The organism is Microcoleus sp. Z1_B2 (assembly GCF_036700325.1).
In the GTDB taxonomy this organism is placed as follows: Bacteria; Cyanobacteriota; Cyanobacteriia; order Cyanobacteriales; family Microcoleaceae; genus Microcoleus.
On the sequence record NZ_JAUBOQ010000007.1, the window covers coordinates 1 to 47,693 of the forward strand.

35 protein-coding genes and 1 pseudogene are annotated in these 47,693 nt (G+C 44.8%); 16 read left to right on the plus strand and 20 right to left on the minus strand.

What is annotated here, in order from left to right; all coding sequences use genetic code 11:
- Positions 1-285: 285 nt before the first annotated feature.
- The 10 genes and pseudogenes from QT984_RS05415 to QT984_RS05460 all read left to right on the plus strand — a co-directional run bounded on the left by QT984_RS05415 (position 286) and on the right by QT984_RS05460 (position 9,640).
- Positions 286-1,285, plus strand: a pseudogene (locus QT984_RS05415) (IS630 family transposase).
- Positions 1,278-2,084: a hypothetical protein gene (locus tag QT984_RS05420; RefSeq protein WP_333053483.1), complete on the plus strand. Its 807-nt coding sequence runs from the start codon at positions 1,278-1,280 to the stop codon at positions 2,082-2,084. Before QT984_RS05415 ends, QT984_RS05420 begins: the two are co-directional and overlap by 8 nt.
- A gap of 221 nt (positions 2,085-2,305) precedes the next feature.
- Positions 2,306-2,530, plus strand: coding sequence for a hypothetical protein (locus QT984_RS05425; RefSeq protein ID WP_333053484.1), 225 nt, complete (start codon positions 2,306-2,308; stop codon positions 2,528-2,530).
- A 103-nt stretch (positions 2,531-2,633) separates the two neighbouring features.
- Complete coding sequence (locus tag QT984_RS05430; RefSeq protein ID WP_333053485.1) at positions 2,634-2,858, plus strand: hypothetical protein; 225 nt, start codon at positions 2,634-2,636, stop codon at positions 2,856-2,858.
- A gap of 418 nt (positions 2,859-3,276) precedes the next feature.
- A complete protein-coding gene (gene ppc / locus QT984_RS05435) occupies positions 3,277-6,402 on the plus strand; it encodes a phosphoenolpyruvate carboxylase (protein ID WP_333053486.1) in 3,126 nt (1,041 codons plus the stop codon).
- Positions 6,403-6,842: 440 nt separating this feature from the next.
- Positions 6,843-7,697: a hypothetical protein gene (locus QT984_RS05440; RefSeq protein WP_333272635.1), complete on the plus strand. Its 855-nt coding sequence runs from the start codon at positions 6,843-6,845 to the stop codon at positions 7,695-7,697.
- A 20-nt stretch (positions 7,698-7,717) separates the two neighbouring features.
- Positions 7,718-8,149, plus strand: a complete 432-nt coding sequence (locus QT984_RS05445; RefSeq protein WP_333234252.1) for a phosphodiester glycosidase family protein — start codon at positions 7,718-7,720, stop codon at positions 8,147-8,149.
- 46 nt (positions 8,150-8,195) lie between these two features.
- Positions 8,196-8,756, plus strand: a complete 561-nt coding sequence (locus QT984_RS05450) for a Uma2 family endonuclease (protein WP_333234250.1) — start codon at positions 8,196-8,198, stop codon at positions 8,754-8,756.
- Positions 8,757-8,893: 137 nt separating this feature from the next.
- Entirely contained in the window at positions 8,894-9,112 is a 219-nt protein-coding gene (locus QT984_RS05455) for a hypothetical protein (protein WP_333053492.1), read from the plus strand.
- A gap of 234 nt (positions 9,113-9,346) precedes the next feature.
- Complete coding sequence (locus QT984_RS05460; protein ID WP_333272629.1) at positions 9,347-9,640, plus strand: hypothetical protein; 294 nt, start codon at positions 9,347-9,349, stop codon at positions 9,638-9,640.
- A 188-nt stretch (positions 9,641-9,828) separates the two neighbouring features.
- On the opposite strand, the gene QT984_RS05465 is transcribed toward QT984_RS05460, so the two are convergent.
- The 8 genes from QT984_RS05465 to QT984_RS05500 all read right to left on the minus strand — a co-directional run bounded on the left by QT984_RS05465 (position 9,829) and on the right by QT984_RS05500 (position 21,315).
- On the minus strand, positions 9,829-10,395 hold the full coding sequence (locus QT984_RS05465) for a diheme cytochrome C (protein WP_333233907.1): 567 nt from the start codon (positions 10,393-10,395) through the stop codon (positions 9,829-9,831).
- Positions 10,396-10,415: 20 nt separating this feature from the next.
- Complete coding sequence (locus QT984_RS05470) at positions 10,416-11,324, minus strand: MBL fold metallo-hydrolase (RefSeq protein ID WP_333053496.1); 909 nt, start codon at positions 11,322-11,324, stop codon at positions 10,416-10,418.
- 517 nt (positions 11,325-11,841) lie between these two features.
- Entirely contained in the window at positions 11,842-12,354 is a 513-nt protein-coding gene (locus QT984_RS05475; RefSeq protein ID WP_006634582.1) for an inorganic diphosphatase, read from the minus strand.
- 282 nt (positions 12,355-12,636) lie between these two features.
- Positions 12,637-14,133 (minus strand): serine/threonine-protein kinase, encoded by a 1,497-nt coding sequence (locus tag QT984_RS05480; RefSeq protein ID WP_333053497.1) that lies wholly within the window; start codon positions 14,131-14,133, stop codon positions 12,637-12,639.
- A 143-nt stretch (positions 14,134-14,276) separates the two neighbouring features.
- A complete protein-coding gene (locus tag QT984_RS05485; RefSeq protein ID WP_333338435.1) occupies positions 14,277-15,584 on the minus strand; it encodes a serine/threonine-protein kinase in 1,308 nt (435 codons plus the stop codon).
- Positions 15,585-15,744: 160 nt separating this feature from the next.
- Positions 15,745-16,293, minus strand: coding sequence for an inorganic pyrophosphatase (locus tag QT984_RS05490; RefSeq protein WP_333053499.1), 549 nt, complete (start codon positions 16,291-16,293; stop codon positions 15,745-15,747).
- Positions 16,294-16,746: 453 nt separating this feature from the next.
- Positions 16,747-19,929, minus strand: coding sequence for a GAF domain-containing protein (locus QT984_RS05495; protein ID WP_333053501.1), 3,183 nt, complete (start codon positions 19,927-19,929; stop codon positions 16,747-16,749).
- Between the two features lie 135 nt (positions 19,930-20,064).
- Positions 20,065-21,315, minus strand: a complete 1,251-nt coding sequence (locus QT984_RS05500) for a transposase (protein ID WP_333053503.1) — start codon at positions 21,313-21,315, stop codon at positions 20,065-20,067.
- A 176-nt stretch (positions 21,316-21,491) separates the two neighbouring features.
- Here QT984_RS05500 and QT984_RS05505 point away from each other — a divergent pair, with 176 nt between their 5' ends.
- Positions 21,492-21,683, plus strand: a complete 192-nt coding sequence (locus QT984_RS05505; protein WP_333053505.1) for a hypothetical protein — start codon at positions 21,492-21,494, stop codon at positions 21,681-21,683.
- Positions 21,684-22,065: 382 nt separating this feature from the next.
- On the opposite strand, the gene recN is transcribed toward QT984_RS05505, so the two are convergent.
- The 3 genes from recN to ruvB form a co-directional block, all read right to left on the minus strand.
- Positions 22,066-23,820, minus strand: a complete 1,755-nt coding sequence (gene recN, locus QT984_RS05510; protein ID WP_333373457.1) for a DNA repair protein RecN — start codon at positions 23,818-23,820, stop codon at positions 22,066-22,068.
- Between the two features lie 306 nt (positions 23,821-24,126).
- Positions 24,127-24,690, minus strand: a complete 564-nt coding sequence (locus QT984_RS05515; protein WP_333053507.1) for a Uma2 family endonuclease — start codon at positions 24,688-24,690, stop codon at positions 24,127-24,129.
- A gap of 12 nt (positions 24,691-24,702) precedes the next feature.
- On the minus strand, positions 24,703-25,791 hold the full coding sequence (ruvB, locus tag QT984_RS05520; protein WP_333312904.1) for a Holliday junction branch migration DNA helicase RuvB: 1,089 nt from the start codon (positions 25,789-25,791) through the stop codon (positions 24,703-24,705).
- 71 nt (positions 25,792-25,862) lie between these two features.
- Between ruvB and QT984_RS05525 the strand changes: the two genes are divergently transcribed.
- Positions 25,863-26,402, plus strand: coding sequence for a hypothetical protein (locus tag QT984_RS05525; RefSeq protein WP_333053509.1), 540 nt, complete (start codon positions 25,863-25,865; stop codon positions 26,400-26,402).
- A gap of 127 nt (positions 26,403-26,529) precedes the next feature.
- Here the strand turns inward: QT984_RS05525 and QT984_RS05530 are convergent, their stop codons facing one another.
- The 9 genes from QT984_RS05530 to QT984_RS05570 all read right to left on the minus strand — a co-directional run bounded on the left by QT984_RS05530 (position 26,530) and on the right by QT984_RS05570 (position 40,941).
- Positions 26,530-26,700 carry a hypothetical protein gene (locus QT984_RS05530; protein WP_333373460.1) on the minus strand — a complete coding sequence of 57 codons (171 nt, stop codon included), beginning with the start codon at positions 26,698-26,700 and terminating at the stop codon, positions 26,530-26,532.
- Positions 26,701-27,129: 429 nt separating this feature from the next.
- Entirely contained in the window at positions 27,130-29,703 is a 2,574-nt protein-coding gene (locus QT984_RS05535) for an ATP-grasp domain-containing protein (RefSeq protein ID WP_333053510.1), read from the minus strand.
- 115 nt (positions 29,704-29,818) lie between these two features.
- Complete coding sequence (panD, locus tag QT984_RS05540) at positions 29,819-30,319, minus strand: aspartate 1-decarboxylase (RefSeq protein ID WP_333053512.1); 501 nt, start codon at positions 30,317-30,319, stop codon at positions 29,819-29,821.
- Positions 30,320-30,553: 234 nt separating this feature from the next.
- Positions 30,554-31,759: a hypothetical protein gene (locus QT984_RS05545; RefSeq protein WP_333053513.1), complete on the minus strand. Its 1,206-nt coding sequence runs from the start codon at positions 31,757-31,759 to the stop codon at positions 30,554-30,556.
- A gap of 298 nt (positions 31,760-32,057) precedes the next feature.
- Positions 32,058-33,830, minus strand: coding sequence for a hypothetical protein (locus tag QT984_RS05550; protein WP_333053515.1), 1,773 nt, complete (start codon positions 33,828-33,830; stop codon positions 32,058-32,060).
- 1,460 nt (positions 33,831-35,290) lie between these two features.
- Positions 35,291-36,355 carry a sigma-70 family RNA polymerase sigma factor gene (locus QT984_RS05555; protein WP_333053516.1) on the minus strand — a complete coding sequence of 355 codons (1,065 nt, stop codon included), beginning with the start codon at positions 36,353-36,355 and terminating at the stop codon, positions 35,291-35,293.
- Positions 36,356-36,557: 202 nt separating this feature from the next.
- A complete protein-coding gene (locus tag QT984_RS05560; RefSeq protein WP_333053518.1) occupies positions 36,558-37,721 on the minus strand; it encodes a NarL family transcriptional regulator in 1,164 nt (387 codons plus the stop codon).
- Between the two features lie 336 nt (positions 37,722-38,057).
- On the minus strand, positions 38,058-39,245 hold the full coding sequence (locus tag QT984_RS05565) for a hypothetical protein (protein ID WP_333053519.1): 1,188 nt from the start codon (positions 39,243-39,245) through the stop codon (positions 38,058-38,060).
- Positions 39,246-39,276: 31 nt separating this feature from the next.
- Positions 39,277-40,941: an ABC transporter ATP-binding protein gene (locus QT984_RS05570; protein ID WP_333053520.1), complete on the minus strand. Its 1,665-nt coding sequence runs from the start codon at positions 40,939-40,941 to the stop codon at positions 39,277-39,279.
- Positions 40,942-42,561: 1,620 nt separating this feature from the next.
- On the opposite strand from QT984_RS05570, the gene QT984_RS05575 reads away from it, so the two are divergent.
- From QT984_RS05575 to QT984_RS05590, 4 genes are all read left to right on the plus strand, one after another.
- The gene (locus tag QT984_RS05575) at positions 42,562-43,410 is read left to right on the plus strand and encodes an ABC transporter permease (RefSeq protein ID WP_445243004.1); all 849 of its coding nucleotides are present in this window, start codon (positions 42,562-42,564) and stop codon (positions 43,408-43,410) included.
- A 288-nt stretch (positions 43,411-43,698) separates the two neighbouring features.
- The gene (locus QT984_RS05580) at positions 43,699-45,111 is read left to right on the plus strand and encodes an ABC transporter ATP-binding protein (RefSeq protein ID WP_333053521.1); all 1,413 of its coding nucleotides are present in this window, start codon (positions 43,699-43,701) and stop codon (positions 45,109-45,111) included.
- Between the two features lie 15 nt (positions 45,112-45,126).
- A complete protein-coding gene (locus QT984_RS05585) occupies positions 45,127-46,647 on the plus strand; it encodes a methyltransferase (protein ID WP_333260564.1) in 1,521 nt (506 codons plus the stop codon).
- Between the two features lie 46 nt (positions 46,648-46,693).
- The coding region (locus QT984_RS05590; RefSeq protein ID WP_445243003.1) for a sulfotransferase family protein at positions 46,694-47,693 on the plus strand (1,000 nt) is incomplete at its 3' end.

Genomic DNA, 47,693 nt, shown 5'->3' on the forward strand with positions numbered 1-47,693 from the left:
GGAGCGGAATGAAGCGAAAGTTTCACGTTCCGTTCTGAAGGAGAGGTAGGGGTAGAAATGCCCCTATCGACTCTAACTACCCGAAGCAGAAGGAAGTTGGGCATTACCCCTACTACATGAACGAATTAGTAGTTGGTCTTCGCCAATAGAAAAAGCAGCTTCCCAACTCAAACTTGTTTGTGAACAGAGCATCAATCCAGTCTTAAGTAATTAGACAGAATTAATTACACAAATACATAGTAGAATGATATTTCAGGCAAAATTATGAGTTAATTAGAATTTCATATGATGTTTATCAGGGAAATAAATCCTCTTTCGTCTAAATTGCTCGACTCGAATTTATCGCCAAAGCCGACATCATCAGGTACGTCAGAGAGCACATTGCCTCATATTAGCTTCGCAAGGAGTAAAAAAAGGAGAGTTAATGAATATTTTCAAAATAAGTTATAAGACCCTCTATAACTGGTTCAATCGGTGGGAATTAGAGGGAATGATAGGACTTTATAATAAACCAGGAAGAGGTTCTAAGCCACTATTTAAGTCTTCGCAGAAAGCCCAAATAAAAGAGTGGGCTAAACAAGAACCAAGGCAATTAAAAAATGTTAGCCAAAAAGTTCAAGAGACCTGGGGCATAACTCCCAGTACAAAAACAATTAAAAGAATACTAAAAACTCTAAATATGAGTTGGCATCGTATGCGTAAAGGAGTGGGAGGAACGCCTCCCGCCCAGGAATATCAAGAGAAAAAGGCACAATTAGAAGAATTAAAGCAATTGGACGCTCAAGGTAAAATTGATTTATATTACTTGGATGAAACGGGATTTTGTTTGATTCCTTGTGTCCCCTATGGCTGGCAGGAAATCGGAGAATATTTAACAATTCCTAGTCGTCGTAGTCAGCGAATGAATGTACTAGGAATCATGAATCGAAATAACCATCTTGAAACTTATATTTCCTCTCAAAGTATTAATTCAGATGTGGTTATTGCCTGTATTGATGCTTTTTTTCCCACAGTAGATAAGCCAACGGTGATTGTCACAGATCAAGCTTCTATTCATACCAGTGATGCTATTGTTGACAAACTTGAAGAGTAGAAACAACGTAATATTACTCTTTTTGAGTTGCCTTCTTACTCACCTGAATTAAATTTAATTGAAATTTTATGGCGGTTTATTAAGTATGAATGGATTGAAATATCTGCTTACAAGAGTTGGGGAACTTTTGTTACATCTGTGGAAAAAATCCTGAAAGAATTTGGAGAAAACTATGTAATTAATTTTGTCTAGCTACTTAGCAGTTTTAGATCGAGAATATGGCAATGCTGGTTGGGTACTAGCGCAAGCTTCCATTCAAGCTGATTGCTTAATGCGACTCCGAAAGAATGCCTGTTTTTGGTCAGCACCACCAGCATATAGTGGTCGCGGCAGACCACGCAAGCACGGGCAAAAAATGAGGCCGGGTGACCAAACCACATGGCTCGAAGCGGATGCTGTGATTGAAATTGACGAACATCCAGAGTTGGGGCAAGTCCGAGTCAAGCAATGGCTTGACTTACATTTTTATCGTGCGCCTGAACAGAGAGTAAATTTAATCCTCGTGGAAAGAATGAAGCCCATGTCAAACGGTCAGCCGTTTCCACCCTTGTGGTTGGCTTGGGTGGGAGAACGAACTCTACCCTTAGAAACAGTCTGGTTTAAGTATTTACGACGCTTTGGAGTCGATCATTGGTATAGATTTGTTAAGCAACGATTACATTGGACATTGCCTAACTTGAGAACTCCCGAACAATCAGAGCGCTGGAGCGATTTAATGCCGCCCCGGAGTTGGCAACTCTGGCTGGCTAGGGATTTAGTTCTGGAAAATCGACTTCCTTGGCAATCTGCTACGATTAATTTAACTCCTGGACGTGTTGCCCAATCAATGTTTTCGGTTTTAGTTGACATTGGTACTCCTACAAAAATCCCTAAACATAGGGGAAAAGCCCCCGGCTGGGAAAAAGGAAAGGTACGTACTAAGGCACCGTGCTATCCCACTGTTAAAAAACGGGTTTCTCGACGGAAAAAGTCTTCAAGATTAGCTGTTTAATCTTCTACCTCTTGAGTTTTTGAGCAACAGCTTGCCTTCTGCTAAAAGGCTGCTACTTTTAGCTGCACTGATTTTTTAGTCTAAACTACAGTTACTTGACTTTTCTACTTTAGATGAGAGTGCAATTGACGGAAGCCACCACTCCTGGTAAGACCGTAGATTAACGATCGTACACAGGATACAATTTCCTTTCAGTCGATCGACTTTGCAGGAGAGCTATTTTGTGCAATCAAATTATTATCGATAGTTTCACAAGGAAGGGCGATCGACTTTGCCGCCGCCGATCGAACTGTGCGATCGATTCTGGGGGCGATCGAACTTTTGTACGCGCCTTCGATCGGGCTCTCGATCCTGGGGGCGAGCGATCGTATCCTCTCATTTTTGTGTCACATCTTCAGGGGATATCAGCACGCAGCCCTGTCTGGCCTGCGATGACACGGCACTAATTCTTGGATGAACACGGATCTCGCCCCAATCTAGGATACAACGAGGCAAGAAAACCCGCCCTAGCTTGTAAACTAGGGATAACAGAATACGCAGGAAAGATTTATGCCGTCGGAAAACCAAGACTTGCTCAAAACTCAAACACCTAACAGTCCAAAGTTGCCAGTTCCCTCAGACATTTTATTGAGCTTGGTCGCTTTACCCATGCTGGGCGGGCTGGTGGTGGCTAAAGCTGCTGCTGAGTTTGTTGCGTCGATCGGCGTTGAAAGCGAAGAAGTCTTTCGGGGTTCGCGCCTTCCCGTACTCAACTTTCCTCAATCACAGGATTAGAAAGCCCAAGGAAGGATGCTGCTGCTAGAAGTTAAATTTTGTGACCCCGCCCAAAAACGGATACGGTGCCACGTACTCCTGTCGGGGACAGATAAAAATTTTCGACCCTAGTTCAACATCCCAGGTTCATCTTTGAAGTAAATCTAAAAGTGTTCGACTTAGCGCGACTCAACTGACTTCTGGCCGAACGTCTCACGCCGATCGTCTAAAATCTAAAATCGCAAGTTAACTGACCTGAAAGCTTGACAATAGGTACAATCCGTGCTGTAAGAATTAATCTTTCCTTATACTTTGTACATAAGTGCCTTCTACTTTTAACGTTGCAATAAGTCTCAAATTTGACTGCAAACAAAAGTGTTTTAGGCGAAACTAAACCATACAATTTTCTTGACACCCGCAGCTATTGAGGAACAGCCCGATGAGTTCAGTCCTCCAGTCTTCAGAACAGGCTATTGATGCAACATCTATTTCCCCTTTTCCCGCTTACTCAAAATCAGACCTGTTTCTACGAAATCGCCTCAAAGTTGTAGAGGACTTGTGGGAATCGGTGCTGCGACAGGAGTGCGGGCAGGAATTGGTGGATTTGCTCCAACAAATGCGATCGGTCAATTCCGCCGAGGGACAAGCCACTCACTTTCGCGAGTCGAATGTCGTACAGCTAATCGAAAAGCTCGACCTCAACGCCGCCATCCGCGCCGCTAGGGCTTTTGCACTGTATTTCCAGTTGATCAACATTGTCGAACAGCACTACGAACAGCGAGACCAACAGCTAGCTTACGCTAGCAGCAACGACGCTGGTGGGCGGATGTTTTCTAAGCTGCCAGGACAAGCAACGGATGCCCCCGATCGCCCCCGCCACCGGGAAGGCCCAGTCCCCGCCCAAATGGCTCCTCGCGGTGCAGACAGCGGCGAGACGATCGCCCGAGATGCGGGAACTTTTCACCAACTGTTCCCGATGCTGCTGCGCTTGAACGTGCCCAGCCAGCAAATCCAGCGCTTGATCGATCAGTTAGACATCCGCTTGGTATTTACAGCTCACCCGACGGAAATTGTTCGCCACACGATCCGCACCAAACAGCGACGAATGGCGAAGATTCTCCAACAGCTAGACCAAGTTGACGAGAAATTTCAGGTGATCGGAACCGACTCTCAAAGCCCCTACCCGGTGTCTTGCTGGGAAGCAGCGGCTCTCCAAGAGCAACTGATGGAAGAAATTCGCCTCTGGTGGCGCACTGACGAACTGCACCAGTTCAAGCCGACTGTACTTGACGAGGTGGAGTACACTCTCCACTACTTCGAGGAAGTTCTGTTTGATGCTATTCCCGAACTCTACCACCGCTTAAAGCAAGCTTTGCACGCTTCTTACCCTTATCTGAAACCGCCTAGTTACAATTTTTGCAAGTTCGGTTCTTGGGTGGGATCGGACAGGGACGGCAATCCTTCGGTGACTCCGAAAGTTACTTGGCAAACTGCTTGCTATCAGCGCCACTTGGTGCTAGAGAAGTACATCAGCGCGGTGAAACGGCTAAACGAACTTTTGAGTTTGTCGCTGCACTGGAGCGATGTGCTGCCGGAATTGCTGGAATCTCTCGATCGCGACAAATCGGAATTCCCGGAGGTTTACGAGCAGTGGGCAATCCGCTACCGCCAAGAACCTTATCGGTTGAAGCTGGCCTACGTGCTGCAGCGGCTGGAAAATACGCGCGATCGTAATTGGCGGCTCTACAAAGGAGACGAATTGCAGCGGGAACGCGAAGCTTTGTCGGAACATCCCGGAATGACCGGCCTTTATCGATCGGGGGCTGAGTTTTTAGCCGAACTCAAGCTCATCGAACACAATTTAGTGGAAACAGGTTTGAGCTGTCGGGACTTGGAAAATCTGCTCTGCCAAGTAGAAATTTACGGGTTTAATTTGGCTTACCTAGATATTCGCCAAGAGTCAACAGTACACTCGGACGCTTTAAGGGAAATTGCTGAATACTTGCAAATTTTGCCCAAGCCTTACAATCAAATGTCGGAATGCGATCGCATTATTTGGCTGGCAACGGAACTGCAAACTCGCCGCCCTTTAATTCCAGCAGAATTGCCCTTTTCTCCCAAAACTTGCGAGACGATCAATACCTTCCGAATATTGCGGCAAATGCAGCAGGAGTTTGGCTCGGAAATTTGCCAAACTTACGTCATCAGCATGAGCCACGATGTCAGCGATTTGCTGGCGGTTTTGCTGTTAGCAAAAGAAGCGGGACTTTACGATCCCGCAACAGGAATTAGCAACATTCAAGTAGTTCCCCTGTTTGAAACGGTGGAAGATTTGAAAAAAGCGCCGGAAGTAATGCAAAAAATATTTGATCTGCCGCTTTATCGAGCTTTGCTAGCAGGAGGATACGCGCAGGAACTAGCGGTAAAAAACGCCGAAAATCTCAAATGCCCCATCGAAAATCTCAAATTGCAAGAGGTAATGCTGGGCTATTCGGACAGCAATAAAGATTCTGGTTTCCTCAGCAGCAATTGGGAAATCCACAAAGCTCAAAAGGCTTTGCAAATGGTTGCGGAAAAACACGGTGTGGAGTTGCGAATTTTTCACGGCAGAGGCGGTTCTGTAGGGCGCGGTGGTGGGCCTGCTTACAAGGCAATTTTGGCTCAGCCTGGAAAGAGTATTAACGGGCGAATTAAGATTACTGAACAAGGCGAGGTTTTGGCTTCTAAATATTCTTTGCCGGAGTTGGCGCTTTACAATTTGGAAACTGTGGCGGCGGCGGTAATTCAAGCGAGTTTGCTGCACACTGGTTTTGATGGCATCGACCCTTGGAATGAGATTATGGAGGAGTTGTCGGTAAAATCGCGATCGCACTACCGCAATTTAATCTACGAACAGCCGGATTTAGTTGATTTCTTCCACCAAGTTACCCCCATTCAAGAAATCAGCCAGTTGCAAATTAGTTCTCGCCCGGCCCGTCGCGGTGGTAAAAAAGACATCAGCGGTTTGCGAGCAATTCCGTGGGTGTTTAGCTGGACTCAAAGCCGCTTTTTGCTGCCTTCTTGGTACGGTGTCGGCACAGCTTTGCAAGAGTTTTTGCTGGAGGAACCGGAAGAACACATGAAACTTTTGCAGTATTTCTACTTGAAATGGCCGTTTTTTAGAATGGTAATTTCTAAGGTGGAAATGACTTTATCTAAGGTGGATTTGCAGATTGCAGAACACTACGTGCAGGAGTTAGCTTTGCCAGCGGACAGGGAGCGTTTTAAGGCTTTATTCGATCAAATTGCTGCCGAATTTCACTTGATTCGCGATTTGGTTTTAACGATTACCGGACACCAACGTTTGTTGGACGAAGATCCATCGCTGCAGCGATCGGTGCAGTTGCGAAATGCGACGATTGTGCCTTTGGGTTTGTTGCAGGTTTCGCTGCTGAAACGCTTGCGGCAGCATGGTAGTGGCGGGGTTCCGGGGGTGATTCACTCGCGTTACAGCAAGGGTGAATTGTTGCGGGGAGCTCTGCTGACGATTAATGGAATTGCTGCGGGGATGCGGAATACCGGCTAGGCAAATAGTTTTGAGTTGTGAATTAGTGGTAAGGTGCGCGATAGAGCACCTTGCTACTGTTAGTTTCAGAATTCGGGCGATCGCCCATTGTATAGCAATCCTCGCATCATTTGTGTAATTCTTGTAGGGGCAAACCCCCCGTGGTTGCCCCCATGAGACCGGGGTAGGCACTCTTAACACTACCCCTACATCTTTTTACGACTCCTGCAAGGATTGCTACAGCATATTCCATGTAGATGTGGTACACACAATCTTCTAGCCCGTGTAAGGTGCGGATACACCCGTCAATCTGTAAGTTTTATCGACCAATATTTCGCCGCGACGCACCCTACAGATTAACACCACACAATATAGCTTTATAGTGTACTTCATGAACCACCGAAGAGGCTGTATAGTCACAGCCATAGGAAACTGTTCGCTATGCTAGCTGAGATTTTTTTATGTCTAAACGCAAACAGTCTCAAGGTTGTCGCCCGATGCTGCAGCGCACTTTTTTATTTTTAACGGGCATAGCTTTGGCGCGGGTGGCGGCTGACTATTTTGCGATCGCCCAAAACCGAGATAGTTTCTTGACTCTCATGGGTCAACTGTGGCAAAAGTCACTCGCTTTTTTATCAAGTATACAATCAAATCAAACTCCTAAACCTCTCCATAGCAATCCCATTGTAAAATCGGCAAAAACAAATCAACCTCTGCCGAGTAATCCTATTGTAAAATCGCCCGAAAATCCTCCTGCTGTGCAGCCGTCTCAACCTAAAATTATCAAAAAACGTTCTGCTAAGCAAGCAAAACCTGTAGAAGTCAGCAGCAAAAATGTAGCTGGCGCAAGTTTTTATCTCACAACTATTGACCTCGCCGACCCAGAAAATTATATCACAATAGGGTTAGCTAATAATGCCGATTTTGCTAATACTTCTAAAGTAACGCGGGGCGACGAACCTTTTGAAAATATGGTGGCGCGTTACCGGGCTGCTGTTGTTGCTAACGGGACTTTTTTTGGTAAAGATGAGCAGAAATCTGTGCTGGGAAATATGGTGGCGGCGGGTAAGTTTATGAAATATAGCCGCTGGGAAAATTACGGCACGACTTTGGGAATTAAAGCGGGAAATCAATTGGAAATGGTGACGGCTAGAACTGAAGGTAAGCCGGATTGGAGTCAACATTGGTTTTCTCTGACCAAGAATTTCAAAGGTGGTACCCGCCACGTGATTTATCCGTGGAATCAATTCTTTAATCGAAAATCGAAAATCCTCAAGAAAGAGCATTTATCTCGCGCAAGTCAATCTAAAATCTAAAATCTAAAATCTAAAATCGATTGACTTGTGGGCCGAGATTGGTTAAAGCGGGGAAAGTTTGGCTGTCTCCTTTGTCGGAAGGTTTTAAAGATGCTGGTGTTTTGGGCGTGGGTTCGAGAACGGCGATCGGCTTTCCGGCTTCCAGAGATAAGTTATTGTTGGTGACTTTTCTTGATAGTTTGTCTTTGGAAGCAGAAGCTAAAGTTATGCAGGCGATGGCGTCCCGCCCTCGCCCGTGCTACGGCTGTTTTGAAGCGATGAATTTGGATGGGGGCGCTTCGGTGGCTTTGGCTCATCAAGGGGAGATTTTATTGCCACCGGGACGGAATTTGACGAATGTGCTGGTGGTTTACGATAAAGAATATCCGGCGCCGGCTGAGTTAAAACAGTCTTGGGAACGCTTTCAAAAGGGCTCTCGACCAACACCGGACAAATCAGTGTTTTTTGATTGAATTAGCCATTGCTATAATATGACATAAGCTTTTGCAGGCACAGATTATGACAGCAACAAGAGAAAAAATCTGGACAGTAGAAGAATATCACCGCATGATTGAAGCTGGCATTCTCACTGAAGGTGATAAGATTGAACTGCTAGATGGGAGAATTGTTGAAATGAGCGCACAAACTCCATCCCATGCTGCTACAACCCAGCGATCGTCCGATTATATCAAACAACTACTTGCCGGACAAGCTCACGTTCGGATGCAGTTGCCAATTACTTTAGCAACTTCGGAACCGGAACCAGATATAGCAGTTGTTTGTCTCGATCCGGGTGCTTATAGCGACCATCACCCAAATCCTAGCGAAATCTTGCTGTTAATTGAAGTTTCTTACGCGACATTACAAATTGACCGCCGGGAAAAAGCCCCGATTTATTCTAGAGCAAATATCCCTGAATATTGGATTTTAGATGTAGCGGCGCGCGAGGCATATATTTACCGGAATCCGGCACCGGGAGGCTATCAATCTGAGATAGTTGTTGCGGATAATGCTGCGATTAGAATGCTAGCTTTTCCTGAAATTGAAATTAGTTTTTCCGAACTGTTTTTGCCTGTTTAGTTTGTGTTTGAGCTTTAACCGCAGATGGAGCCGATAAACGCAGATGGACGCAGATAAAGAGTTAAAACCAAGATGTTTGGGAGTGGTTTAAACCTCAAGGTCGTGGTAAGATTGAAAAATGAATTCAATGGCGTTTTATGTCAAATCTTGAATTATTAGACCAACTTCGGCAGTTATCCCCTGCTGATAAATTTCAAATTATGCAGTTTTTAATCGCTGAATTGGCGAAAGAAGAAGGAATTGTAATGGGTAATGAAGCTGCCGAAATTATGTATTCAGTGCATACGTCTAATAGTGCAGCAGAGCAATTGATGCAGTTAGTAGAAACAGAAAATAAGCCAACTCAAAATATTTAAGGGTAGGTAATATTATTTTCAACCTAAACGAAATAAATTTGGTGTTTTAGGTGATGTTCCGTATCTGCCTTTAACACTAACTTATCAAAATCGTTCTGTTGAGGTTATGGGGTTACAGGATAGAGGAGCTAGTGTTAATGTTTTGCCCTATAATGTTGGGGTGCAATTAGGGGCAAGTTGGGAAAAGCAAAGATTTTCTGTTACTTTAGCGGGTAATTTGAGGAAGGAGCATACATGGAAAGCATGACCGTAAAAGAGTTGATGGAGGCTTTGGCAGAACACGACCCCGAAGCCATAGTTTACGCTTATATTCCCCAACGTTATCTCAAGCCCATTTTCTACGAAGCGTCCTTAACAATTGAGGAAGTTGAAGCGTCCTTCACAATTGAGGAAGTTGTGGACGGCGAACCCAAGCGGGTTAACCTGTTCCCCTTTGAGCCAAACATTGACTGCGATAATTTGAACTCATGGCCTGAATCGTTTCGGCCTGAGTATGTTCTGCAAGAAGAACGTGAGGATGGATGGTAATGGTGTAGGGTTTTGGTCTGTGGATGTTAAAAGTTTCCTGCTTTGATGCGGCTCGTCGCGGGTGTCGCCGTATCAATTGCCTCCGGTTGGTCTAAAATCTCATCATCCTCATTCGGGCGATACACCCAATCCACAAACTGCTCGCATAACCTCCCTACTCAATAGTTTGTGGATAATTCCTGCATTCCCTACGGAGAGTTTTGCCACTCGGCGGTAAGCTTGCGGAAATTGTATTTAGATGCGCCGGGGTGACAAGTAACGCAACTGCTGATATTTGCGGGTTGTGACATTTTGACTTTGGGGTGCAGTGCTTTGAAATAGCGAGAACTGGCGACTCGGTAGGCGAGTTCTTCGTCTTTGGCTTGGGGACGGGAAAAAGTTTGCAGGTAGTTCCACACTAGCAGGCGGGGCGGGTCTACTAGCAGTTTGATGGTTTGTCCGTAGTGTTGGGGATCTTGCAGCAACCGGCGCCAGGTTTCTGTAGGTAATACTTGCGGCGGTAAAGCTATGTGACAGGTGGCGCAGTTTTCTAGGTACAGTTGCTGTCCGAGTTGGTAACGTTCGGGGATACGATCGACCGTACCAGTATCCTCGATCGAAGAAACCTGAGCAAGTCGCGCGGGAGTGCGAGAATAGGCAGTCTGAGCTGCAACCCATCCGCCGCAGGTACAGCAGATAATTATCAACACTAGCAACGTTGAGTAAAGCCCCCGCAACCCTACTCTGCGACGTTTGCGGGGTTTTTCCTGTTTCATAATTCTGAATTTATTTTTGGTTAAATTACTGGTATGCTCATGCCTTCGCGGGCTAAGCAGCTATTGGCGAACGCTGCCTGCACCTCTGCTTCTGTACGATCGAGAAAATTGTCGTCGTGACCCGGATCGTGGTGAAACATCACGATTTTTTTGACTCCAGCAGCTTTGGCTATTTCTACTCCTGCTTGCCAAGTCGAGTGTCCCCAGCCGACTTTTGGGGTTTTGAAGTCGTAATACTCTTCGTTGGTGTAGTTGGCGTCGTAAATCAGCACGTCGGCGTTGCGAGCTAGGTGTAACACGTTGTCGTCCAGCCGATCGGGAAAATGTTCTGTATCGGTGCAGTAGACGGCTGTGTGTCCCTCCCAAGTGACTCGATATCCGATCGCGGTGTTGGGATGGTTCAGCAGTGCCGTTTCTATTTTCACATCGTCGAGTTCGATAATATCCCCAGGCGTCAAATCGTTGAATTTGAGGTCTGACTGCATCACCTGGATGGGGACGGGAAAATTGGGGTGCACCATTTGGTCGGCAAGACGGTGTTTGATTGTAGTGCCGTTGGGGGCGATCGCACCGTAAATGTGAAAACAGTTCCCTGGGATAAAGGCGGGAGTAAAGAACGGAAAGCCTTGAATGTGATCCCAGTGAGTGTGGCTGAAAAACATATGGGCTTCCACCGGCATTTGCCGCAGCAGATTGAGGCCCAGAACTCGCAGGCCCGTACCGCCGTCAAAAATCAGGCGTTTTTTGCCCAAGCGCATTTCTACACAGGAGGTGTTCCCTCCGTAGCGAAGTGTTTTGCTGCCGGGGGTGGCGATGCTGCCCCGCACGCCCCAAAACTGAACGACAAACTCGGTCAAAGGACTATTTTCCATAGTGGCTTGGCGATCGGAAGGCTGTGGATTGGGTAGAGAGGGTGCGGAATCTGGCATTTTTTTTAGTTTTGGGGGCTGGAACTTGGGAGTTGAAATCTTAGTTTTTACTTTTTAGTTTTTAGCAATCTGTACTATAATAAAGCCCTCGATCGGGAAACTATTCGAGTGCCTAATACTTGGGCTGTTAGAATTCTCAACCTTACCGATTCGTGTAGGAGATGTCACACTTGAGAGATGATTTGTTGCATCATCCGGGCAGCCCGCCGTGTTCTGTGTTCTGAGATTAAGATAGCGCCGATCGCTCTAAGTGTTAGGGTAAAACTTCCTCAAACGTAGAACGCATTCCTCTGGGGTAGAATTTGCGCTTCATCTTACTCTAGGAGTAGTATTTTTTTCAAGATTGGGGGCGGGGCGCGGTTTTGAGGAATGCTGTTCCGGTGAGTCGGCATTCACGACTGATTTGACATTCTAGCTACCCGTTCCTCGACTGCATCCCTAGACGTGCAGCGATCGCCTTATGTTCGGCCCCCTGAGTTTTTAGTCGGGTTGCAGTCGAGGAGTGCGGGCTAGGGGCTTATTTGCGATCGGCTGCGATGCACTTTTCCACTAAGGGCATGACTTGATCGACATCTTGCCAACCCAGAATTTCCGTGACTTTTTTCTCCAAATTTTTGTAGGTTCTAAAAAATTCGGCTATTTCGTCCAAGCGGTGGGGGGCTACGTCTTTGAGGGACTTATAGTGAGCGTAGCGGGGGTCTTTGTCGGGAACGCACAAAAGTTTTTCGTCCCTGTCGCCTCCGTCGATCATTTCCAGCATTCCGATCGGACGGGCTGCGATTATGCACCCTGGAAATGTGGGCTCATCCATCATCACCATGCCGTCGAGGGGGTCGCCATCATCGGCTAAGGTATTGGGTATGAAGCCGTAGTCGCACGGATATTGGACTGAGGAAGAAAGCACCCGATCGAGAGCAAAAGCTTGCAAGTCTTTATCAAATTCGTACTTGTTTTTGCTACCGGCGGTAATTTCGATGAGGACGTTGAGCAGTCCTGGTTTCGGCTGTGCCGGAATTAGCGATAAGTCCACAACAATATCTCCAAGTTAACAGATGATTGGGATGAGTGCTACTTGCCAAATCCCTTTGATAGCATTTTACGGGCGATCGGGCCTTTCGGCTGCATGAGATTGACCGAAAGCGGGGGAGTGTGTCGCCGGCTGGGGGAATACACTCGACGGGCGGGACGCCCATCCCACACAAGAGAGAGGGGACGGGCGGGACGCCCATCCCACACAAGAGAGAGGGGACGGGCGGGACGCCCATCCCACAGGTTGAGGGCGCAAAGCTTTGTTTTGGCAAAGGAGATATTTTCAGAACCATTTATTCTGTTTACCGTCTGTCAAAATTATTTTAATTTTCAAACCCAACCACTGGCTCAGTTCTGTTGCTAACCACTTGATTTCTGATTCACTTAGTCCCTCCTTCTCTCCTAACTGATATTTGTGCTTGCCTGCTTGAACTATCATCTGATAGACTTTCCCTAATCTCACTTCCGAGTAGCTCTTCTGCATAAGTAATGATGCCGTTTTATATAACCCTGTAGCTATTGATAAAGCAAAAATCATAACTTTTACACCAATACCGCTGTTTCTATATTCACGTTGTTGAATTTTCAACTGGCCAATCTCCTTCCTGGGAGATGGCTTGGCATGATTCCATCTCAACCCCAGCAGATTGCTTGTCTGGGAGATTTGCTGCCGATCGATTCTGAGACGCCTTTCCCGAAATAGTGCAAATATCAACTTTAGTCCTGCCATACATAACAAACTTCCTGATATTATTATAAAAAATTGGGAATTTATATTTAACGCATCGCTCAACATATCCCTTGCTATAAATGAGACAGGACTCGCAGATACCAGAGCCGAAAGCGTGGCAATTAAACCAAAATCGATGCCTTTGGGCGGAATTACAATTTCTATAAATTCCGATTTTTTTGTAAGTTTAATATCGCTGCCTTGTGGCTGCAGCACCACCATAGGATTTTTGTTGATCGGGCGGGGATTTTTAAGCCCTCGCCATGCTTCCCTAGCCGAAGATAACCGTTTGGAAAAACTTGGTTCTGTCATCCACTCCAGCCAATCTATTAAATTAGGATTGAGCTGCGGTACCCGATCGGCAAATTGAATTTTCAAATCCTGCTGCGACAGTTCGGTGGGATGCAAACCCGTTACCAAATAAATTAAAGTTGCACCTAAACCGTAGAGGTCAGAAGCCGGAACCGAGCGCCCGCCAAATTGTTCGGGTGCCATATACCCGTAAGTTCCCACTACTGTAATTGTGCCGCCAAATTTTGCAGCTTGGTTCTGCACCGAACCGAAATCAACTAAATAAACTTGTCCGACCGAGTTACCCGATCTGCTGTGCAGTAAAATATTACTGGGTTTAATGTCACGGTGAATAACAGGCGGATTTTGCTTGTGCAAGTAATTCAAAATTGCTAACAGCGATTTAGCTAATTGTTTCACCTCGCTTTCGCTAAAAGTACGCCCCGATCGCAAATGCTCTTCCAAAGTTTTTCCCTCTACATAAGTCTGTACCAGCGCAAAACTTTTACTGTTTAGTTCGTCAATTTCCAGGTAATCGAGGTAGCGCGGAATTGCTGGGTGAGAAAGTGCTTTTAAAGTTTCCGCTTCCCGTTCAAATAGCTTGAGGTCTTGCCATTCAAAATCGCTGCCGAGGAATAGCTGTTTGATGACGACTAATTCTTGAGTTTGTAAGTCACGAGCCAGCAGCGTTTGGCGACCAGTTTGTTTTCCTAGTTGTCGCTGCACTTCGTAGCGTTCTGCTAATATTTTGCTGGTCATATTTTTTTACATGAATTTGAGTGTGAGGGGAACGTCGGGGTTCAGAAACCGGGTTTTTTAGCGAGTCTGGCGGTTGTAACGTGGCTTTTCGTAAAAACCCGGTTTCTAGGAGTCGGAGTGCGTCCAGAACTGTAAATTTTAGATTACAGTCCACTTTCTTTTTGATACCACCGGGCAATAGACTTGCTACTTGCCCCCATTGACAGTCCTGCAATTAGGGACGGTGCTAGCACGAAAACAATCTCAACACTCAAGTCGTTTAGCTTATTCCAATCCATTATCCGAAAGTAGACGATGCTTGTCGAGGTACAGAGTACGATACTAATTGCAGTTAAAACCTGTCGGTGAAGTTTGGGATTAGTTAGGGGAAAAAACCACAAGCGCGTCACAATTCCTACGATTATTCCGTTCCCCAACCCCAGCAGCAAGCCCAGAAGAAGACCGATTAATCCTCCGAAAATTGTCGCCACTACCGGCAAAAGAAAGGTGCCGTAAATTGCTGCACAAGCTCCTACACCTAGAGTGCCCATCCAAGTGCTGCGCCCGATCGCATTCTTGAACAACCTAGAGGTATCTAGCGTTTTTCCCAGTCTCAATGTCTGGGAATATTTATTTATTTCCTGTGGTTTTTCTAGAACTTCTTTAGCTATTTGGACTGAGGCGGGACGGCATTCTAAACTCGGATGCGTCATCCACTTCAGCCAATTGGTAAAACCGGAACTCAGTTGGGTGAATTGCTCGAACTCGATCTGCAAATCTTTCTGCGGCAAGTCGGCTGGATGCTGCTTGGTAATTAAGGCGATTAAGGTGGCTCCCAAGCTGTACAAGTCGGAAGCTGGAACTGCTCTCCCGCCAAATTGTTCGGGCGGCATATAGCCATAAGTTCCGACAACGGTGACTGTTTTTCCTTGTTGGGTTGCTAGGGTTTGAACTGCACCAAAATCGACTAGGTAGACTTTGCCGACGCTGTTGCCCGATCGATTCTTGAGTAAAATATTGCTGGGTTTAATGTCGCGGTGAATGACGGGGGGCTGTCGCTGGTGCAGATAGGCGAGGATGTCTAATAATGCTGTGGCTAATTGTTTGACTTCTCTTTCGCTGAAGGTGCGGCCGTCTGAGAGATATTCTTGTAGGGATTTGGCTGCGATGTAAGTCTGAACTAGGGCGAATCCTTTGCGCTTGGGCGTGTCGATTTCAAAGGAGTCGAGATATCGGGGAATTGCGGGATGGGATAGGGATTTTAAGGTTTCGACTTCTCGCTGGAACAGTTTTAAGTCTTCCCAGTTAAAGTCGCTGCTGAATGACAGGAGTTTGACTACTACTTGCTGTTGGGTTTTTAAGTCGCGGGCGAGTAAGGTTTGTCTTCCTGCTTGCTTGCCGAGCCGCCGATCGCACTGATAGCGATCGGCTAATATTTCTTTTGACAAATCGCCGATGTTTTCTCCGCTCATCTTCTCTTGCCCTAGAACCGATTAAACCTAGTGTAGTTGACAAAAGTGCAATAATCGGAAATGTTTGGGCTAGGGCAAAAAAAATTTTATGTCAAATAGCAACCGCCTTTAAAAGCCAGCTTTCTCGCACAATCAAGAAGCGCCTGAGTTAAGCTGGAATTTAATTTTGGATTTGCTTATAAATTGACTGCACTACGTCGAGCAGGCTCAAGACTTGCTGCCATTCGGGGGCATCGGGGTTGTAGCTTTTGGCGCGCTGAGTTTTCAAACTGTGGTGCAAGAGGGAAAGCAGCGCGTCTGGAGACTGTAAGGAATTGTCCTCTTCATCTGCTGGGGTTTGGGCTGCATTTTCTTCGATGTCTTCTTTAATCTTTTGTGCTCGATCGGCGAGGGCTAAAGATCGGCCTGCCAGGTTTTCCGGCATTTTGGGCTGTTCGGACAAAGACGCGCTGGTTAGTTCTACCAATAGTTGACAGACTCGATCGACCCATTCGTGATCGTTTACTGAAAAGGAACCTGATTTGAACACTTGCCCGTCAGGTCTTTGTTGAATGGTTTGTACCTTCTGGATCAGAGGAATAGCCTTAACAGTGATATTTTCCGGGATTCTGGGGATATCTGACAGGGAGCTCCGAGCAATCTCCAGCAATAGTTGGTAAACCTGATCTACCCACTCAACATCTCCCGATTGCGAATTCCAATTATTCATAACTGACGCTAGTGGTTTTCTATATCTAAGACTAGAACATTGACTATCTGCGAAGGAAGCTCTTTTTAGGAGCCACTAACGCTATTAAGACTTAGGCGGACGGGGTGATAAACCCGGTTTTTGAGCGGATGTTTCGTCGCCTTTCTCCAAGATTTTTCTCAGAAACCGGGTAACGCTGCCGCCAGTCATAACTATTTTTAAGCGCTTCAAATAATAGAAGTGCTAAGTTTGTTGCGGTAGGTAGTGCGAAGGAAACACGTAGGGCGAAACCCCCGCATCTCGCTTGCAAATTCAAATCCCGTTATATAACCATAATACCTGTTGGAGCTTATTTACAATTACCTCAATAGGATATTAAGGTTAATTGGTGGTGGGATGGGAGGCGCACCCCCGATCGCGATCGCCCCCGCCCCGAACCTTGACGCTACCGCCCGCATTTGCTGTGGGCTACTGCTATTTTTCTGTGAGATTCCACACACCATCCCAGTTGAGTACGTCTGAAAACCCATGTTGAAATAACATACAGCGATCGACGTGCAATTTAGCTGCCTTGTTTTTCGGGTCAACTTCCAGAACGGCGTTAAATTCGCGTTCAGCGTCTTTAAAGGCTTGCTTGGCTTTTGGTTCTAAGGCTTTCTTAAACTCGCTCAGCAGTTTTTTCACCCGATCGAGTCCCAGGTTTTCAAATTCCTCATCTAACATTTCTGCAACTGTCTCGCAGGCTCGACTTTTAATTTTCGCCTGCAATAGCTGCCTGATCTCTGCGGGTTTCAACCGCTTGATTTGGGGATTTGATGGTTCTAAGATGTCTGCTTCCAACAGCTTTTTGACTTCGCCTTCTTGCAAGTATTTAATATCGTCTGCTGATAGGGGCTTGATTTTTGCTTGCAGCAGCATTTTGGCTTCGTCTTCCGAGAGGTTTTTGATGCCTTCCAATTTCAGCAGTTGGATTTCTGGCTGCAACAGTACGATGAGTTTGTCTGCTTCGGACAGGTTTTTCGGGTCGTACTCTGACAGCTTTTTCAGTTGATATAACAGGTTTTTGAGTTCGTGTTCCAACTGTTGCTCTAAATTGTAGGAAAGTTTCTTAATCTCTGCCTCCGGCATTTCGGCGACATCCTTTAAGATGTTTTTCACCTCACTTTCTGAGAGTCTTTGGCTGACTGGAGATTTGTAATGTTCGCGCCCCTTCGTGTAATGTTCTATAATTTGTTGCTGTGTTTCGGTTAGTGACTTGCCCACTGGCGAGTATCCCTCGCGGATGCCGACGAGTTCGTAAACGATTACGGGTTCGCTTTTGCCTTTGACAGTAATAAAGTCGAGTTCTCGCACGTACAGCCGATCGGCATAATCTCTGTAAGTATTGTCGCTGATGATCAAGTCGGTGCCGTACTGCTTGCTAGCGCCTTCTAAGCGAGAGGCGAGGTTAACGCCGTCTCCGATCGAAGTCAATTCCATGCGTTTGCTACTACCGATGTTGCCGCTGACAACTTCATCGGAATGTACGCCCATACCAATGCCGATCGGCAGTTCGCCATGTGCCATACGATCTTGATTAAACTGGGCCAATTTTTCCCGCATTTTCACCGCCGTTTGCATCGCGCACCAAGCATGATCCTCTAGGGGCGCTGGAGAGCCAAAAACTGCCATCAGAGCGTCACCGATGTATTTGTCGAGAGTCCCACCGTACTCGAATACGACATCTACCATCACTTCAAAATATTTATTCAGCATCACTACCACTTCTTCGGCTTGCAATTTTTCCGTAAGTGTGGTATAGCTGCGAATATCTGAGAACAGCACCGAAACGTTTTTGCGCTTACCGCCCAATCCTGTATCGCCTGAAGCTAACAAAGCTTCGGCTACTTCTGGCGTCATGTAACGGTACATCAAGTTTTTGATTTGCTTGGCGCTGCTAATATCTTCCATGACGACTAACGCGCCGTTTACCTTGTTGGGGTCGGTAGCGTCAGTCATTGAATTAATCGAGAGATTGATACTCTGCCCCTCTCCTTCCAAAGTAAGCAAAACTTGATCGGGGTAATACTGCTGGCGATCCTTATCGTCTTCGGGAGACAAAGACGCATCAAACCATTTGGCAAAATCGCCTTTTTCTAACTTAATTAACTCGCGCAAAGATTGACCTTCGCCTAATTCTGCATCGCTGACACCCAGTAAGTTTTTGGCACTGGGATTTGTCGCTACTATATTGCCTTTTTTATCTGTAGAAATCACGCCGTTAGTCAAGGCGTGCAGCATATCTTTTTGTCTTTGTTCTTGCTGTTTGACTTCGGCAAACAGTTTGGCGTTTTGCAGCGCGACTCCTGCTTGGATGTTAAACGCCTTCATAAATTCCATGTCGTTGCGATTGAAACTCGCTTTCCACTGTTCCGGGGCATGAGGCCAATCTTCCGGGTTGTAGGGGGGGAATTCTCCTTGTCGTTTTTTATTAACTAATTGGGTGACGCCAATCAATTTTTTGTCCGAGTTAAAGACTGGCATACAAAGCATACTGCAAGTGCGGTAGCCCGACTTTTGATCTACTTCTTTGGAAGTGGCGGCGCGGGGGTCGTCGTACACGTCAAAGGGAATCAGCAGCGGTTCGCTAGATTGGGCGACGATGCCTGCAAAACCGGCGGTTCTGGGTATGCGAATTTCTTTAAGGTTGCCCCCCATCGGGATTTTAGTCCACAGTTCGTCTTTCTCTTCGTCGATCAGCCACAGGGTGCTGCGATCGGCATTCATGAGTTCTTGGGCTTGATCCATCACCCTTTTTAGGGTATCTTCTAAGTCTAAACTGCTCTGAGAAAGAGCGTTGACGGCATTCATCAGCGCCGTTGCTGCTCGTTGTCTCTGAGTTGCTGCGTAGAAAGATTTGGAAGATTCTAGAATTAGGCGAATCGAGGGAGCAAATTCTTTAAAAACTTGTTCGTCTTCTTTAGTAAATCCGTGCCTATCGATTTGTTCGTCTAAAGTCGGGTATTTTTCGTGATTTGGTCTTAGTTTATTAATCAGTTGAACAACTGCTACTAACTCTTTTGTATCTTCATTAATCAGGGGCATTGCCAGCATTGTATAAGTGCGGTAGCCCGTTTTTTCATCAGTTTTTTTGGCGTTAGCCGATCGTTCGTCGTTGTAAAAATCGTAAGGGATATTAACCACTTTTTGGAACGTGGCTACTTCTCCTGCAATGCCCACGTGGGCCGGAACTCGGATTTCTAGGTTTTTGCCATTTTCGTCTTTAGCGACGATCGCCCAGAGTTCATTTTTTTCGTCGTCTAATAAAAATATCGTGCTGCGATCGGCATTCAGCAATTCCCCTGTTTTGAGGGTAATCGACTGCAACATCTCGTTGAGGATGGCATCAAATCCCTCGCTCTCCAGGATATTGTCGAGCATTCCCAGGGTTTGATTGACAACCTTAAGTTTGTCTTCTACTTCCTTAACTACTACTGTGAAACTTTGCTTATTTAGAAGGTCAAGAATGCCAGAGAGGTTTCCTTGGCGCGGGATAATTGCACTGCTCCTAATTTCCGGGGGAGAATAATGTTCCTGATGATGATTTTCACCGCCGACAACAGCGACATCAATCACGTTGTCCAGAGAAGAGTAATTGGTGGAAGATGCAGATTTCATAGACCTTTACAGAAGCTTAAGTGTAAGGGTTAGTCTCTAAGCGAAGAGAGCCGGGAAGTTGATTAGTGAGTCACCTGTCGCACAAGACTCAAGTATGTTTGATACTCCCCACTGATGAATCAGGGGGATTCTTGACTAAGACCATAAAGGGACTTTCAAAGGCGTTATCAATGCGCCTCTACTGACTTCTTTGAGACAAAGCCCCAAAGTTGCCGCTACTTTTCTACCGATATTGCCTGCCCCATTGCAATCAGCATTAATCAACAAACCTTCAAGAGTACGGTACAATCCGCGCTTAATTCTTTGACCGCAAGGTTGCCACCCTTCTGGTTTTTCGCAGAATTTAGGTAGCAAATCAAGATCGATAAAGGAAGCCTTCGACGTATACGACTCTTCGGTTTCCACAAACCGAATCCCGTACTGCTCGCATAACTGAGCAATACGGGATTTTAGCCTGCCCGTTGGAATCTGAACAAAATTTTGATTAGTTTTATTTCCTAAACTAATACCATTTTTCATGACAGCATTCCAGCCGAATACTACAGTACCAATTTTATTGAGCAAGCAATGATTTATTACTTTTCGAGCTGCTTTGTTGACAGCATCCCGCATGGTGCGATTGCGATTCTCAGTTAAACCCTCCAATCGTTTTGACCAGTAACCATTCGCTTTCCCTGACATCAAAAACGCAACACGCTTGTTATATCCTTGATTGATGGACTTCAGATGTCGTCCGTCAATTATTAAGCTAGTCCCCACATTGCTGATACAAGTCAACCAATTGTTCATCCCGTGGTCGATCATCAAGACCTTGGATTGGTCTACCTCTACTTGGACATCTTTCAGTTTGTAAATCAACTCTAAATAGAAGGCACCGTTTCGAGGTAGAATCCTATATTCTCTGATTGCTTTGTAGTCGAGATTGGTAGGCCGAGGAAGATAGAAAGCATCCAAGCCGAACCAAGTTTTAACCTTGCTGCCCAATGGGAATCTCAGTAGTCCATCCTTAAGCCGGACAGAGCGACCTGTATAAGTCACTAAAGCTAGACCGCCTTGTCGATAATTCGGTAATCTAGGTCTTTGGGTTACAGTGCCTTTGCCAATTCCTCTCAGTAGTCCAATGTAGGATTTAAAAGACTCAGCGACGGTAGTTAAAATCTGTTGCGCGGTATCCGAATAAAATGCTTTGTAATGCAAGTTCTGGTTTTCTGTACCAAGCACTTTGTGCAACTGGGCCCTACTCGGTATCTTGCCTGTCTTGAAGTACATTTGGCGAGCATAATATATTCCGCAGTTCGTCAACTTTGACGACTCGCTACAAAGGAATTCTAGAATTGCTTTTAAGTCTGTATTGGGACTTATTAGATTTTGTTGGCATCCAAACATATTCTCTTTCCTCCTTGTTAAATTATACTATCATAGTAGGATTTCATCCTGTCAAAAATAAACACTATAATTCTGTTTATGTTCATGATTTGACCCCTGCTGTAGATCGATCTACAGCAGGGGTCAAATCTGTCGTAGCCTATCTTCTGCTATGAAGGAATTAATTGAGGATAAAGATGTTAGGCGACGGTCGTCGCTGCCGCTTTCCTCCCCATGTCGGTAGCCCGGGGCTTCTCGCTCGTTTTTTGGTGAAAGTATTTCCCAGTTTACAGAACTCCGGCCACAAGGCAATGGCAATTCAGTTGGCCTTGCTGCCCAAGGGAGGGTGGGAGAGTAACGAGGCGGTGGGAGTGCTGCAATCTTTTTAGAGATCGCGAATCTTGTTTAAAGGGTTTATTAACTGATTTTGACATTGTGCGTACCTGGTTTAACTATGTTCTGCCGAGCTTTGAGCCGATCGCCCCCAGTAACATGAATGCGTACTGGCGGGAGGACTGCTGAAAGAGGGGTGGCCTTGTGGGACTAGCCGCAATTGTGACACTACCAGTTGCTAGTGATGTGTGCCCTTCTCTACACAATTGTGGTTTTTAACTAGAATTTCTCTCTATTTTGCTGCTCTTAGCTTTCATCCCACTAAATTCACGGGGTTTTCAGCTTTTTTTTGTAAAATTTGCGGTTGACATTTTTAGTGTAACCTCCGACTCGGAAAAAACTCCGCCTTTTAACCCCCCGATCGGCTCAAGTGTGTCATCAGGGTTTGGCGGACTGAGTTTGGCGCAATCCGGCGGCTTCGACAAGCAGGGATTCAGCGAAGGCGATAGCTTCTGTTGCTGACCGGCCACTGGCGAGTTGGGCGAGTTCTTCCCGCCGCTGCTCACTGTTGAGGGCGGCAACTCTGACTACTGTACGTTCGACTGGTTCGGAGTTGGCTGCGGGTTCCTCGATACTTGGTTCTGCTTCGATCGTCTGTTTGTTGACGCGAAAATGACAATCAGCCATGGCGGCGATCAGCGGCTGGTGGGTGACGCAGAGAACTTGGTGTTTGTCGGAGAGTTGGTAGAGTTTTTTGGCGATCGCCCCAGCGACTCTCCCGGAGACTCCAGCGTCGATTTCGTCAAAAATCAGCGTACCGGCGCTTTCAATTTGGGAAAAACAGGCTTTGATGGCTAGCAGAAAGCGGCTCATTTCTCCCCCGGAGGCGATCGCGCCCAGAGGTTGCAATGGTTCGCCCGGATTCGGGCTGAAACAAAAGGCGATTTGGTCGGCACCGGTAGCGGTTGGGGTACAAGGCGATATCTCGACTTGAAATTGCACTTTTTCCATTGCTAAGGGCTTAAGTTCTCCTACGAGGTGCGTTTCTAGTTTGAGGGCTGCTTCGCGCCGCAGGGTGGTGAGGTGGCTGCAAGCGTCTTTTAATTGCTCTAAAGCGGCCTCATATGCGAGTTCTAAGGCTTCCATTGACTCGCCTCCTTCTAAAAGTTCATTTAGTTCGTTTTGGATGCTTTGATAGTAGGCGATCGCTTCTTTGAGCGGCCCGTATTTGCGACAAATTTGTTTGAGTTCGCGAATCCGATCTTCTACTTCTTCGAGTCTTTCGGGATCTGCTTCTAATTGTTCGCCGTAGCTGCTAATTTGCCGGCTGGCTTCTGTGGCTTGAGCTAAAGCATCGCTGACCATTTCTAGGATTGGTTGCAACTGCACATCGTAAACCGCCATGTCGCTTAAAATTCCTTCGGCTTTGCTCAACAAGTCGGCGGCTGATGCGCTGTCGCCCTCGTTTTGGTACAGGGCTTGGTGGACTTGGTAACTCTGCTGCTGCAATTCGACGACGTGGCTCAGCCGGATTGATTCGTGTTCTAGCTGTTCGAGTTCGTCTGCGTCTTCGATATGGGCTTCACCGAGTTCTCGGACTTGGTATTCTAACAAATCAAGTCTTTGCAGTCGCTGCTGTTCCGACTGACGCCTGCGTTTGAGGGCGGTTTTGGCGTTGTTGGCTCCCAGCCACGCGGCGGCGATGATCGATCGAGCTTCCGTAAGCTTTTTGCCGCCGTATAAATCGAGCCATTCTCGCTGGAGGGTTTCTTGTCCGAGGTGGACGGTTTGGCCTTGGGCGGTAATTTCGACCAGCCGATCGCGCAGTTGATCCATTAACTGGCGGTTGACGAGAATTCCGTTCAAGCGCGATCTCGTGCGTAGAGCACCGCTAGAGGCGTTAATTTCCCGGCTGCAAACGGCTAAATTTCCGTCTATGGGTTCGATTTCTTGCTCGCCCAGCCACATTGCGGAAGCTTTGTCCAATTCAAAGGTAGCTTCCAATATTGCCCGCGTTGCTCCGGTGCGAATCGATCGGCGATCGACTTTCCCGCCCAACACTGCATCGATCGCATCTAAGATAATCGATTTACCAGCGCCGGTTTCCCCTGTAAATACGTTCAAACTCGGGCCAAATTCTAGATCCAGGCAGTCAATTAAGGCAAAGTTTTCTATTCTGAGGTATAGCAACATGAGGAATGGGGAATGGGGAATGGGGAATGGGGAATTGTTAATTGGGAATTTGTAATTGGGAATTGGTAAGTGGGAATTGGTAAGTGGGAATGCGTAATTGGTAATTGGTAAGTGGGAATGCGTAATTGGTAATTGGTAATTGGTAATTGGTAAGTGGGAATGCGTAATTGGTAATTGGTAATTGGTAATTGGTAATTGGTAATTGGAGGCAGAGCCTGGAAAATTATTGGTGCCCAATAACAAATAACAAATAACAAATAACAAATAACAAATAACAAATAACAAATAACAAATAACAACTGACTTCTATAGTTTCAACCACCCAAACAAATCTCCTACCGTCAGCCGCAATTCTGCTGCCCAATCTGGAACCGGCAACAATTCTTCTGGTTTTGCTAAAAGTTCCGGTTGCTTTCCAGGGGGATAAATTAAGATCGAGCGCACCATCGGATCGATCAACCAACCCATTTTAGTGCCGTTTTTCAAACAGTGTAAAATATTCCCAGTTACTTTAGTTTGACTCTGGCCGGGAGACAGAATTTCAATTGTCCAATCTGGGTAAGTTTCAAATACATTAGCAACATCCCCATTTTCATCAACTGGTATTCTGTTCCAAGTAAATACTGTGACATCTGGCACAATTGATCTGCCGCCAAAAGTACACCGCAATTCAGGAAAAGCTAAGGCAATTTTCTGATTTTTAACGGCGACATTAATGGCTGCGACTAATTCACCTTGAAGCCGGCTGTGTTTTCCTTGTGGCATAGGTTTTTGGATGATTTGACCGTTGATATATTCGCTAGCTGGTTCGGTTTCTGGCAGTTTTAGAAACTCGGACAAAGTTAGTTTTTTTGTTTGTGTTTGTACCATTTTCTACTCCTTCTATTCGATAAAACCCAAGTGTTTTCTAGCAGCAACCGTTACCATTCTGCCCCGATTTGTCCGCTGCAAAAATCCGATTTGCATTAAGTACGGTTCGTATACATCCTCAATGGTTTGAGTATCTTCTCCTGTAGAAGCTGCGAGGGTTTCTAAGCCCACTGGGCCGCCGTTAAAGTTCTCAATCATTGCTGTCAAAATGCGCCGATCTGTCCAATCCAAACCTAGCGGATCGACGTTGAACAATTCGAGGGCGAGTGAGGCAACTTCGGCATCAATTGGCTTTAAATTTTTGACTTCGCTGTAGTCCCTAACTCGTCGCAGCAAGCGGTTAGCTATCCGGGGGGTTCCGCGAGCTCGGCGGGCAATTTCTGTGGCTCCTTCTGGGGTGATTTGAGTGTCGAGAACTTGGGCGGTTCTTTGGACAATTAGACTAAGTTCGTCTATTTCGTAGTAGCGTAATCTTTGGATCAAGCCGAAGCGATCGCGCAATGGAGATGTCAGCGATCCGACTTTTGTGGTTGCTCCTACTAAGGTAAATGGTTTCAGGGGAATGCTGCGAATTTTGGCGCTTTTGCCTTGCCCGATCGTAATATCTAACCGACAGTCTTCCATCGCCGGATAGAGGATTTCTTCTGTAACTTTAGATAAGCGGTGAATTTCGTCGATAAACAGCACGTCGCCTGCTTTGAGGTTGATCAGCAATCCGACAATATCTCGCGGTTTTTCTAGCGCTGGGGCGGTGGTGATTTTGCATTCCACTTCCATTTCTGCTGCTAGAATTAGCGACATTGTGGTTTTTCCCAACCCTGGCGGCCCGTAGAGTAACAGGTGATCCATAGGTTCGCCGCGAGATTTGGCTGCTGCAATTGCGATCGCCAAAACTTCTCTTAAGTCTTTTTGCCCGATGTATTCAGCTAGCCGTTGGGGTCGGATTTTGTCGTCTTGTTTGCTGTTAATTTCGTCTGGTAGTTCTTGCGATTCTAGCAATGATTCCGCCTGGGGTTTGGCGGCTTTTTTGCGACGGGCTGGGGCTATGTCTTCGGGTAGATTTGGGTCGGGGGGCTGTTGTTTGGAGGAGATAATAGCCATATTTATTTGCGATCGAGCAGCGGGAAGTGTTTACAATTGTTAGCAGAATCTTTAAAATTATTGAGTTCGTTATGAGTATTCCATCTTCTTTATTAGCATCGGAAAGCATAACTTTTGAGGGGGCGATCGAGCTGACTCAATCTTTACTGTCGTTCATGGAGGCCGATCGACTTTTACAAGCCGACATCCAGCAAGCTGTTACATCTCTGGTGAAAACACAGAACGGTGCTAGGGGGTTTTTTGTCACCTATCTAACGGATGATGGACAGGAGGCAGATCACCCGTCACCCGGAGTAGTCGAGGCGCTGCGATCGGCTCCTGAGATCGTAGCAGAACTGCTGGTGAAAAATTTGGCGATGTCGGCGGCAATGGTTGTACATCATTCGCGCCAGCAAAAGGAGGAAATGGCGGCCGATTCTGCTAGAGTGCAGGAGCGATCGCGCAATTTAATTCAAATCCTGCAAATGCCCGCCTGTCAAACTATAGCGTCGCAAATGCTAGAAAGTTTGCACAGTGCCAACGGCGAGTATGAAAAATTTTTCCAGCGGTGGGGCTACGACGACGAGCAAAAACGGGCGATCGGTTCGGCAGTGCGGGGTGCGATCGGCTAAAATAACATCCAAAGGAAGGCGGGCGTTGCTTCATCAGGGTATGAAAAAAATCACTTTAAAATCCAAAAGCTTTGTGGATACTGGTTTCTATGAGGGGCATATTTAACGTTTCATATCATACCGTAAATCAGCAACGCCCGATGACTTTCAAGCTGCACGCTTCGGCAATGCGACAGGCGGTGTACAGACAAACTCCGAAGAGAACGCGGTCGCGGTCGAAGAGCAAACCTTCATTTAACAACAGTTCGATTTCCTGTTGCGTAAGGATTTTGGCTTGTCCGTGTCCCTCTATTTTCACATTGGTGACAAGTTAAGACTTAATTGCATTTGTCAATCAGTAATATTACTCAAAAAAACTGCTTTTTTAGGAGTGGAAAATTTACGATTTGAGAGGGAGTAGGTATAAATATTACCCTCGGCACGATCGCACGATCGCCCAAATCTCAGTTTTGGGCCCAAAATCCGAGTAAATGTTGAGCATAATTGCTGATTGACAAATGCTTTCTTAGGTTAACTTGTTACCAATGGGTTTCAATGTGAGCGCTAAGCAGTCGAAAATCCTGTAGCTCTTGCTCTGGCGAGCGTAGCTATGGTCTTTATCAGAAACACCATTGACAGAGTGTAATGTACCTGCCATCATCGTTGGCTGTCTCATTTGTCCGATTTCCTTGCTTCTCGAAACTGGCAAGTAAATAGATTCCTAGCTCATAGTTGTAGAGCCAATAATTTAGTTTTCACAAATGAATCTATATTCTTCCCTTGTTAGAGAATGCTCCTCTAAGAACCTCTTCATTTTCTGCTTTCCCTCTGCAATATTTTGGGAACAAATCGCTACAGAAGCATAGGGAACTTCATATTTTTCTTCAGCGAGTATTTCGTTCTCTAGAACAATTACATAGAAATCTGACTCGGATGACAACTCTTTCAGTTTTGCTGCATCTATCGTATGCTTATGCAATGAGGCGTAACAGAGAAAGCCATTGTGGTATATACGGGGTAAGCTGTTTTTATTAACAAACGGTTTGATACCGCAAGCAATCAGGTAGGAATACAGGATAAGGTTAATATCCCATACATTAAATACCCATTTAGGAAAATAAAAACCAGCCATCCTCGCATTGATTTCTAAAATTTTGACTCCCAGCGGTGTGTAGATTGCCTCTACGTTAAAAACACCCTGTTTTAAACCAACGTTGTGGCAGGCTTTCCAGGCAGCATGAATCAAATTCTCTTGCTTTTCTTTGTCCAGTAAACTAGGCATAATAGCTGTCATTTCCTTACAGAGAGTAGGCAAAGTAGGGCCATTGTCAGTTACATAACCAGCTATCAACTCACCATCAAACATGATTATGTCAACATCATGTTCAGAGCCTTGCAGGTAAGGCGTGACAAATATTTGATACTTAAAACTTAACCCAGCACCATACTGTGTGGCGGTTTGAATATAGCTTTTATAGTCTTCAAACTTAGCTAATAATTCTTCTTCTGTTTGAATTATCTCTACACCAAAGGAAGCACTTCCAGTATCTAACTTAATTACTAAAGGATAGTAATGTGGCGGAATATTCTGGACATCGGCTACATTATTTAAGACCCAAAAATCTACGCCATTGGAAAATCCCCTGCATTCAAAAAATAATTTATTGGACTCATCAGCTAGGATTTTTTTATGAGTCAATAATTTGCTTTTAGCAATGCTTGCACTTTGATAATCGTTGGTTGGTTTACCTAAAAAGCTAGCGACTAAAGAGGACAAAGGTACATTATCTTCCCAAAACGTAACTACGCCGTCCACGCTGATGCAATGATTGCGGACAACTTCCACAATTGCTAGGGCATTTTCAATATCTTTGGTATGGTCGTCAATGTCAATATTGAAAAACTGGCTGCTGTAACTGGCAGCGAAATGTTGAGAATCGCTATCAATTAAAATAATATTGATACCTACTTGATTGGCAAATTCAAAAATATTCAGCTTTGAGTAGCCTCCACCTCCAATCATTAATATATTTTTGCCTTTCAGCAGATATTGATAGGAGCGGTACAACATCGTTTCCACCCATTTATCAAGGATGTCAGTCCTGTTGGGAAAATGTTGCACTTCGTATTGCTGCAAGGTGCTAATACAATCGTGATCGTTGACTTCAATTAGAAACGGTTCTAATTGACCTTTGTGATTTTTCAAAACAACATCTAAACCAATAAAATCTGTTTGTTTGTTTTGGGGTACATGGGTTAAATATTGCGTTTCGTAAACAATAATAGACTCTAGTACCGCTTCACCTAATCGGTTAATTTTATCAACAAGCTGATTCTTTTCCTCGTTAGTCAACTGGAGCAAGTTACACACATAGTCGATTGAAAAACTCTCGGAAGTATCTCCATTAATGGGTTGGTCAATATAACCTAGATTACAGATAATTCCAGATGTTTCAACAACATTATTGGGGCGGCGAGTTACAAACACCCTCAGCCTCGCACCCAGCTTACAATTATCAGTAATGCTTGAATCGATAAATTTCTCCACAAGCAGACAATCATTGTCCTGAAGTGAATCCAAACATTTCTTAAAGTTTTCAACAGCCCTATCCAGATTATCTTTTGACTCAATAGTGCAGAGTCTGCTTCCCATCCACCTTACTCCAGAAGGCTTAATCACAAATTGAGACGCCGGAAATACCGTCAGATATTCTTGGATTTCATCATTAGAAAGATTTCTAGATAGGGAAATCAATTGAACTTTTGGAGTGACGGGATGATGGCTATATTTTTCTAAAGAAAAGCCAAAAACCATCGTTTGGGGTACATTTACATTTCTTGCAGCAGCAAGTAAGCGGGTATGCAGTTTGTCATTGGTATATTGTTCCAGTTCTATACCACTTGACATCGGGCAGTCCGTCAGTCCTTCATAGAACTGAAATTTATTAGCCTTCTCTTGGTGAACTGGTTCATAAAAACTGAAAGCTGCTTCGGTACAAAAGTTACATAAAAAAGTTATCCTCTGAGGACTTTTGAATTTGGTGTGAAAACATTGACCAAATTCGTTCATTGTAATCCCTTCAAAGAGGTACAATACAGATTTATCACCTTCTTGAACAACTTTTACCCAAGTCGGTTCAGTTACGATAAAAGCACTTTCAGGTAAAATTCTACTTGCAGCCAGCAGTAATGTAAGTCTTTCGTCCGCTAAAGTAAAGAAAACAATACAGGGTTTGCTTTCGTCTGATTCTAGTTCTGCCAGAGCTTCCTTAATTGGCTTAAGCTTATAAGCTTGGAGAACTGAGTTGAGTGTCTCAAACATATTTAACTATACTTTTATGAAGTGGCTGTTAGCTAATCAAACCGAGGAATTATTGGGAATTTTAAAAAGCTTGTTAAAACTCCCTAGATTATTCCAGATTCCAGAGTTGCTAATTCTATTGTTTCGGACTGCCGATGCTATTCTCAAAGCAGTTCTTCAAATCAAAGCTGGCGCTTTCACTATCACTCTTAACTGTAAGGGCTTGCGAAGGGTCGAATAGGAGTTTGTTATCGCTAGGGGTTAAGGTTTGGTGGAAAAATTCTTTACAGCTATTTTGCTCATCTGCAACAATAACTCGCGCTGTATGCCCTGTGCGTAAAACATCAGTGCGATCGCACCACTCATAGGAGAATATAATTAGGATGTCTCCAGGCTGGCACAAAAGCGCTCCCCCACCATTGGGACAGACGCAGCCTGTTCCTGCCTCTCCTGGCAGAGCATAAGTTGACCAACGGTTGCCGTTGCTGATGTTGACTATCTCCACTTCTTCGAGGGGCAGTATTCCGACTTTTTCCAATAATTCTTGGTCAATGGTGATACTGCCCACATAATCGCGCTTGGCATCGGTCACACGTACCCGATGAAGTTTAGCGTGCATCAGTCTGATTGTAGCCATATTAATCCTTTTAGTGGTTATCTTCTCTTATCTGAAATGTGATCGCACTGATTGAACGTTTGGGTGGATACTGGGTTGCTATCAAATGCGAAAATTGGAGAGAAGCAAGACTCACAGTAGACTTGCTTTAGGCTCTCCCGTACTTGTGGTGATAACGCAAGCTTATAATCTAGCTGCATCAAGGTTTTTAGCCTTCATTGCCCAGATAGAATGTATCACCCGCTACTTCTTCCCTCAAATCCGGGATAGCCAATCTGTCAATTGTTCGACCGCATGTTCGATTGTAAGACTTCGAGAAACAGAGTTATAAGGAGCATAGTAGATATGTCCAACAGCCATCCAGTAAAGGGCACCCTTGCGAAGGCTATTGTTTACACCTGTCTCAAACCTTGCATTGATGGCGATTCTCTCCAAGTTCATCTTTTGTAATCCATTACAACGAATCGCTAAATTACTCCAGAACAAATTTGCATCAGATGAAAATGTTTTTAACACTCCCGTTACCTTAAGAATGTCAGTAAGCACTCTCACTACACTTTCAGCTATGCTTAGTTCAGAACTAGCAACGCTTTTTTCTCTTTGAAAGCTCTCCATTTCCTGGTTTAGTTTATTTTGGTTTTCTCTGATTTCCCTAAGATGTCTTTCACGAGCTTCCACTGCCTTTTTGTAATCCTTATCTGCTTCAACTTCCCACGGAATCATAGAAGTGAAAAAATTTCTATGATCAGCAGGCTGCTTTGCTTCTTCTTCCTTTTCCGCCTTCCTGAGTTCATCAAAACGTTCTTGCATACCCTGAATCTTTGCTATCTGAGCAGCAATCTGTTTGTCAAGTTTCTCTTTCTCCGACGATGTTTTTGTGAGTTCACTAGAAGTTGTGAGCAAAGCTCCTCTAATTGCATTTATTACGGTCTCTATTTGTGACAAACAATTACTGGACTTTACCGAAAATTGCTTTGCAACCTCTTCGCATTTTGCAATCTCGTCAAGAGTAACCTGAATTTGTCTCTTTTGTTCTTCAAATGTGCTCTTCTTTAGGGCCTCTTGAAACAACGTCAAAGCATTTGAATGGTAGGAAACACAATCAAGAGAAGCTGTAGCAAAATAGGGAAGATCACTCACAATTACCTCCGCCAACCTGACAAGCTTTGTACTAACATCCTCAATGGTCGAGTTCATTGTCACACTCTCTTCGCGAATGGCGCTTATTAGGTCAAACAGGCTGATTGAAACCTTAAGCGACGAGATGTATTTAGTAAAATCGATAGTGAACATCGTATCTGCTACCTGGACTACCCGCTCTTTTAATAACGGATTTTCATCCAAAGTCTTCTCCAAGGTAGATCCTGTCTTGTCCTTTCCGATATTGGCAAGTACCGTATCAGTCAACTCACTATATTGCACAATATCTGAAGAAATTGGTTCACTCGCTCCACTCAACATAAAATACTCCTATGCTCAATAAAGTTCAACAAAAATGAAGCGAGGAGCTAAACCCCTAACCCACTTTGTCTAGGAAAACAGTAATTGACCTTATGCATTTGCATAGTCAGTAAGGGAAACTAAATAGGCGTTGCTCGGTGATGGGATGAATTTAAAATCATCAAGTTATGAACTCCACCGATCGACAAGGCTTTCAAAAATGGCGGAAATGCAATCATCCCCAGATTGAGCAACGCCACTAAATTAAGTCACAAAACTTTAATGCCTAAACAAGTTAGTACATTATTTTATTTAATCCTCATTCCGAAGCTGTCCTCTCGGCTTTAATCTGGCTTAATATTTCGGGGCCGAGCTTACTGACTATTGCGTTGCACTCATCCGCTCCAGGGATATTATTCATCGCTTCATCAACCTTAGCACCTGCTAACTTCATAGCATCGTGGGCGCGGTAATTGATATAGGAAAGAGCCATCCAACTGAGAGCAGTGCCTTTCACCGTCAGCATTAATCTTTCGCGCATAGCCGGCACTTTAATGGTTTTCTTAAACTTCTCAGCCGCAGATGCACCACCAGAAAGAGACTCACAATGAGCCTGAACACCTTCCCAAAACACTTTTGTATTTGAGAATGCCGTCTTAATCCTACCAAGCACTGCTAGAACAACTTCGAGAGAAGCAAGAGTTTTTTCGACTGTATTCTTGCTAACCTGTGTTGCTGCCAACGTGATAACTGTTTTTTCTAATTCTCCAGCTACCTGAGCTTTAAGCTTTCTAAACTCGTAAGCCTTTTCACCTGCTGCCTCTGCACGCGCTGAAAAACTATCTGCCTGTTTTGCAGCCTTTTCACTCACCTTCTCAAGAGACTTTGACAATGCTTTACCAGCTTCTTCGATCTTTTTCCGAGCGTCTGCAAGATTATTTGATTCTTCCTTCAACTCCTTGATTTGTTCTTCGAGAAGCGCTGCCTTTTTTTTCGCAATATCGAGTTTCTCAGCACTGTCTTTCTCAGTATTGTCTCTTGAACTCTCTAGAGCATTTACTTTTGCTTTTTCTTCTGCTAATTTCTTTTCAGCTTCCTCTAGTTGTTTTTCGTTCTCTTTAATAGCTGCTGCATTTTTAGCTTTGTCTTCTGACTGCACAAGAATACTCTGGGCTTGCTCATCAGAGGAAGCTGATGCTTCAGAAACCGGAGCCGCTTCCTCGGATGAATTACCTGCGGATGACTTCGCAAGTGTACTCGCAGCTTTTGCTATTTGAGCCTGTGGACCACCATAAACTGCGACAGCAGCAGAGGCAACAGAACCACTTGCCTGAATAAGACCCGACATCACCGTTGCTCCCATATCTACCCACATCGCTGTCTCAGCTTTGTCATCGAGTCTCTTCTGATCCTCATCGTACTTCTCTATCGCCGAAACGTACTCGTCTTTCTTTGCTTTGAGTTCAGCCTGTAATGCCTCCATCTCGGCAATTTTTTTCTCGATTTCTTTTTTTTCAGCAGCAGTAGCGCTTGAGTCCTCATTCGCTGCTAATAAAGATTTCTTTGCTTGGTCGATCAAGCTATCACATTTCTTGATCAAACGATCGCATTGAGCTGCCATATCCTTAGCCACGGTGCTACACTGCTTTAGCATTTCCATAGCACTGTCAATCAAATTCTCTTGACTAGCTTCATTTTCGGGCTTCATTGCCTCTTCAAACATCATGACAGCATTAGCATGAAATTCAACAGCACCCAAGGCAGATCTGAGGAATGCTCCTGTTGTGACCATACTCATCTTGACCAGATCTTGGTAATCAGATTGCATCCCCAATATAGGGGTTGAGCAGGGCAGTCCTTTTGAGCCTGCGAATGCGAGCCGCAACAAGTCGCTAACCTGGATTAAACTTGTCATGGTTTCATTGACGTTGACGGAAACAAATCCCATTTCCTGCTTCTGCAACATTATCTTCAGTTCACCATCAGTATCAATTGCCTTAATGAGGCTGTTACCTGATGGGTCAGAAGATATCTTCATTACGACTTCTTCTTTATATACTGTCAAAGCAGTCTGCTGACTATCTCCAGGCATTTTTGTGTTCTCCTTTGTTTGACTGTTAATTGAATGTAAGCGATGAACGATAGCTAAGGCTTCCTGTAGGAATTTGGAATCCACTCAATGAGGAAATCCAGATGTACAGTGACTTTTTATTTGTCGCTGTGCCAAATTAATGTCATCAAGGGTCTAAAGCCTGAATTTTCTAGCATTCAACTTAGAAACTCCACAGAGAACTTACAGGCTGTACCAATACAAATTGTTGCGAACCTAAAGTGGGTAAGCCTTAGCTTGATGACAGGAATTTGTCTCAACACCATTTAATTTGTCACTGTACAGATACCTTTCAACTAAATGACGATTTCAGAAGTCAATTTGTGAATTGTTCGATTAAAAGGCTTGTTTGGCTAAGTGATGCATCCTATGAAATAAGCTTCAAGGATAAGAAGCTTATCGCCTCCTCCCACATTTGGACTCTACTAAGCGCGATCCTCTTGAATCAATAAGGAATGAATCAATAAGGAAAAGCGATCACCTCCCCAGAAAAGAAAAGCGATTGCCTCTTCACCCTCAAACTCTATAAACTGTGATCGCACCCCTCCATCTCCATCTCAACAAAAAGCGATGGCGAAACGCCCACCGTAGGTGATCGCCTTCCACAAATCAGAAAAGTGCGCCACAGGGGTTGAGGGTGGCGCGGGTGACGGTGTAACCGATGGTGGAGCAGGTTTCCCGACTTTATATCGCCCTTGGCGAAGATGGTTAGGAGTGGGGTTAAGAGGCTGATGTTTGGGGTAATTGGAAGGGGTGTGGTAGCTGTTGGAACACTATCGGAACTCTCCCTGCTTACTTTTTGCGGTCTATCTAGACTCTCAAATTACTAGCGACTAGCGAGCGCATTCCAGATTTTTGTCAGAGGTGCTTTCCCTCTACCTCTAGCTTCGCCTCTGTCTTTGTGTCATCTTGTCCTCCTCTTTTTACACTTCTCTCCTCTCTCTCATGTTCGCCAACACTGTGTCTTATATTGTCCGTTCTCCATTTCGTTATATATGTGGCAACTTGCATACCTTGTTTCCTCTGCATTTCTGTATATTCTTACCAGAAGATGTTGCATCGAATCCGACAAACTTGTGTGGATTCCTGTCCCGTAGTCGATCTCCAAGTGACACTCGTGGCTTAGTTGTATCACGCAGTCACTTACTAATTTACTGCTTGATTTCGACACCATACCTAAATACTGCCCATATCTGTCTGAATGCAGAGGGCTAGGAGTCGAGACACTTGCTAGTGTTTCTTTCTGCTGTACCATCACGCTGATTATTACCGCCATGATACATACCAATATTCTTTGCACCACGTTCTTTCCTATCCTTCCTATTTCGTTCGACATATGTAGCCTTTCCATAATTTTTCTCCTTTGTCTTTTCTTTCAGCATCTTTTACTTTGTTTCTGGTGATTCAGTTCCGCTCCATGTCTGTGTAGCTCTCTGTTCGGTTTAGAACTGTTTCTTCTGTGCTTTCTGTTCTCCTATCGAACAACTTGTCGGCGGCGGTGCTCGTGTCTTCCTCTCTCTTTCTTCGACCAATTTCCACACCAGATTCACATTTTGTCTCCCACACTCCGCGCCTCTTAAATGCCCCCTACTTCCTCTTTCTTCTCCATATCGGTTCACCGCCATTTTCCAGGCTATCTGCATCTCACTTAGCTCAACCTCTTTACTCCGCGTTACTGCACTCTTCACCTTTATCTTCCGCTCAGAAATCGCCGCAACCATCACTGACTTAGACTGCTGCACATCACGCACTACCTCCGGCGATTCCTCATCCACAACACTCTCCACTTCCTCCACCGCAACGGATAACGTCACTGTCTCGCCCACAGTCGCTTCAACTGGCGCATTCCCCTGGGACATTTCCCCTATTGCCGACTCCGTTGCAGTCGGTGGAACAAATTTATCCCTATCCCTCGCCTCCTCCCCAATAAAATATCCCCTCAACTCCTCTTGCAAAATCTTCCGCGCCTGCGAAATACGCTTGCAGACATTCTGGTAGGAAATCTCTTGCCGTTGGGCAATTTCTGGATAAGACAAGTCCTCATAAAAATGTAGGATAAACGTCTCGCGCAACCGAGGAGATAAATTGCCAATCGCACGACGAATCACAATCCTTTTCTCGCCAGTCTCCAAAGCAATTTCTGGCGTATCCTCACTCCGTAGCAGTCCTTGCTCCTCACTCGAAGCGTAACCTTCTATATCCTCAACTCGATTCGCCCCCCGACTGCGTTCACGATAAATGTCCACGCACAGATTGCGAGTCAGTGTCGTCAGCCATGCCTTAAAATTAGTAATTTCCCCCGGCGCGTACTTTTGCACCTTTTCCCAAGCCTTGAGCATCGCCCGACTCAAGGCATCTTCAGCATCAGTCGGATTCCCCCCCATCCACTTAATACAGCAACGGTGAAGATAATCTTGATACTGCTGCCATTGCTGCCAAAACCCTTTCCCTAAATCTTCAGAGCAACCCTGCAGGTATGATGCACTAACTGTTTGAGAATCTGACATAAATCAATAACTGGTAGCGAACACAATTAAGGCGAAATAAGACAATAAACGACTGGCGTGGCACAGCTAAAATAGTGCAATAAATTATCAGTTTACTTCTGACTTAATCAAGGTTTTTCTACTGCAACATTTAAAGCGTGTCACGCCATTACCGTGCTTTAGTATCGAGATTCTAGTGCGTACTCATGGTTAGGAAGCTTTCTTATCCCTCAAGCTCATCTTCTTCCAAAGGTTCAGTAAAGCCGTATTCTTCCAGTTGACCGTCCCGCCGCACATCGCAAGTTACGCAGTGAAATGACCCGCCGAAGGTATAAACGTGACGGAAATCAACCGGAATTACTTTAAATCCCAAATCTTTGAGGAGTTTCTGCATAGGTTCTTCCTGCTTTTCCACAAAAATTGTTTCGGGATCTAAGCTCAAAATATTCATGCACACCCAACTGCTACACATATACATCGGCCAGTTGTCGGGAAGGGTGGAGGGAGCCGCATCCACTAATTCCCAGCCAGCTTTCTTAAAAAGCTCGGTTTGAATGCAACGTCTTGCGGGGTTCACTAATGCTAATCCCGGTCGAAGTGGTACGAGTGAGGCATCAATGTGCATGGGATTGAGGTCTGGGAATTTGACCACATGAACCCGGAATTGGTCGCCTAGATGCCGTTTGAGCCAGGTAATTCCTATTTCGTTAGTGACGTGACTGCGCTGCACAAATAAATCTCGCCCAAAGCGTACAATGTCAGCAGCATCAAAACTGGGTTCAAGTTCTCCCGTCACAAATTGCCCTTTTTCGGTGAGAGCATACCGTTGGTCGATGGGTTTTGTGGCGTACTCAAGATCGTAAAATTTGTCTGACATGGAAGGTTTAGGTGCCGGTGTCCACTTTGCCCCCCGTCGCAGGTACTCGACCATTAAGGAACGGTAAGCACGGTATTCAAAAAAGCGCGATCGCCAAGCCATCGGTGCTTCAATAATTTCATTGCCAACGACGATCAGCACATCGCGGGGCATCGTGGCATAGAAACCGGAAGCTTCAAAATCTGGGGTTTTGTAGGTCTGGGAAAAGTCGATGCGATCGGGTCGTCGAACAGTGACCCCTTCAGCTTCTAAAACCTGACAAAACTCGTTCAGTTCTTTAGAGGCAGCTTCCACAAGTTCTTGGGGGAAGGGTTGACCGCCATACTTTTGGAAAAACCACAAGTTTTGGGGGGATGTATTTGTCAGGAGGGCAGGCTCTAACTTCGGAACTACCGCGCCCTCTACGCAACCCACAATGACTTCTTTGAGAGGGTCCCATTCGTTGTAGCTGTTAACGACTGGAAGTTGCCGTTCAGATACTATGTTAGGGATTTGTTTCAACTGCAACACTTTTTTTACTCCTGTAATAAAGTTAAAGGTTGTTTTTTTGATTTGCTACATTCTAAAGACGATTTCAGAGAACATTTTCTGATTTTTTTGCCAATTATTTTCCAAATAATATCAAGAAAGTTATCTTCTATTTTTGATTTAAAAATGTCAATAACGAATATTTGGCTCATCAATTACCCTAGAAGATAAAATGAGCCATTTTTGTTGATATCGCCTTCAATCAAAAATACTTATCGAAAATCAAGGAAGGCTGTTTTACTGTTTTAAAACAGCCAATCTCTAGGAAATTGTCACCAGCTTCAGTTTTTGACTAGGACAATAAATGTCGGTGTACTTTCACGCTGATTTGTTCGCCAGTTGTAACTGGGTAGACTGTCTAGCAAAAGCCTCAGCGATCATTTCTGACATCAGTTGTGGAAACGGGATGCCAGCAAGGTGCAAGATCGTGCCAACAGAAGTAGCGCCAAGATCGTTATCATCGAACGTAGAGAGAGGATAAGAAGAAATACCACAGTTAGGATTCACCTCCAAAACAAACAGTTCTTGGGAGGCTGTGTCCATGCGTATATCTACCCGTGCATATCCATTACCACCAACTGCACAATAAGCCAGCTTACTTAACTCACAAAGCTTGTCATGCAAGTCAGAACCAACCAGTCCGTAACGGCAAAACGGTTCTTCTGGTGAAAAGAGAGAACCCTCTTCATATTTTGTCCAGTACCAATCGTAAGCCAAAAAACGTTGAGTTTTAGGGAGATTGGAGTGAAACACCCGTTCCGCAGGTGGATAGATTTTGATACTCTCTGGCTGCTGGCTGGAACCCAAAAGAAAGACTGTAAACTCACGACCATTGATGAAGCGTTCCACAAAAATACTGTCCGGCGGGAATTGCATATCATGCTGTCCTTGGAGCAATCGCTGGAGTTGTAAACTCACCTGTTCATCGCTTTCGACAACTGACTGCAAAGAAATCCCTCGGCTTGCAAAAGAAATCGCTGGTTTCACAATCAAAGGAGTACCAAGACGTTCGCAAACTCCCTGAACGTGGCTAGGGTCTGCAATGACTTCGTAGGGAGCCGTAGCTACATCCTCCTCAACAAAAGCACGCTTCATTCTGAGTTTAGATGAGCAGAGATAATCAAAGGTAGAATCTGCACCCGTAAAGAGAATGCCTTTTGCTTCCAGTAGTTTGATGACGCAAGTGCCAGGATAGTTAGGATCTTCATCCCCAGCACAAAAGTTCAGTACCATTGGAATGTACTCTTTGCTGAAAGCAGCCACCTCCTCAACAACTTCGTGCATATTTTCAAAAGTGATTGGCTGCCACTTCCACTTGATGCCGAGTTCGGCAAATACATCTGCCAGTTCTTGACGAGTCGCAGGGGTGTCATAGTCTTTACTCTCCCATCCTTTTTCTGTAAGGCGGTAAGGAATAAACGCCCAAACAAACAGCTTACTGCTAGGCACAGGCAATTTCTGAAACATCGATATTTTCTCCATTAATTGGTTGCCGAACTGTGACATGAATTCCTCCTTGTTGAATCAAATATGTAGGTTAACCAGTAACAACGAGGCACCCTTTATCCATCACAAACATGACATCTGCACGCAAGGCATGAGCCATTTTGTGGGTAATGACAATCACTGTGCATTTCTGGGCAATGCTCTCTAAAGTTGTCATAATTTCCACTTCTGTTGCGGGGTCTAGCGCTGATGTGGCTTCATCCAGAATCAGAATGGCTGGATTTCTCACCAACGCCCTAGCTAAAGCAATTCTTTGCCTTTGTCCCCCTGATAACTGTCCCCCCCTGTCGCCAACAGGAGTGTCATAACCTTGAGGTAAAGTCAAAATAAAATTATGAATTTCTGCGGCTTTCGCTGCGGCTTCTACCTGTTCATCACTCGCTTCCAGATAGCCCATGCGGATGTTTTCCCGCACTGAGCCATTAAACAAAATCACCTCTTGAGAAACCAGTCCGATTTGAGAACGCAGTGAGCGTATAGTGCAGTCGCGCAAATCAACTCCATCCAACAGAATGCGTCCCTTATCCGGGTCATAAAATCGTGTCAGCAAATTGACAATTGTACTTTTGCCTGCGCCACTCTGACCGACAAATACTGCAAAATCTCCTTGGCGAATCTTCAGCGATAGATTTTTCACCCCGCCTCTATCTTTGGAGTAGCTAAAGCTGACATTATCAAAATAAATATCACTTTGAAAATGTGGCAAATCAATCGCGCCCGGTGCTTCCTGAACTTCAGGTATTTCAGCCAAAATATCATTGATACGTTGCAGTCCTGTCACTCCATCGATTAAATAAGGCAGCCCCCAGGTAAAGTTGAGGATAGTTGAATGCAAACCGAGCAATAGAACCTGATACGAGACGAGTGTCCCTACTGAAATCCAATTCCCGTAGGTCATCACCGCGCTAAGACTCAAAATAACAAGCTGCACTAAGACAAAAGCGAGACTGGGAATTCTTTGCACTAAGCTAGACAGAAACTTCGCCCGGACATAAACCCGCTTCAAGTCATTCAACTGGGCAGAAAAATCTTTTGAGACTCGTTTTTCTAGACCGAATATCTTGACAACGGGTTGGGAGAGCAGATTCTCTTCGATTACGCTGGCGATGTGTCCTTCCTTTTGCCGGAGATGATAGCCTTCTTTGGTGGCACGACGGGCAACATTTGCTGGTGCAATTGCACAGAAAGTCAAACCGATGCAACTTAGAACAGCCAACTGCCAGTTAAGGGAAAATAGGAAAACTACCGAAAAAAGGATGTTACTCAGGCAAAAAATAACAACTGGCAGACCAAGTATGAGACTATTTTCTACCTTCTCTGCATCCGCCTGGAAACAGTTAATTATATCCCCGGCTGAACGTCGCCCAAAAAACTCCATTGAAAGGCTTTGGATGCGCTCAAATAGAGAACAGCGGATGTTGTTGAGTAACAGAATCCCCAATTTAGCTGATAAAAAGTCGCCCAGCAAGCCAACAACGATAAATACAATCGCTCCGCCTCCCAAGAGCAACAGAATCCAAACCAGAAGACTATAATTTTGAGGAACAATGGCTGCATCAATAATAAACTTGAAGCTGATCCTCATTGCTGATTCAAATGCGGCCTCAAAAATCTGACTGCTACAAAGGAAGATAGCTAGCCATCTATAAGGAGCAATATATTTATAAATTACCCTCACAAAATTCAAAAAACGCATTGGGCTTTGAGATAAATGGGTAATATTTGTCCGTATAGCGAGCCTAAATCATTTATCTAAATAGATAGGATAGGGGTAGTGCCAAGAGTACCTATCTCGGAGCGATTGGGACAACCAAACGGGGGATTGTTCCTAGAAAAAATCACACAATTATTTAGACGCGCTATATTGCTTTTGTGTGGGTCGAACCCTCACTTTCACTTGGAAGACAGCTAACTGCACCCATTGTCCTCCCAAATCTTTCGGCACCTTTCAAAAAGTTGGCTCAGTACGAAATTTCTTGCCGGACGCTGCTATTGCAACCATACGTCCGCTCTTGAATGCCTTGGCAGCAGTAATACTCGGATTTTTCGAGCTACTAAGCTGTTTGGCATTTAAAGGACTTGCGTAAGGTGCGTCAGCATCTAAGGTTTTCCGTTTCAGCGTAAGGGTTCTAGCTGACGCACCCTACTAGCCTCGTTACTGGTTTAAATGCTCCACAGCTTACCCTCTGTAGATTCAATTTAATCTTTTTGCCCGCTTTACTCCTCAACTTGTTTATTTGTCATCTATCTTTAGACATACTTACCTTAATTCTTTGGATAGATGCTTGTCAAGGGAAATCAATAAAGTTTGTGTAAACAAAAGGTAATGGAAGGTAAAAATTCAACATTTCCTGGTTTGGACGTAAGTAACGTAGAAAAAGCTTGAGAAGAAAGGCCCCAATTTACATTCACTTCGAGAGCAAATAGTTCTTGAGATAATTAGTACATCCTTATATCCCTCCATCCATAGGGATTTACTAATATAAAAAAGATGGACGCACTATTCTGTAAATTACGAGCTAAAAAATAGCCGTAATTTTACGCTCGATGTGCGATCGTCGCCCACACTCAGAACAATAGGTCAGTAATTAAGTAGAACCCCCTTTTGTAGCATTAAACCCTGCCTATAACTGTATCGTTCAAAAGTTATGAAAGGCTATTAATTGCTTCCACAGCTTTTGAGACGCATCTTATCTCTATAATATTTCCCCTCCCCTGCCTTTGAAAGTCGGAAAAGTCGGATCTTAAAGTCGGAAAAGTCGGATATTACATAATCTATCGAGCTCAGCTTAGGTGAATATCGGCAAAAAAATAGTTGCACGCTATATCACAACTTGTCTCTTAGTAGCCTGATTTTTTTAATTTCCTAACTTTTCGCTTTGTTGCTAGTCGTTAGTGTCGGCAGTGTTCAAGAAATCCGTCAGGGGTGCGGTGAACTAGATGAGGGCAGGGCGAGGCATTGTCCACTCCGAACGCACGCCCCAGGACGAGCTCCGTAAAGAAGCCATCCTGCACGGCATCCAAAGCTGGTGGCACTTCCCGATGAACACGAAGGGCGTTGCTTAATCAGGGCATGAAAAAAATAAGTTGAAAATCCAGAAGCTTTGTAGATAATGGTTTCTAGGATTTGCATATTTAGTCTTTCATACCGTAAATCAGCAACACCGAAACAAGAAGCCCAAGCCAGGGTGGCAGATCCTTGATCAAAACGACGGGGCTGTGGAATAATTGCGGTTTAGCAAAAGCTGCACAGTTGTAGCTTGAGTTGATTTAGGTGTGAAGGTAGTGAACGAGGGCGAAAAAATTGCAGAGAACTGTGAAAGAAGTTGCCCAAAAAGCCCGAAGGGTGGGCGGCAGGCCGCCCGCAAGTAGGCAGCGGTGGGCGAAGCTGAATCTGCTGGCAACATTGGTGCGCCGGGACTTGGAAGCTCAATACAAAGGCTCGATTCTGGGCAATTTTTGGCCGCTGCTGAATCAGCTATCGCAATTGGTGATTTACACTTATGTATTCTCGATCGTCCTCAAGGTAAAGCTCAGCCTTGCAGGCTTCCCAGAAAACAGCGACATTACATTTGGAGTCTGGTTGTTTGCCGGTTTGCTGCCTTGGACTGCCTTCACCAGCGGTTTGATCAAGTCGGGAGTCTCCGTGGTGGGGCAGCCGAATTTAGTCAAAAAAGTGGTATTTCCTCTCGGTTTACTGCCCCTAGTGCCGATTTTTACAGCTTTTATTGAAAGTTCTCTGGGTTTAGCAGCTTTGATTGTGATAGTTGCAGTGTCGTCGCAAAAGCTCAACGCTACTTTATGCTTACTGCCGTTGGTGTGGGTGCCTCAGTTGCTGATAACTGCTGGTTTGGGATATTTGACAGCCGGCTTGACTGTATTTTTGCGAGACATTCCTCAGACATTAGGTGTTATTCTAAATTTTTGGTTTTATTTGACGCCGATCGTCTACCCAGCATCCATCATCCCGCAAGAGTGGCGAGGGTGGGTATTTTGGCTGAATCCAATGGCCGCCATCTCGGAGGTTTATCGAGACCTCATACTGCTTGGAGAAGTTAAGCATTGGGGCGAATGGGGTGTCGCCACGCTAATTTCGGCTGCTATATTTTGTGGAGGTTTGGCGGTTTACCGGCGTTTGCGTCCCGCTTTTGCTGACGTGCTGTAAATTTGTTTGAGATATGCTGTAAATTTGTTTGAGATATACAGCATATTCTATGTATATGTAGTAAACACAATTTTCTAGCCCGTGTAAGGTGCGTCGCCACCCGTCAATCTGCAAGTTTTATCCAATATCTCGCAGATCCGCACCCTACAGATTAACACCACACAATAGAGCTGCTAATGTACTTTATGAACCACCGAATATGCTGTAAAGTCAATCTAAAATCTAAAATCTAAAATCTAAAATCTAAAATCTAAAATCTAAAATCTAAAATCTAAAATCTAAAATCGGATGACAGAAAATGTAATTTCACTAAAAAATGTTTCCAAATGCTTTAAGCGGTACGATCGTCCAGGAGACCGCTTAAAGGAAATTATTTACCCCACCAAAAAACTTGCTGACGAATTTTGGGCCCTACACGACATCAATCTGGAAATTCCTCAAGGACAAACTCTGGGAATCGTCGGCCGCAACGGTTCGGGGAAAAGCACTCTCCTGCAAATAATTGTGGGGACGCTCACACCTACTACAGGAAGCGTCGATGTTAAAGGCCGAGTCTCCGCTTTGTTGGAACTCGGAAGCGGGTTTAACCCGGAATTTACCGGGCGACAAAATGTGTTTTTTAACGCTCAGTTACTGGGATTCAATCAAAAAGAAACTGAAGAAAAGTTTGACGATATAGCTGCTTTTGCTGATATTGGCGATTTCATCGAACAGCCAGTCAAAACTTATTCTAGCGGTATGTTTGTCAGGCTAGCTTTTGCGGTTGCGACTAGCGTCGAGCCAGATATTTTGGTGGTTGACGAGGCGCTTTCGGTGGGGGACGAAGCTTTTCAACGCAAGTGTTTTGCCCGCTTGCAAAGCATTCAGGAAGGTGGCGGAACAATTTTATTTGTTTCTCATGCTGCTACTTCTGTGGTGCAACTTTGTACCTCGGCGATTTTAATGGATAGCGGTGAATTGCTGCTCGCTCACACGCCGAAGGTGGTAATTTCTAAGTATCAAAAGCTGATTTATGCCGATCCGGATCAGGTTCTGGGGTTGAAGTCAGATATTCGAGCTCTGAACCAACTGACAAAACAGGAAAGTCAAAACCAGCTTCAGGATGCTAATTTAGAAAGCACAAAGAGGGAAGTTAAACCGGAGCAACATCTCTCAAAACCGCAGGAATATTACGATGAATTTTACGATCCGGGGATGATACCGTCGAATACGGTAAGGTATCCGTCTCGTGGAGCGGAAATTATCAACCCCCACATCGAGACGCTGAAGGGAAATGTGGTAAATCACTTGCTCGGTCGTCAAGATTATATTTATACTTACTCTGTCACTTTTTCGCGGTCAACTTCCAAAGTTAGGTTTGGAATGTTGATTAAAACAATTAGTGGTTTTGAGTTGGCGGGTGCTTCTTTGAAGGCTTCTACTCAGTCAGTGAGGTATGTGGAAGCGGGAACGACAATTGTAGTAAAGTTTCATTTTAAATGTTTGCTGAATCCCGGTGTTTATTTTCTGAATGCTGGGGTTGTGGGAACGGTAGATGGAGATTTAACTTATCTGGATCGCTGTGTTGATGTGGCGATGTTTAGAGTTCAGTCTTGTACTGAGTCCTGCGGTAACGGCATCGTTGACTTGCTGATCGAACCGTGTTTAACTGTTGTTAATGCTGATACTCTAGTGAAAGAGCAGTCAACAGAGGTTATCTAAAATTCTGTAAAAAAAATGAGCGATATCAATTTAGATTTAGTCGAAAATCCCGTAATCAAAGCATTTATTCAAGATCAAACTAAGTTTCCCGAAAATTTTAAACTGAATATCTGCGAAGACGATGAAATGTATTTGTTCAGCTTGAACAACGTCAAAGACGATCGCGATCGGGCTTTGGTGCGCTATTATTCGATCGGGCGTCGCATCTTGGATACGGTTAAACAAGTTGTGGAATGGCATTTTGGCAGTTTTGAAAATGTACCTTCTTTTCTAGATTTTGCCTGCGGTTACGGTCGATTTACCAGGTTTTTGATTCAGGAAATACCGCCGGAACGAATTTGGGTTTCTGATATTTATGCTAACGCGGTTAAGTTTCAAACTGAATACTTGGGCGTCAACGGTATTGTCTCAACTGGAAAACCCGAAAATTATTTAATTGACCGCAAGTTTGACTGCATTCTGGCTAATTCTTTTTTCAGCCATATGCCGGAAAGAACTTTTACAAGTTGGTTGCAAAATTTGTACGATTTGTTGACTCCTAACGGCATTTTGATGTTCAGCGTTCACGATGAGTGTTTGCGCTTAGCCAATATAGAAATGCCGGCTAATGGTATTTTGTTTAGTGCTCAAAGCGAAAGCCAGTCTTTAGATAAGGAGGAATACGGCACAACTTATGTAACTGAAAAGTTTGTGAGAGAATGTGTCGAGAGAGTTAGCGGAGGCAAAGCTTTTGTTCACCGCATCAAAAAAGGCATATGCAGATTTCAGGATTTGTATGTTGTCACAAATGAGCTAGTTAGAGATTTTTCGGAGTTGAATTTCAATCACCACCCAGAAGGATATATTGATGTTGCTGCTTTTACGAATAAGGATAATTTGTATCTGGAAGGATGGGTAGCTGATGTGAATCTCAACGGTCGAGTTGAGGATCTGCAAGTGCTGGTAAACGGGGAGGTTGTACAGAGGTGCGAGCCTTTTTACGATCGCCCGGATGTGGCTGGATATTTTGAAACTGATGGGGCTCTGCAGTCGGGGTGGAGCTGTTATTTACCCAAAAACACTGTAGGGTTGCAGGATGTGTTAATAGTCAAAGCAATCAACAACTATGGTTGGGAATGGATTCTGGAAACTTGCACTGTAAAATCGCTGATTAACCAAAGACAATCGCAGTCTTTATTGGGTTCTACTCAGACAAAACTCAAATTACTTGAGACTCAGTTAGAGTCGGCTAGGATTGAATGGGATCAAAATCAAAGTAAGTTAATGATTACTGAAACAAAGTTGGAAGAATCTCAAACAAATTTGCAAGAAACTCAAAGTCAATTAGTTGCAGCTCAAATGCAATTGGAGCAAACTCAACATCAGTTAGTATCTGTGCAAACGCAGTTGGAAAAAACCGAAAATCAGCTAATTAATCTGAAGCAAGAACTAGAGCAAGCGAAGTGTAGGGTTTTGGCAATGGAAAGCAGCAAGTTCTGGAAGCTCAGAAGCGCGTGGTTTCAAGTCAGGCGAAAGCTGGGCTTAGCGGGAGATTAGTGAGTAAATTTGGTTGGTGTGGGAATTAGGGCGAGGGAGATAAATTGTGAGTACAAATGACAGCAAACCGTCGGTTTTTATTGTTACCGGAATGCACCGTTCCGGTACGTCTTTAACAGCTTCTTTGTTTCAGAAAGTTGGGGTTGATATTGGCAAAAAGTTAGTGGGCCCGGCCGACGGAAATGTGAAAGGTCATTTCGAGAATGTTGATTTTGTGGAGTTCCACAAAAGTGTTTTGCGATCGCACGGTATTGATGAACTCGGATGTACGTTTGAAAAAACGATTCCGGTAGCAGCAGAATACGTGGAAATCGCCAAAAGGGCGATCGAGCAAAATCAACTTCCTCACAAACATTGGGGTTGGAAAGACCCGCGAACAGCCCTTTTTTGGGATTTTTGGCTGAATTTGCTCCCCGAAGCTAATTTTATCTGTGTTTATCGATCGCCCTGGGAAGTAGTCGATTCCCTTTACCGCCGGGGAACCGATGTCAGCTTGCTGCAAAATCCCGAAATGGCAGTAAAAATGTGGATTCACTACAATCAAAAAGTTTTAGAACTTTACGAACGTTTCCCCCATCGCTGTCTCCTAGCCAACGTTTACCCCATCGGCAACACTCCTGAACTTTTCCTCGATCGAGTTAACGAAAAATTTAATGTTAACTTAGGTGCGATACCAGCCGACAATTTTGAAGAATCTTTATTAGTCAACGATATTGTCAAAAGTCACAGACCGAGTTTAATAGAAAAATATTTTCCCGAAGCCTTAGAACTATATCAACTTTTGGAAACCCAAGCTGGCAATCTCAGTAGCGAATCGAAAGGTGCGATCGATCGAGTTATTCATTTCCCAGCCTCTCCATTCTGGCCATTTGAAGATTGGCTAAAAATCCGCTTGCTGGAAAAACAGCAAAAAACCAGCTATTCCGAACTCAAACAGTGGCAAGAACAATTTCACCAGGCCCAGGCGAAAGTGTTGGGATTAGAGACAGAATTAGGAGCAACTCAAGTACAGCTTGCAGGCAAAGAATCAAATTTTCAAGAAGCTT

What these genes read in the sequence shown, in the direction of transcription:
- QT984_RS05430 (WP_333053485.1), top strand. Translation starts at nt 2,634, where the DNA reads ATGCCGTCGGAAAACCAAGACTTGCTCAAAACTCAAACACCTAACAGT.
- ppc (WP_333053486.1), top strand. Translation starts at nt 3,277, where the DNA reads ATGAGTTCAGTCCTCCAGTCTTCAGAACAGGCTATTGATGCAACATCT.
- QT984_RS05440 (WP_333272635.1), top strand. Translation starts at nt 6,843, where the DNA reads ATGTCTAAACGCAAACAGTCTCAAGGTTGTCGCCCGATGCTGCAGCGC.
- QT984_RS05450 (WP_333234250.1), top strand. Translation starts at nt 8,196, where the DNA reads ATGACAGCAACAAGAGAAAAAATCTGGACAGTAGAAGAATATCACCGC.
- QT984_RS05455 (WP_333053492.1), top strand. Translation starts at nt 8,894, where the DNA reads ATGTCAAATCTTGAATTATTAGACCAACTTCGGCAGTTATCCCCTGCT.
- QT984_RS05460 (WP_333272629.1), top strand. Translation starts at nt 9,347, where the DNA reads ATGGAAAGCATGACCGTAAAAGAGTTGATGGAGGCTTTGGCAGAACAC.
- QT984_RS05465 (WP_333233907.1), bottom strand. Translation starts at nt 10,395, where the DNA reads ATGAAACAGGAAAAACCCCGCAAACGTCGCAGAGTAGGGTTGCGGGGG.
- QT984_RS05470 (WP_333053496.1), bottom strand. Translation starts at nt 11,324, where the DNA reads ATGCCAGATTCCGCACCCTCTCTACCCAATCCACAGCCTTCCGATCGC.
- QT984_RS05480 (WP_333053497.1), bottom strand. Translation starts at nt 14,133, where the DNA reads ATGACCAGCAAAATATTAGCAGAACGCTACGAAGTGCAGCGACAACTA.
- QT984_RS05485 (WP_333338435.1), bottom strand. Translation starts at nt 15,584, where the DNA reads ATGAGCGGAGAAAACATCGGCGATTTGTCAAAAGAAATATTAGCCGAT.
- QT984_RS05490 (WP_333053499.1), bottom strand. Translation starts at nt 16,293, where the DNA reads ATGAATAATTGGAATTCGCAATCGGGAGATGTTGAGTGGGTAGATCAG.
- QT984_RS05495 (WP_333053501.1), bottom strand. Translation starts at nt 19,929, where the DNA reads ATGAAATCTGCATCTTCCACCAATTACTCTTCTCTGGACAACGTGATT.
- QT984_RS05500 (WP_333053503.1), bottom strand. Translation starts at nt 21,315, where the DNA reads ATGTTTGGATGCCAACAAAATCTAATAAGTCCCAATACAGACTTAAAA.
- QT984_RS05505 (WP_333053505.1), top strand. Translation starts at nt 21,492, where the DNA reads ATGTTAGGCGACGGTCGTCGCTGCCGCTTTCCTCCCCATGTCGGTAGC.
- recN (WP_333373457.1), bottom strand. Translation starts at nt 23,820, where the DNA reads ATGTTGCTATACCTCAGAATAGAAAACTTTGCCTTAATTGACTGCCTG.
- QT984_RS05515 (WP_333053507.1), bottom strand. Translation starts at nt 24,690, where the DNA reads ATGGTACAAACACAAACAAAAAAACTAACTTTGTCCGAGTTTCTAAAA.
- ruvB (WP_333312904.1), bottom strand. Translation starts at nt 25,791, where the DNA reads ATGGCTATTATCTCCTCCAAACAACAGCCCCCCGACCCAAATCTACCC.
- QT984_RS05525 (WP_333053509.1), top strand. Translation starts at nt 25,863, where the DNA reads ATGAGTATTCCATCTTCTTTATTAGCATCGGAAAGCATAACTTTTGAG.
- QT984_RS05535 (WP_333053510.1), bottom strand. Translation starts at nt 29,703, where the DNA reads ATGTTTGAGACACTCAACTCAGTTCTCCAAGCTTATAAGCTTAAGCCA.
- panD (WP_333053512.1), bottom strand. Translation starts at nt 30,319, where the DNA reads ATGGCTACAATCAGACTGATGCACGCTAAACTTCATCGGGTACGTGTG.
- QT984_RS05545 (WP_333053513.1), bottom strand. Translation starts at nt 31,759, where the DNA reads ATGTTGAGTGGAGCGAGTGAACCAATTTCTTCAGATATTGTGCAATAT.
- QT984_RS05550 (WP_333053515.1), bottom strand. Translation starts at nt 33,830, where the DNA reads ATGCCTGGAGATAGTCAGCAGACTGCTTTGACAGTATATAAAGAAGAA.
- QT984_RS05555 (WP_333053516.1), bottom strand. Translation starts at nt 36,355, where the DNA reads ATGTCAGATTCTCAAACAGTTAGTGCATCATACCTGCAGGGTTGCTCT.
- QT984_RS05565 (WP_333053519.1), bottom strand. Translation starts at nt 39,245, where the DNA reads ATGTCACAGTTCGGCAACCAATTAATGGAGAAAATATCGATGTTTCAG.
- QT984_RS05570 (WP_333053520.1), bottom strand. Translation starts at nt 40,941, where the DNA reads ATGCGTTTTTTGAATTTTGTGAGGGTAATTTATAAATATATTGCTCCT.
- QT984_RS05580 (WP_333053521.1), top strand. Translation starts at nt 43,699, where the DNA reads ATGACAGAAAATGTAATTTCACTAAAAAATGTTTCCAAATGCTTTAAG.
- QT984_RS05585 (WP_333260564.1), top strand. Translation starts at nt 45,127, where the DNA reads ATGAGCGATATCAATTTAGATTTAGTCGAAAATCCCGTAATCAAAGCA.